At 36.6% G+C, this 57671-nt stretch carries 46 protein-coding genes and 3 pseudogenes (1 of these 49 running past the window's edge); 10 read left to right on the top strand and 39 right to left on the bottom strand.

The annotated features are described in order from the left end of the window. The 4 genes from ACNQGS_RS10955 to ACNQGS_RS10940 form a co-directional block, all read right to left on the bottom strand. Nucleotides 1-143, bottom strand: partial view of a sigma-70 family RNA polymerase sigma factor gene (locus ACNQGS_RS10955; protein WP_491487319.1) — the 5' portion only. The gene continues 316 nt to the left of window position 1, outside the view; the window shows 143 of its 459 coding nt (coding positions 1-143); the start codon lies at nucleotides 141-143; the stop codon falls past the left edge of the window. A 374-nt stretch (nucleotides 144-517) separates the two neighbouring features. Further along, nucleotides 518-655, bottom strand: a complete 138-nt coding sequence (locus tag ACNQGS_RS10950; RefSeq protein ID WP_213117301.1) for a YvrJ family protein — start codon at nucleotides 653-655, stop codon at nucleotides 518-520. 124 nt (nucleotides 656-779) lie between these two features. Beyond that, nucleotides 780-998, bottom strand: a complete 219-nt coding sequence (locus tag ACNQGS_RS10945; RefSeq protein ID WP_491487318.1) for a DUF2922 domain-containing protein — start codon at nucleotides 996-998, stop codon at nucleotides 780-782. A gap of 187 nt (nucleotides 999-1185) precedes the next feature. Continuing rightward, nucleotides 1186-1404, bottom strand: coding sequence for a DUF1659 domain-containing protein (locus tag ACNQGS_RS10940; RefSeq protein WP_213146163.1), 219 nt, complete (start codon nucleotides 1402-1404; stop codon nucleotides 1186-1188). A 185-nt stretch (nucleotides 1405-1589) separates the two neighbouring features. On the opposite strand from ACNQGS_RS10940, the gene ACNQGS_RS10935 reads away from it, so the two are divergent. From ACNQGS_RS10935 to ACNQGS_RS10925, 3 genes are all read left to right on the top strand, one after another. After that, nucleotides 1590-1790 (top strand): hypothetical protein, encoded by a 201-nt coding sequence (locus ACNQGS_RS10935; protein WP_491487317.1) that lies wholly within the window; start codon nucleotides 1590-1592, stop codon nucleotides 1788-1790. Nucleotides 1791-2180: 390 nt separating this feature from the next. Beyond that, nucleotides 2181-2363: a hypothetical protein gene (locus tag ACNQGS_RS10930; RefSeq protein WP_491487316.1), complete on the top strand. Its 183-nt coding sequence runs from the start codon at nucleotides 2181-2183 to the stop codon at nucleotides 2361-2363. Nucleotides 2364-2907: 544 nt separating this feature from the next. Then, nucleotides 2908-3330 (top strand): very short patch repair endonuclease, encoded by a 423-nt coding sequence (locus tag ACNQGS_RS10925; protein ID WP_491487315.1) that lies wholly within the window; start codon nucleotides 2908-2910, stop codon nucleotides 3328-3330. A gap of 49 nt (nucleotides 3331-3379) precedes the next feature. Here ACNQGS_RS10925 and ACNQGS_RS10920 read toward each other — a convergent pair whose 3' ends face one another. The 3 genes from ACNQGS_RS10920 to ACNQGS_RS10910 all read right to left on the bottom strand — a co-directional run bounded on the left by ACNQGS_RS10920 (nucleotide 3380) and on the right by ACNQGS_RS10910 (nucleotide 9917). Further along, nucleotides 3380-5836 carry a DUF2357 domain-containing protein gene (locus ACNQGS_RS10920; RefSeq protein WP_491487314.1) on the bottom strand — a complete coding sequence of 819 codons (2457 nt, stop codon included), beginning with the start codon at nucleotides 5834-5836 and terminating at the stop codon, nucleotides 3380-3382. Continuing rightward, a complete protein-coding gene (locus tag ACNQGS_RS10915) occupies nucleotides 5808-8096 on the bottom strand; it encodes a DUF8727 domain-containing protein (RefSeq protein WP_491487313.1) in 2289 nt (762 codons plus the stop codon). The genes ACNQGS_RS10920 and ACNQGS_RS10915 overlap by 29 nt, the downstream gene beginning before the upstream one ends. Nucleotides 8097-8195: 99 nt before the next feature. Further along, nucleotides 8196-9917 carry a hypothetical protein gene (locus ACNQGS_RS10910; RefSeq protein ID WP_491487312.1) on the bottom strand — a complete coding sequence of 574 codons (1722 nt, stop codon included), beginning with the start codon at nucleotides 9915-9917 and terminating at the stop codon, nucleotides 8196-8198. Between the two features lie 130 nt (nucleotides 9918-10047). Between ACNQGS_RS10910 and ACNQGS_RS10905 the strand changes: the two genes are divergently transcribed. Continuing rightward, nucleotides 10048-11304, top strand: a complete 1257-nt coding sequence (locus ACNQGS_RS10905) for a DNA cytosine methyltransferase (RefSeq protein WP_491487311.1) — start codon at nucleotides 10048-10050, stop codon at nucleotides 11302-11304. Between the two features lie 70 nt (nucleotides 11305-11374). Continuing rightward, nucleotides 11375-12726 (top strand): IS3 family transposase gene (locus ACNQGS_RS10900; protein WP_491487310.1). Its coding sequence is split into 2 segments (ribosomal slippage): nucleotides 11375-11822 and nucleotides 11822-12726, totalling 1353 coding nucleotides; the frame shifts between segments, so codons are not numbered across the junction. Between the two features lie 178 nt (nucleotides 12727-12904). On the opposite strand, the gene ACNQGS_RS10895 is transcribed toward ACNQGS_RS10900, so the two are convergent. Continuing rightward, nucleotides 12905-14728 carry a DNA cytosine methyltransferase gene (locus ACNQGS_RS10895; RefSeq protein WP_491487309.1) on the bottom strand — a complete coding sequence of 608 codons (1824 nt, stop codon included), beginning with the start codon at nucleotides 14726-14728 and terminating at the stop codon, nucleotides 12905-12907. 473 nt (nucleotides 14729-15201) lie between these two features. Here ACNQGS_RS10895 and ACNQGS_RS10890 point away from each other — a divergent pair, with 473 nt between their 5' ends. Both ACNQGS_RS10890 and ACNQGS_RS10885 read left to right on the top strand, forming a co-directional pair. Next, nucleotides 15202-16656, top strand: coding sequence for an AIPR family protein (locus ACNQGS_RS10890; protein WP_491487308.1), 1455 nt, complete (start codon nucleotides 15202-15204; stop codon nucleotides 16654-16656). Further along, nucleotides 16653-17531, top strand: coding sequence for a restriction endonuclease (locus ACNQGS_RS10885; RefSeq protein ID WP_491487307.1), 879 nt, complete (start codon nucleotides 16653-16655; stop codon nucleotides 17529-17531). Before ACNQGS_RS10890 ends, ACNQGS_RS10885 begins: the two co-directional genes overlap by 4 nt. Before the next feature lie 145 nt (nucleotides 17532-17676). Here ACNQGS_RS10885 and ACNQGS_RS10880 read toward each other — a convergent pair whose 3' ends face one another. From ACNQGS_RS10880 to ACNQGS_RS10865, 4 genes are all read right to left on the bottom strand, one after another. Then, complete coding sequence (locus tag ACNQGS_RS10880) at nucleotides 17677-17817, bottom strand: DEAD/DEAH box helicase family protein (protein WP_491487306.1); 141 nt, start codon at nucleotides 17815-17817, stop codon at nucleotides 17677-17679. Nucleotides 17818-18114: 297 nt separating this feature from the next. Continuing rightward, a complete protein-coding gene (locus ACNQGS_RS10875; protein ID WP_491487305.1) occupies nucleotides 18115-20175 on the bottom strand; it encodes a nuclease domain-containing protein in 2061 nt (686 codons plus the stop codon). 12 nt (nucleotides 20176-20187) lie between these two features. Then, nucleotides 20188-22425: an AAA family ATPase gene (locus ACNQGS_RS10870; protein ID WP_491487304.1), complete on the bottom strand. Its 2238-nt coding sequence runs from the start codon at nucleotides 22423-22425 to the stop codon at nucleotides 20188-20190. Nucleotides 22426-23004: 579 nt separating this feature from the next. Then, complete coding sequence (locus ACNQGS_RS10865) at nucleotides 23005-23784, bottom strand: hypothetical protein (protein WP_491487303.1); 780 nt, start codon at nucleotides 23782-23784, stop codon at nucleotides 23005-23007. Nucleotides 23785-24070: 286 nt separating this feature from the next. Here ACNQGS_RS10865 and ACNQGS_RS10860 point away from each other — a divergent pair. Both ACNQGS_RS10860 and ACNQGS_RS10855 read left to right on the top strand, forming a co-directional pair. Next, nucleotides 24071-24151: pseudogene (locus ACNQGS_RS10860) on the top strand (hypothetical protein); the annotation flags it as partial. A gap of 350 nt (nucleotides 24152-24501) precedes the next feature. After that, nucleotides 24502-24686, top strand: a pseudogene (locus ACNQGS_RS10855) (transposase domain-containing protein); the annotation flags it as partial. A gap of 248 nt (nucleotides 24687-24934) precedes the next feature. On the opposite strand, the gene ACNQGS_RS10850 reads toward ACNQGS_RS10855, so the two are convergent. The 23 genes and pseudogenes from ACNQGS_RS10850 to ACNQGS_RS10740 form a co-directional block, all read right to left on the bottom strand. After that, complete coding sequence (locus tag ACNQGS_RS10850) at nucleotides 24935-27469, bottom strand: NACHT domain-containing protein (RefSeq protein WP_491487302.1); 2535 nt, start codon at nucleotides 27467-27469, stop codon at nucleotides 24935-24937. A gap of 652 nt (nucleotides 27470-28121) precedes the next feature. Further along, nucleotides 28122-28469: pseudogene (locus ACNQGS_RS10845) on the bottom strand (DnaB-like helicase C-terminal domain-containing protein). 55 nt (nucleotides 28470-28524) lie between these two features. Next, nucleotides 28525-28746, bottom strand: coding sequence for a hypothetical protein (locus tag ACNQGS_RS10840; RefSeq protein ID WP_491487301.1), 222 nt, complete (start codon nucleotides 28744-28746; stop codon nucleotides 28525-28527). A 359-nt stretch (nucleotides 28747-29105) separates the two neighbouring features. After that, on the bottom strand, nucleotides 29106-29879 hold the full coding sequence (locus tag ACNQGS_RS10835; RefSeq protein WP_491487300.1) for an IclR family transcriptional regulator: 774 nt from the start codon (nucleotides 29877-29879) through the stop codon (nucleotides 29106-29108). 42 nt (nucleotides 29880-29921) lie between these two features. Further along, a complete protein-coding gene (locus tag ACNQGS_RS10830; RefSeq protein ID WP_491487299.1) occupies nucleotides 29922-30083 on the bottom strand; it encodes a hypothetical protein in 162 nt (53 codons plus the stop codon). A 28-nt stretch (nucleotides 30084-30111) separates the two neighbouring features. After that, on the bottom strand, nucleotides 30112-30885 hold the full coding sequence (locus ACNQGS_RS10825) for an ABC transporter permease (RefSeq protein WP_491487298.1): 774 nt from the start codon (nucleotides 30883-30885) through the stop codon (nucleotides 30112-30114). A 2-nt stretch (nucleotides 30886-30887) separates the two neighbouring features. Then, complete coding sequence (locus ACNQGS_RS10820; protein ID WP_491487297.1) at nucleotides 30888-31784, bottom strand: ABC transporter permease; 897 nt, start codon at nucleotides 31782-31784, stop codon at nucleotides 30888-30890. Nucleotides 31785-31816: 32 nt separating this feature from the next. Next, nucleotides 31817-32890 carry an ABC transporter substrate-binding protein gene (locus ACNQGS_RS10815; RefSeq protein ID WP_491487296.1) on the bottom strand — a complete coding sequence of 358 codons (1074 nt, stop codon included), beginning with the start codon at nucleotides 32888-32890 and terminating at the stop codon, nucleotides 31817-31819. Between the two features lie 26 nt (nucleotides 32891-32916). Next, nucleotides 32917-34011, bottom strand: a complete 1095-nt coding sequence (locus ACNQGS_RS10810; protein ID WP_491487295.1) for an ABC transporter ATP-binding protein — start codon at nucleotides 34009-34011, stop codon at nucleotides 32917-32919. A gap of 30 nt (nucleotides 34012-34041) precedes the next feature. Then, nucleotides 34042-35157 carry an ATP-NAD kinase family protein gene (locus tag ACNQGS_RS10805; RefSeq protein ID WP_491487294.1) on the bottom strand — a complete coding sequence of 372 codons (1116 nt, stop codon included), beginning with the start codon at nucleotides 35155-35157 and terminating at the stop codon, nucleotides 34042-34044. Next, nucleotides 35150-36724, bottom strand: a complete 1575-nt coding sequence (gcvPB, locus tag ACNQGS_RS10800) for an aminomethyl-transferring glycine dehydrogenase subunit GcvPB (protein ID WP_491487293.1) — start codon at nucleotides 36722-36724, stop codon at nucleotides 35150-35152. The genes ACNQGS_RS10805 and gcvPB overlap by 8 nt, the downstream gene beginning before the upstream one ends. Before the next feature lie 6 nt (nucleotides 36725-36730). Next, entirely contained in the window at nucleotides 36731-38170 is a 1440-nt protein-coding gene (gcvPA, locus tag ACNQGS_RS10795; protein WP_491487292.1) for an aminomethyl-transferring glycine dehydrogenase subunit GcvPA, read from the bottom strand. Further along, nucleotides 38170-38940, bottom strand: a complete 771-nt coding sequence (locus ACNQGS_RS10790) for an SDR family NAD(P)-dependent oxidoreductase (protein WP_491487291.1) — start codon at nucleotides 38938-38940, stop codon at nucleotides 38170-38172. Before ACNQGS_RS10790 ends, gcvPA begins: the two co-directional genes overlap by 1 nt. Nucleotides 38941-38975: 35 nt before the next feature. After that, on the bottom strand, nucleotides 38976-39995 hold the full coding sequence (locus tag ACNQGS_RS10785; protein ID WP_491487290.1) for an NADP-dependent oxidoreductase: 1020 nt from the start codon (nucleotides 39993-39995) through the stop codon (nucleotides 38976-38978). A 642-nt stretch (nucleotides 39996-40637) separates the two neighbouring features. After that, on the bottom strand, nucleotides 40638-41786 hold the full coding sequence (locus tag ACNQGS_RS10780) for an ArgE/DapE family deacylase (RefSeq protein WP_491487289.1): 1149 nt from the start codon (nucleotides 41784-41786) through the stop codon (nucleotides 40638-40640). Between the two features lie 234 nt (nucleotides 41787-42020). After that, nucleotides 42021-42509 (bottom strand): PTS sugar transporter subunit IIA, encoded by a 489-nt coding sequence (locus tag ACNQGS_RS10775; RefSeq protein WP_491487288.1) that lies wholly within the window; start codon nucleotides 42507-42509, stop codon nucleotides 42021-42023. 18 nt (nucleotides 42510-42527) lie between these two features. Next, nucleotides 42528-43298, bottom strand: a complete 771-nt coding sequence (locus ACNQGS_RS10770) for a MurR/RpiR family transcriptional regulator (protein ID WP_491487287.1) — start codon at nucleotides 43296-43298, stop codon at nucleotides 42528-42530. 85 nt (nucleotides 43299-43383) lie between these two features. Next, on the bottom strand, nucleotides 43384-44718 hold the full coding sequence (locus ACNQGS_RS10765; protein ID WP_491487286.1) for a 6-phospho-alpha-glucosidase: 1335 nt from the start codon (nucleotides 44716-44718) through the stop codon (nucleotides 43384-43386). A gap of 159 nt (nucleotides 44719-44877) precedes the next feature. Beyond that, nucleotides 44878-46455: an alpha-glucoside-specific PTS transporter subunit IIBC gene (locus ACNQGS_RS10760; protein ID WP_491487285.1), complete on the bottom strand. Its 1578-nt coding sequence runs from the start codon at nucleotides 46453-46455 to the stop codon at nucleotides 44878-44880. Nucleotides 46456-46639: 184 nt separating this feature from the next. Continuing rightward, complete coding sequence (locus tag ACNQGS_RS10755) at nucleotides 46640-47656, bottom strand: Gfo/Idh/MocA family protein (RefSeq protein WP_491487284.1); 1017 nt, start codon at nucleotides 47654-47656, stop codon at nucleotides 46640-46642. A gap of 158 nt (nucleotides 47657-47814) precedes the next feature. After that, the gene (locus tag ACNQGS_RS10750) at nucleotides 47815-48531 is read right to left on the bottom strand and encodes a DnaB-like helicase C-terminal domain-containing protein (protein WP_491487283.1); all 717 of its coding nucleotides are present in this window, start codon (nucleotides 48529-48531) and stop codon (nucleotides 47815-47817) included. 2 nt (nucleotides 48532-48533) lie between these two features. Beyond that, nucleotides 48534-49520, bottom strand: coding sequence for a DnaD domain protein (locus ACNQGS_RS10745; protein WP_491487282.1), 987 nt, complete (start codon nucleotides 49518-49520; stop codon nucleotides 48534-48536). A 360-nt stretch (nucleotides 49521-49880) separates the two neighbouring features. After that, complete coding sequence (locus ACNQGS_RS10740; protein WP_491487281.1) at nucleotides 49881-50045, bottom strand: hypothetical protein; 165 nt, start codon at nucleotides 50043-50045, stop codon at nucleotides 49881-49883. A 148-nt stretch (nucleotides 50046-50193) separates the two neighbouring features. Between ACNQGS_RS10740 and ACNQGS_RS10735 the strand changes: the two genes are divergently transcribed. Then, nucleotides 50194-51129 (top strand): NADP-dependent oxidoreductase, encoded by a 936-nt coding sequence (locus tag ACNQGS_RS10735; RefSeq protein WP_491487280.1) that lies wholly within the window; start codon nucleotides 50194-50196, stop codon nucleotides 51127-51129. Between the two features lie 303 nt (nucleotides 51130-51432). On the opposite strand, the gene ACNQGS_RS10730 is transcribed toward ACNQGS_RS10735, so the two are convergent. The 4 genes from ACNQGS_RS10730 to ACNQGS_RS10715 all read right to left on the bottom strand — a co-directional run bounded on the left by ACNQGS_RS10730 (nucleotide 51433) and on the right by ACNQGS_RS10715 (nucleotide 57648). Next, complete coding sequence (locus ACNQGS_RS10730; RefSeq protein WP_491487279.1) at nucleotides 51433-53091, bottom strand: glycerol-3-phosphate dehydrogenase/oxidase; 1659 nt, start codon at nucleotides 53089-53091, stop codon at nucleotides 51433-51435. Between the two features lie 179 nt (nucleotides 53092-53270). Then, complete coding sequence (glpK, locus tag ACNQGS_RS10725) at nucleotides 53271-54761, bottom strand: glycerol kinase GlpK (protein ID WP_491487278.1); 1491 nt, start codon at nucleotides 54759-54761, stop codon at nucleotides 53271-53273. 37 nt (nucleotides 54762-54798) lie between these two features. After that, the gene (locus tag ACNQGS_RS10720) at nucleotides 54799-55353 is read right to left on the bottom strand and encodes a glycerol-3-phosphate responsive antiterminator (RefSeq protein WP_491487277.1); all 555 of its coding nucleotides are present in this window, start codon (nucleotides 55351-55353) and stop codon (nucleotides 54799-54801) included. Nucleotides 55354-55617: 264 nt separating this feature from the next. Next, nucleotides 55618-57648: an alpha/beta hydrolase family protein gene (locus ACNQGS_RS10715; RefSeq protein ID WP_491487276.1), complete on the bottom strand. Its 2031-nt coding sequence runs from the start codon at nucleotides 57646-57648 to the stop codon at nucleotides 55618-55620. Between the last annotated feature and the right edge of the window lie 23 nt (nucleotides 57649-57671).

The following is a 57671-nucleotide window of genomic DNA, read 5'->3' as shown; positions in this document are numbered from 1 at the left end:
ATGAAATTCCCCTTTTCGTGATTAAATCGCTGGCTTGCCTCCCAGAGGGCAATCAGGCCTTGCTGATAAAATTCTTCCTTGTAATTGTATATATGAAGGGAGCTGATGATTTTATGAATCATTGGTTTATATTGTTCTGCCATCTTATCAAAGCTTTCCAACGGACGTTCCTTTCAGGAAAGCGCGCTTTGCCATTGTATTCCCGGGTACCTCTACCATAACGGGAATCCCTTATTTCATCGAACTCCTCTAATTCACTTTTAACACCAAAAAGAATCCCAAACCCGCACATTTTCGCTTCAAAATACAAATATGGATGCGTTTTTTTGAATTTCGAACAAATACAATAACAATTGATGCACGGGGACGGTTCTCGTGTGTCACTTTTATCCATTGGGCTAGAGAAGTTTTGGTGTGGGTAGGCGGGGATTTTCATTTTTTAGATTAAAGCCAACTGCCCCGTTGAAAAGGTAGTTGGCTTCAGTCATGTTGGGATTACCAAAGGGCGGTATGATGATCACCCCTTCATTCGCTCAGGGAGGCTCTGTATCGACTGGACGACTAAATCAAGCTTGGATTCTATTCGATATAGAAGATAGAGGGTCACAACGATAGGGAAGCCGACCTCATTGATAAATGAGATGATTTGTTCCACGGCAAATTCTCTCCTTTCCGAATTATATTTTAAAAGAGGCCGGTTTCGTAAAAGAATCCGGCCTCACCCTTAGAACATATCGATTTGACCAAATTCCCCTGCAAATCCGATATCTAATAACCTATTAAACAATTTCATACTCCACTACATTGCGGTCGATCACTCTTGCCCCTTTTGAAGCAACATATTTGCCGCTAGCCGATGTAAATACATCCGCAGCAATGATCTGTTCCATCGCTTGTTTGACAGCAGCCTCATCAACCGGTTCCTTAGGGTTGTCCACCGCAATGCGGGCAGTCTTGCCAAACTCCGTACCAAACATTAATTCCAATGTTTTTGCCATTTTTATTCACCTCCTTTTTTTGAGACATGGGTGAGACATGGGGACGGTTCTTTTGCCTCAATTTTTTCCAATCCTCCTTCTTGATAGGTTTGAAGCTTCGCAGATTCATAGCATGAATAGCTTTTTTAGATTACCAGAACCGTCCCCATGTACCGTTTGAACCTCGAGAATCACCCCTTAGCTTCCGTTACGCGGTAAGTTCAGTACTGTCGCTGCGTTCGACCTTGTTTAGCGGGTCATTGCATAAAGCTGAGATGGCGGTTGCCACTTGAAATAACTGGTCAACAGTCGATTCCATTTTGATGTTGCTAAATGTTTTTGTTTTTAAAACAGGGTTCCCCTGCTCATCCAGGTCCACCTGGAATGCCAGTCGAAGCTTTGAACCTTCTAATAATGCTTGTGCCATTGTCTCTCACCTCCTTTCACCCTTTATTTATGGTTTTTGGAGGGAAAAGGACAGGGTGAGAAATTATTTTTTAAAATATAAGCGGATTTTTGTGAAGTAGCAGGAAGGTATCAATAGACACATCTCTTATAGGTAAAAGTTCAAAAGTAACAGATTCAGCTTTATTTTTTAAGGAGTCGTTAAAGATGATGGGTGTTATGAGGGTAATGGGGAACCTAGGTATGCTGCCTGCTCCTGGAGCAGGCATGTCTGGTAAAAGATCTAAAGAGTTTTTATATCGCGATTTTTATAATAAGGACAATAGAAGCGAACTTACCTTATGGCTTCAGCTGATTAAGAACAGCTTAAGATGGTTCAAGAAGCCGGATTGGGAAATCTCCCTGTGATGATTTTCTCCTCTAGAGCGGAAGAGACGGAGCTTAAAGACTGGCAGAAGTTGTTTCTGGCATTTAAATGATGTAGGTTTTGGCAGTATGTATATTAATTATTTTGAAATATTACTTAAAGGAAATTCGCATAGATACTTATTTTTGCATAGTTGTCAATGAGGGCTTATTGTATTAACGGAGCAGGTTTGTTCAAGAAGAAATCACAAGAGGAATGAGCAATTACTGTAAATAAGATTAGACTTATTAATGTTCTAATAAAGAAGTTATGCAAAAAAATCGAGGTGATTTACCTTAATAGATATTGCGGTGTATCAATATTTGTTAAAATAGTATATAAATTGGAATTTGTGTGTGAGAATACAAAACACTTATAAGGAGGAGAAAAAAATGAGTAAAAACGATTGGGGATTGACAGAAGATGAAATGGATCGATTGGATGATGCGGTTAACGATGGAATCATACCAAGAAGTGAAGTGATGGCTAATATTGACAACTTTAAGAATGGACTTATATCAGTGGATGAATTGATCGGTATATGGTCAAATGATGATGACGATGATGAATATTAATCCCTAAATTGTTAAGACAATAGCACAAAGTGTTTGTCTGAGTAAAAGAAGACAGAGAACTTAAGTATACACGGGCAATTAATAAAGCATAAATTCCAATTTATCCTTAGTTAATTCGTAGTTTTCTTGTATTATGATATAGTATCCTCTTTTAACTTTAAAAACAAGTTTGGAAACAATGTACTTCAACTATAGGGTGCATTAACACAATAAAAAATAAGATTAATGAACCTAAAATATGCAAGTTTTTATGCACGACTTGCGTATTTTGGGTCTTTTTACATTCAAAAAAGATAATGCCGTTTATAACATTCTTTAATTACCAAATGCAGGCAGAAGCCGCAGGATGCGTTACTTCAGTTATCAATAGAATCATAGTGGAAGAATCCAGTCATTACATTCATCATGATCAACCAAGATTGGGATTGATAGCGTAATGGAAATAGTGGAGAAAATAAGATAAGAATTTTGATTTAAATCCATTTTTGTATAAGATAGGTAATACAATTAGCTTTTATAATTAAAATCAATTGGAGGTGATACGATGCCTGACAAGTTTGCGCCAGAAGTCCGTAGCAGGATTATGGGTTCCATTCGGTCGACAACCAAGCTTGAAGAAATTGTTTGCAAATCATTATGGCATCGTGGACTTCGATTTAGAAGGAATGTTAGAGGCTTATTGGGGACGCCTGATATTGCCATTAAAAAATACAAAGTGGTCATTTTCCTAGACTCCTGTTTTTGGCACTATTGCCCCAAGCACGGGCGGCTGCCGAAATCGAATGTTGATTTTTGGCAAAGGAAATTATACCGGAACGTAAAAAGGGACTATATCGTCAATAGCTTCTATTTTGAAAAGGGGTGGAACATTATGAGGATTTGGGAGCACCAGGTTAAGGAGGACTTTGATAACGTAATAGATAGCATATTAAAATTCGTCGAAAGCGCTAAGAAAAAGATAAACTAGCATCATTCATTCCGTAACCAAAAATAAATAGTCTTCCCAAATGAGAAGACTACAATAATGACATGACTTCCTTAAAAACTGCGGAAGGTTGTTGGGTTAACATATTTAAATTCAAAGGACGCTCTTGTTCACCTTTCTTAATGAGCAGCTTTTCTTCTCCCTTATTTAAAAAAATCTCAATATCCTTAAATGAAAACTGTTCAATAGCTGATGCCTTATCAAGGATTGGGCCATCAAGTTGGATAGAGATCCTATCCGAAAGGCGTCTAAGGGTATTCCATAGAGCCGTTTCTTGTTTATTTTTCATATAAAGCTCTGGCAATTCCTTTGACTCTTTTAATTGGGTTAATGTGGTCATCATATAAGTGGCAATCCCATATTTAATAGGCTTTATTAAATTTGGTGTCCGCTGCCAAACCTGAACATAAAAACTGATGTTTTCAACGTCCGTTGAAACCCTTTCAATTTTTCCATATTCCGAAATACCATTTGTTTCTCCTGCAGCCTCGGTTCTATATAATGCTACATATTTCGCTTCCTGCCATCCCTTACGCAACTTTGACACCGGAATCTGAAAATAACGATGCTGAATGAAGCGCAAGTAGTCATAGTTATTTGAAACGGTCGCGACCAGTACTTTCTCTACCAAACTAGATTTCCATTCCTCTTTGGTGCCAATCGGTATAATACCTTCCCTCTGGATTTCCTCAGGATTCTTTTCAATTAACCGTTCGATAAATTGCTCTACTAAATCCGTTGCCTGTGGTAAAAACGGCAGTCCACCAATGTTTACTTGATTGATACTCCGATAGAGCGGGTGTTGCTGATACTCATCCTCGCCACCCCAGGGGAATAACACATAAGCACCAAATGTGGTTCGCTCATATGGCCCGTCATTATTCATGGCTACTAAAGAATCCCTATAACGGTGCATCGTGTTAATATCCTCTTCCAGTGGACCCGGGGTTTTATAACGCTCCTTATAAAAACTTCCCTCTTGTGCATAATCAACTCGATACTTGGCATCGAATACATAGTTAAAGTTGTAATCCCTACCCTTTTTAGAAATCGTCAGCATGGTATCGGGCTTTTGAGAAATCGTTGGAAGTCCCCCCTCATACTTTTGAAAGGTCAAGGATATTTTCTCCTTGGTAATGGGATGTTCAAATTTTCTCTCTGCCTTCTTATTTGTATCTAAATTTACGAATAATCCATCCCGATTCACTTTAATAATATCGTTACTTAACATGGTATACTTGCGGCTGAGGATTTGTCCCAATTTCAAGAAGGTCCAATATTCATACAAGGTTGCGACATCCTTTACCGACATTTGATAAAAATTAGACTGGAGCATCAATCCCTTAGAGACTGTCAAATAAATTTGAAATGCATCACGATAACCAGGTGCCATTTGCATGACCAGGCTCATCACCGAACGGTCTAGCCGACCAATATTCCGCCAAAAAGGGTTCTTCTCTTTGGAATGAATAGTTTTCTTCATCGCATTTAAGTGCTCGATTAATTCCGGATCAGGATCTATCTTCAACCGTTTATTTGGATTTTCGAGTGCATTTATTAAATCCTCAACCTTTGCTTTAAGTCGCTCCATCATCCATTTAACATAACGGGTCTCCAACGTATCATATAAAAGCTCTTTCTTAATCCGTAGACCCTCACGTGGCATTAACGTCCTGCCATGAATAGGAATCCCCCGATTTACATCTACAAACTTATTGTTTTTTTGAAGGTACTTTCGGGTATAGGAATCACTTTTTCCAAGCTGGTCCCCGCGGACCTTTACATAAGTCGTCTCCAATTTATGATGCGGCTGCTGCTCAATTCGATTAATAGCCTGGATGAATTGTTGGAAGTGCTTTGTGATTAATCGATAAAATTCCGCCCTGCTTGGATTGCCTTCGAGCTTAATTTTTGCGCCTAAATAGGTTTTCCGAATAAAGTGGAACGCCAGGTTATAAATTTCGTCATTCACTTCTTCAAGCAATTTCCGATAATCGTTCCGATAATCCAATTTGGCTGGGAAAATTTCTAGCGTTACCTTAAGAAGCGTCTTACCTTCCTGGCGGATTTCAAACGCGGAATAGCCCACTTCATTTTGAAATTGGAGATTGCCCATTAATACTGGAAGTCCAGCCATATCCGTTATGTAAATGGCCTTTCGAAAAAGCGGGTACTCATGATAAAACTCCAGTTGCTGTTTTTGCTTTGGAATCACAACTAGTACATAATTCCCGTTCTCAAAGAAAATAGGTCGGACATTTTCCTCAGTTGTTAGCTCCCCTTTTTCAATATCGTAGACCTGAATGGTTTCTACAGTATGTCCTTTAGCAGAAAACTTCATTACATCATGGTAATCCATTTTACGATACTGTTTAAGTCCCTCATAGCGATGATGAAATGGTTTTCCCTTTATGACCAATGAAAAGTCAGTAGCCTCAATTTTGACTAACTCAACATCATCACGAGATCCAGAAAGAAGTGAAACCATCTGAACTTAACCTCCTCAACATCTCTACTGCCTTGGCTGCGCTTTTTGGATATTTAGCTTGGTGAATTTCATCAACATAATTATCTCGACCATCCTCATAATCCTTACCTGTAAACAACTCGTATAAATTACTTAACAGCTTTTCCACTCGTGGGTCACTTCCTGCAATTCGTGGTAGGATTTTTTGTAGAATGCAATGGTCAAATGCTTTTTCAAAATCCATAAAATCACTGACGTCGTTATATTTCATATAGAAACAGATTTCATCACGGACACGATAACCCACATGGGCATTGATTGGCTGCAAAAACTTATTGATGGTATCTAATTCATCTGTTACTTTTTCAACAAGGTCTTTATTTGATCTATACATATCCTTTAAATGCAGATAATCTGCCCGAAATTTATCATTTTCAATAACAGCAGGCATTACCTCTTCCTTATCTTCAAGAAAGGATAGATTCTTTAAGTCGACTCTGTTAAACTCAATTGTATTTGCCCGGTCCAAGACCTTTTTGCTAAATGGATGAGTCGTTTCATCTATATTAACCGTCCCAATGATGTAAAGATTTGTTGGAAGCTTAATGTTACGTCCAGCGATTTCCTTTGTTAAGATTGTGGACGTAACAATTTTTTCTCCTTCCCGTCTCCTGCTTTCCATTACACTTAAAATATCACTAAAATAGTGTTCAACTCGGGCAAGATTCATTTCGTCAAGCAGGACAAAGTATGGAAAATCGGGATTCTTTTCTGCCTTTTCAATAACCTTAGCAAATGGCCCTGGCTTAAAATCACCTTTAATATCGACATATCCAAGTAAATCTGAACTGTCATTCCAGTCGGGTCGAACCGGAATTAACACAAATTGTCCATTCTCCTCCGTTGCTCCTACAGCCTCGGCAAACCACTGAACAATTTTTGTTTTTCCTGTACCAGATATGCCGGAAAGAATGACAAATGGTTTCGTTTTAACTGATAAAAAAAGATTGATGACTTCCTCCATTGAATAATAAAAGCCTTTTGATTGTATGTACGTATGAATGTGTTCGACTACTTCTTTTTGAGAATACATCCGAATTGGTTCTTTAATTTTAATTAGAGGCGGATTATCAATGAAACTCTTTGTAAAATCGAATCCAGCAGGAGTGATTTCAAAAATAGTGGACGAACTCATTACTGGATTACCAATCAAGCCAACTTCCTCTTTAAAATTAGATCCGGTATAAAAGACCGGCTTATCAAGTGCCTTTGTCCAGTCCACTCCTATTCTCTGCCGCCAAAAAGCCCCTGTTGCATGTATATATTTATTTGGATCATCTTCATCAAAAAATGCTTTCGTCACTTTACCATACCCTAAAAAACCTTTATTACCTGAATAAGCGACAATATAATCGCCTACAGAAATTTGCTTAATTAAATTAATATGTCGTGTTACTGCTGAACTGTTTTCTCTGCCATACTCATATTGCATTGCAGCCACGTCTAATTCCTTCGAACGATTCCAAACTAATGGTTCAACCGCGTAATATACATTGAAGAGCCAGTATTTTGTTTTCGGTTTGTCTCCTCCAGATAAGCTAGTAACGTCTATTGTGCCCTTCTCCTTTAGCGGGGTATACTTTCCTGTACCAATCCACTCCTGCCAAGCGTCAGGAGCATTTTCCGTAAATGGATTTCCTTTGCGGAGGTCTTCAATCCATTCCCTTTTTATTGTTTTTGAATCTAAAATGGTGAAAATTGCTTCGTAATTTTGGATGGTCCCATCATTTCTTTCGTGGGAAATGACTTTTAAAGTATCAGAATCATTCTCTCCTACTGCCCCGGGTACAGCTAAACCGCGAAAGACGACATCCCTTCCTTTTTTCCCTTTGGCAAATACAAAAAATGGAGGCACCTTTTTACGAGTCCCGTTAAGAAATTCATCAAAGGAATGGCGAAGGATTCGATTCCCCTTTTTCGCGGTATCATGTATGTTACGACCCGCTTTCCTATTGTCTCCGTAGTAATAAAACCTACCTGTTTCAATTTCAATTCTGTCCGGCCAATCATCATGTGAAAGATCAGAATATAGAACACAAAATTTTGTATCCACTCCATTACGCGGACCTACCGGTCTAAATCCCCCTTGATTTTCACAACCCATTAATTTCGACAAGGGGTCGTCACCAGCGTTCCCTTTCGTTCCCCCTTGGTACGTGGCCCCTATTATTAAATCGGCTTTCGGTAAGTCAGTAAAAGCAATTGTATATGTACTAGTCATTAATTTAAAAACACCTCTTTGATGTTACTACTAATATGTATTGAACAATTATTACTGCAAAATATTCAACCGTCTTTACCATGCCATCAAAATCATCAACTAATGTAACTGGTATTCCGATGTTAATTTAATAGTTGACCACCCATGTTCTTGCCCACGGCTAAACTTGACTCGAAGGCTAAGGATTTCATAGTCATTGTTCCAAGCTAAAGTATTTTGTATCGGAGATGGCCTTCTTACATAAACATTTATTGTACTATTGATTTTTGAATGTTCCTTGCAATAACTAATATTTTCTTCATAAAAAGTTATGGCCATAATCGCCTTTCCTAGAAGGTTCTCAATTCCCTGCTTTAATTGCTCCTGCGTTGCTTCTTTAAGTTGAGACCCTAGTTCAAGTGCAAGTACCTCTAGACTTTCTTTATGATTTAATTCACCAATTTGGAACCTAGTTTTCACTTCGTTAACAATAGGTTCAAGGCTACCAATCCCAAAATATGTTGGTCCAAGTATAGTTCCTATACCTGGATTTTTTGTTGTAATCTTGTTGGTCTTTTTTGCAAGTGCTTTTAGTGAAACACTTTCGATGACAATTTGTGTTTTTACCTTTAATATTAATTGTAAGTCACCTGTATTCAGAGGATCATCAATATAGCTATCAGGCACTAACTCAACACTATCAATCGTAAAATCACTATATTTCTCATTCAATTTCTCCCGTATAACAGGGACTAATGTAGAAGTCGATTGGTATAGTTTTTCTATTACAGTTGGTTTGACAGCTGAATAGTATTTATCCATTAATACAACACATTCATCAGGTTCAACCTGGGAAACGTCTGGAAACTCTTTTAAAAAATAATAGTAGGTTAAAGCCTCATGACACTTACCGATAGCATTGCTAGCATTAGAGGTTTGAATATACTGATGGTTATTTAACAAGTTAGTCATTTTCTGTATTGTTTTAGTATTTAACAACTCATTTTCGGATTGGTCTCTAAAACTTTCATAACTTGCAGCAAGCTTAATAGATGAATTTGGACTGCTTTCAAACTTAAATCTTAAAGTTAATGCTACCTTGCCGTATTTAATTCCAACTGTACTCTTGCCAATCTTGTAAATTTGTATATCACCAAAATGAGGGGTACCAGGATTAAACTCTGTTACACTAACCTCCCTTTCATCCCTCCCATAACTTGTAATAACATTAAAATCCTCAGACATAAAGAAATCATTATAGGCATTGAAAAATCCTTCACTTTTCTCATTAAAAGAGTCTTTTAACAAATGGAAGCATGCTTCTCGTAAACTATATAAAAAGTCATTTCTAATTGGGTTAATACTTTCCGTGAATTTTGGAAAGTAAATTGAAACCAATCTTTTTAATTCCCTTTTATCTGTTACGTAATGTGTTCCATTATTAATTTCTACCAACTTACTCAAAAATTCCAAATAGTTTCTTTCAAATACCAGATTAAATTTTTCCTGTAACAACTCTGATAAAAAATACTTTTTGAGAAAACTTTTTGCTCCAGGATTCTTAGGTTGGATTCTACCACCTTTTCGAATAATAAATAGGTTTACCGATACAGAACTGCTATCATCCAAATGCAATGTAAGGTCCTTAGCAAGATCAGGATGCTCAGCTTCAAATTTTGAATCGACCATTAAAATATTGGGATAATTCATTGTAATAAATCCAACCGTATCTTTTACAGTATTAGGAAAGTTATCTATAGGATTTCCATTAATGTACAATATTAAAGCCTGATAGACATTTTTCACGTGATCATCGCCTATAAACCTTGGGGACTTTGCCATTATTTTCACCTCTCACTAAATTATACTCCATTCACACCTAGCTGTTAATTACTGGATATAGAAAAAGCTGGCCTTATTTTAAAAGAAATGATAAAATAACATATATAATTTTCTTGGGAGGTATGTAGAAATGAAACTTGAAGAAAGAGGTCGAGCCAAATACCGCCCTTTAAAAGACTATGATAAAGATCTGGTAAAGCAGCTATTACATGAAAAAATAAAAGAAGAAGATAAGTTAATTCAAAATATAGATTCTGATTTTGAGCTTCCTCCCCTTAATGAAAAGAAGGATAAGATTAATGTAATTAGCTTGTTCTCCGGGTGTGGCGGACTCGATTTGGGGGTTGAACTTGCTGGACTGGCTGCGACTATCGGTGAAGAAGAGGCGCTAAAGGCTTTCAAAGACCGAGAATGGTTTAATTCAGTAAGAGAAGAAAGTATTTTTCATACCATTTATTCAAATGACCTTTTTAAAGAGGCAAATGAATCATATAAACTTAATTTCCCAAACTCAGTATTTCAGCAAGAATTAGATATTAGAAAAGTAAAAACTTTTCCTAATGCGGATTTAGTTCTTGGAGGCTTCCCGTGCCCTGGTTTTAGCGAAGCTGGTCCTCGTTTAATTGATGACGAACGTAATTTCTTATACATCCACTATATTCGCTGCCTGATGCAGGCTAAGCCGTTTGCTTTTATTGCTGAAAATGTAAAAGGAATGCTAACACTTGGTAAGGGCGAAGTAATAAATCAAATAGTACAAGATTTTGCTTCTGCAGGTTATAATGTAAAATTCAAATTGGTTAACTCTCGAGATTATGGGGTTCCTCAGTTAAGAGAGAGAGTATTTATTGTTGGAATTCGGGATGATTTGGATTTTGAATATGAACATCCTGAACCTACTCATGGTAAAGGTAAGGAACCATTTGTAACTTTAAAAAATGCTATTGGGGATTTAGAGGACAATCCGGGTGAATATTTTACAGGTGGCTTTTCACCTATATATCTATCCCGTAACCGAAAGAAAAAATGGAGCGAACAAAGCTTTACCATTCAGGCTTCTGGTAGACAAGCGCCATTGCATCCTGGAGGTCCGGAAATGGTAAAAATAGGACCTGATAAATGGGAACTGCCTGGAGATAAGTCGCAACATCGCCGCTTATCTGTAAAAGAAATTGCACGTATTCAAACCTTTCCAGATTGGTTTGAATTTTCTGATGGTGGTAACATGAATGTTCAAGAAAATAATAGGTTGGATAAGAAATATAAACAGATCGGAAATGCAGTCCCAGTTATGTTGGCAAAAGCTATGGCAATGCCTCTAGCTATTTGGGCAAGGGACAATATTGATATTATAAAAAATAAGAAATCAATTTTAATAAAACAATAAAAAATAGACCCACCTTTGTGAACTGCCCCGTAAATGTTAGACACTCTACTAACATTTACGGGGTGTTTTTATGGCCAAATTTACATTCGAAAAGAAATTAGAAATTGTTCAAAGATATTTAAATAATGAGGGAGGTTATAAGTCCCTTGGTAAAAAATATGGAGTTTCGCACAATCTCATCAAAAAATGGGTTCTTCAGTATCAATACAATGGTGAGAAAGGGCTTATTAAAGACTATACAAACTATACAGTTCAGTTTAAACTAGACGTACTTAATTATATGAACGAACATGGGACGTCTCTGTATGAAACAGCTGCCATATTCAAAATTAAAGCACCTAGCACTATTTTGGATTGGAAGCTGAAACTTGAAGCAGAAGGATTAGATGCCCTTAAATCAAAGAAAAAGGGGCGTCCATCCATGAAAAAAGAGACAAAGAAATCTCCTCAACCGGTAGAGGGATCATTAGAAGCCTTACAGGCAGAAAACGAACGTTTACGAATGGAGAATGCCTACTTAAAAAAGTTGAATGCTTTAGTTCAAATGCAAGAAAAATTACAAACAAAATCAAAGCGCAAGTAATTTTTGAACTAAAGGATCAGTATGAGGTTGTGGATTTAGTTGAAGTCGCTGACATTCCACGCAGTACGTATTATTATTGGGAAAAACGTTTAAATCACCCTGATAAATATGAGAAAGTAAAAGAAGCCATCAACGAGATCTATGATGAACATAAGGGTCGTTATGGGTATCGTCGTATCACGAAAGAGCTAGAAAAAAGAGGGTTCCAGCACGATCCCAAAACCATTAATCGGTTAATGAATGAAATCGGTTTGAAATGCTTGGTACGCATGAAGAAGTACCGTTCTTATAAAGTAAATGTAGGAAAAATCGCTCCGAACATCTTAAATCGCGATTTCTCTGCCGAGAAAATGAATCAAAAATGGGTGACTGACGTTACGGAATTCCACCTATTTGGTGAAAAACGTTACCTTTCTCCAGTACTAGATTTGTGTAATGGCGAAATCATTGCGTATACCGTCATGAAACGTCCTGTTTATAAATTAGTAGGAGATATGTTAGACCAAGCGATAAAACGACTTCAGCCAGGAGACCAAGTGACTCTTCATTCAGATCAAGGTTGGCATTACCAAATGAAACAGTATCAAAAGACACTAGAACAGCACCAAATTACACAGAGTATGTTCCAAAAGGGTAACTGTTTGGATAATGCAGTCATGGAAAATTTCTTTGGCCTATTAAAGTCTGAACTCCTTTATCTACAAGAATTTGACAGTATGGAGCTTTTTGAACGAGAATTAGCCGACTATATTTACTATTACAATCACAAACGAATAAAGACAAAATTAAAAGACTTAAGTCCAGTGGAATACCGAACTCAAGTCTTAAAAGCTGCATAATGATATTTGTCTAACTTTATTGCGTCAGATCATTGAGGTCTATTTTTTATATTCTTTCCTTTTTTAATAATATCCAATTCAATCCATTCTAGATAACACTATCCATCCGAACGAATTAGAACATTACACTACATAAAAGGCGCGCAAACGTTTACTCCGCAAAAAGCTCTTTTTAATATTAGAGCTCTTTATTTATAAAATACCAGTTAGTTATAGGGTCAAATATCTCTTTTATAAAAGGAACAGGTGTTTCAGATTGCAAATATTTCAGTAATTGGGGAGGCAAACTTATATCATACCAATCTGGGAAAGTATAGATTTGTTTAAATTCATCTATTGAGAGATTTATTAAATCTTTATTATCTTTAGTGAATTCCAGACTTTTGTTAGTGGGTGTACTGTTTGGCTGAAATAGGTATTTGTAAACCTTTTTTAATAATTCATTTAACTTCTCTGGTATACTTTTGTTAAAATTAACCGTATCCCAAGACTTAATACTGATTGACGGATGTGGAAATTCATAATTAAATTTAAGATCTTTTCTTACCCCTATAATTATAAGTGTCTCCCCTGATAAAGGAACTCCGTACTCATTATAATTACAAACTTTATACTTTACTTTATAATCATATAATAGTAAATCTGTAAAATACTTAAGATGTTCTCCGTTATTAGCGTCTAAAAACCATTTAGCAGTTTTAAGAACAAAAACCTCAGGTAAAAGTTTAGAAAATAAACTAGTATATTCCTTAATTTTTTCTTTAAATAATTTACCATTACCAGCCAAAGTAAATGGTAATAATATTTTCCCAATCAAAATCTGTCCATCAGGTATGCTTTCAAAATCTATTACCTTTTTAAAATCTTTAAAAATACTATCAGGAAGATTATTAGAATATATATTACCTAAAAGCCCCTTCTTTTCTAAACTATATTTTATATTGAAAATATTATTTTCACTTTCATGTAAAAAACGAGCTTTATTATTATAAATCTCCATTAAATTTTTTTCTCTCTTATTATTTGAAAGTCCTGAAAGCATTATTCCCAAATCCATACCACCTAAACCGGGAAATAAACTTACCACTTGAACTTTATGAGTTAGTTCCATTTTCTTAACCAAGGTTACATTCTCTGATACTTCCTTCACTTTCTCAACCACTTTTTTTGGCCTTTTTTCCCTTCTTGGTATAACAATATTATAGTTTTCTTCAAGTTCATCTAATACATTATTATGGTTTATAATTGTTGGTTCTACTTCAACGAACTCCCCTAATCTAAACAATTCCTGATAGTCTTCAATTATGGTAGGTTCTTTAAGTTTTCTATAGGGTTGGAACTTTGTATAGGTATTTTTGGGTCTGTCATCAGAATTTGTAATTGGATAAACAGGTCTAAAAATAACACAGAATTCTTTCCCTAATTCATCAATAACATTTTTTTCAATAGGTTTTAAGTTACAAATTAATTCATTTATGCTTCGTGGAAGTTCTGATGATATATATAAACAATTTGAAACATTTTCCCCTTTTCCATATCCTGCAATTATCTTATAAATATCTTTATAATCAAAAACTTCAATAAAATCTTTTTTTGTTTGTCCAGACCTTTTCCCAAAAGAAATACTCACTCCTACAAAAGGTCCTTTTAATTTTGGGTTTAACATCCATTCATTGGCCCATTTGGTAGTTATTTTTGTTAGTTTATAAAATGTTTCAATCCCAAACTCATGTATTATTCTTTCATGGCCATACCAATTTCCAAAAAAATCAGCATTCTGCAGTTTTGCAGAGATTTTTAACGCAGGAGCATTTTCTAATGAAATCAGAACATCAGTCTTATTTTTGCTACTTTTATTTCCAATTCTTTCCGAGTATAGTATTCTATTCCTTGGTTTCACTCCCATTTCAAGCAACCAATCTGGAAGTTTTTCAGGTAAATTTGTTTCTTCCTCAACAACCTTAGTAATCATAATCTCTAATAGATCAGAGTCTTTGGACATTATATACCTCCATACAAGCACATTTTAAATTTACATCTAATAAATACTCACTAACCCTATATTATCAGCTGTATAGTGTTATTCTGATATAAAGTTTTTGGAAAGTGATTATTTTATTAAAAACATTTTAGTTTACTTATTGAAAACTATCTTTATAACACAAAAAGTGGCATAGGGTACCATTTTGGGAACCCTATGCCATATATATTTTTATTTTTTAAATTAAACTGTTTATTCTTTATATTCCTTATTATCATCAGGAAGATTAGCACCATTACATCCTGGTGGTCTAGAAATGGTTATGTTGAATTATTTTTCCTTCTAAAATTACTTTGGAAACCAACTTTTTTTAATTTGAATCTATAGAGCTAAATAAATTTCTATGCAATTATACTCATTTGTAAATAAATGGTTTACAATAGTAATTATCACACCTATTAAATCATTATTTAAACACGAAGGAGGAAAATTCTTTGGTAAAGCAATTGAAGAGGTACGAAAAGAGAGATAAATATTTCATATTGCGGGTTCCTGTTATTCAAACAACAGTAATGTATGACCCCCATAGGCTAAAAGAATACTTATCTGCCGGTAATGATTTTCCAACACCTGAAACATGGCCTCATACTATGTTGTATACAGCATTTATTTCTGCTAATGATTTATTTGTTGGAAAAGACATTTTAATGCCAATGAAAAGGAACCCAAGAAACCAAAACCTAAAGTCATCAGTATCTAATAATATAGCAAACGCATTAATTAATAATGAATTAGACAATTTAGATGAAAAAAAGCAATTAGCAGGCTACCCATTAAGTGAAAGCTTTTATATCAATAATAGGGGAATTGCAGTTGTTGCTGATATCGTAAATACATTAACAAACGTATCCTTTGCAGGGGAAAACGGAACAATTTACCCTACCGTATTAGAGATATTTATGGATGAAGAAGAAGGCGGAAACATTGATGGAGGGCACACTTATAAAATAATTCTTGAACAAGCTGAAAAAATGCTGAAAAAGGAAAAAAAGTTAAATTCCTATGTAAGGCTTGAAATAAACGTAAATCTCAGAAATGTAACAAACTTTGCTGCAGCCAGAAACACAAATGCAGCAGTCAAAGAAGCATCAATCATGAATTCAAGAGGAGAATTTGATACAATAAAGATTTTATTAAGTGACCTACCATTTTATAATCGAATTGCTTACAGACAAAATGATAAAGGAATTCCAATAGAAAATATTGTGGAATACATTGAACTTTTTAATCTAAAAAAGTCACCCCTTTACGAGTCGGAAGATAAGATTATACCTTCCCCCTCTATCCCTAAGCAAAAATGGGGGTCAAGCAAAAGAGAAATCCTTAAATTTTACAGTGAGGAAATAAATAGTGCGATTGTTGAAGAACGACCATCCGAGTATGATTTAATGGCTCCAATCATTAATGATATTTTCTGGTTATATACTCATATTGAAAAAAACCTTCATAATATTTATAACCAATTTGCAAATGGAAAAAAGAGTGCGAATTTCGCAGCCTTAGCCTATGTCACTAGAAATGAAACAAGCCAAAAAGAATTAGCAACCGGAAAAAAGTATCGTCAATTAACAACCTATGGTGATGGTGAACCTAAAGAAGATAATGCAATGCCTTATGTAATTGATAAGGGTTTAGTAGTACCAATTGCAGGTATGTTCCGAATGCTTCTAGATAAGGATGAGGAGGGAAACTACAAATGGATTACAGGAGTAGATATTCACCAGCATGCCGATCAGATTATTGGTTTTGTTATTGAAGAGGCAATGAAATCAGTTGCAGAACAAGGACCAGATAACTATGCAAAAGATAAAATGACCTGGAGAAATAATCTATTAATGATGAGCCAGTATAGAATGCAAATTCTTGCAAAAGGTGCAGCCTCATTATGAGTTTAACTTCACCGTATGACAAGATTGCTTATCATATAACCAATTTATTGGCATTACAAAACATAGCCGAAAATGAATTATATGAAAACATTTTGACCGCTTTTAATATTTCTGAGGATTTAATTGAGGATATACTATTCCAATTAAAGAAGTTGAACCTTATTTTTAGTCAAGACAATCTATGGGCACTGACCGATGAATGCAAGTCTTTATTTGGCACAAATGACCAAAGGGTATATACATTAATTAGTTCCTTTCAATTTAACGATATACCCTTTGTTTCAAAAGATGAGGAACCCACAATTACCGTTGAGAAGGAAAATCCAGCTAATCCAATAGAACGTCTAAGAATAGAGGTTCAAACCAAAATAAATGAATATTATCAAGCATTACGACAACGGCTAAAAGATATCCTTTTTAAAATGAACGAATATCGATTAGAGGAAGTTGTGATAGAGTTACTTGTAAAATCTGGTGAAGGTAAATATGGAATATCTACGAAAAAAAGTAATGACGGCGGAATAGACGGGTTTATTTACAGATCCCATTTAAAGCAAGGTCCCATGCTTGTCCAAACAAAGAGATATTCTGAAAATATTTATGTAAATAAAAATGAAATTCATGAATTTCTTTCGGTATGTAATAGCATGGGCGCTAAATCGGGTTATTTTGTTACAACTTCATATTTTGCCGATACCGCTATTAGTGTAGCAAGATTAGATATTTGTTTAGTTGATGGTGACCAGCTTGTTGACTTATTTCTACAAACCAAAGTTGGTATGTTTACTAAAGACGGACAATTAGATTCAATTAATGAAGAATATTTTAATAGACCACCACTTCCAAGTGGAGTACTCTATGAAATAAAGATTTAAATTAAACAAGATTACTTAAACTAACTGTCCTTTATTAAGTTAGACTTTAATAATAAAAGGAGTGCCAGTTCACCTCCGGATAGTGGAGTCAAGAAATCCAAAAATTGCGGGTAGCGACTGGCACTTTCCTCCAAATTTCTATTCATTAATGCCGAATATAGGTTTTACCTGATCCGGTTGCGGGAATGACCAGAGTCTTTTTCTCTCCAAAGCTTCTAAGTCTCGACAAATTCTCAGTAGCATGCTTTTGCATTCTGTTGAGAACAATATATAGGTTTACTTTCATAAATCATTTAGTTTGTTCTTTGAGTCTGCTTAAAGCTCGCCAAAGATTCTTCATAGCGATTAATAAAATACTGGTCAGCGCACTATATTCCAGAGATAATCGTATTCCTTCAAGACATCTTGAATAAACCGACCATTTTCTTTCGTAATGATCTTAAATAAACTCTTCTACGATTATTTCTTCCAGAAAAAATCCACATTCAACTGTAGTATGGTATGGGTTGAATAAAATTATCGACGTAATGATGTAGACGTGTTTACCTCACCTATCAATAATAAAAAAACAAAAGGCACTTATTCATGGGGTTTTACCTAATATAATTGTTCCTTTAAGTATATCCTCTTTTGTAATAAAGTTTATCCTATGGTTAGCCGTTTTATCGCACGTTGGACAATGCACATCCCAGTTATCTTCAACCTGTAAATTAAAATTAAAGGCTGGGTATTTAAACAGAGGTCTTGGATATCTGTAATTTCTCCCCTGAATTATTTTATTTCTTAATCCTCTGTTATTATATGAACAAGAACTACAAAAATTAGCAACCCAAATTTCATCACATTCTTCACAAATATATGTTGTTTTCCATCTTAGTTTATTTCCATAAGGGTCTTTTTCTTCCCTAATACCATCTATTTTTTTCCCACATTTAGGACAGCAATATTCAAAATTACTACTTTCGTGCAACAGTCTCTTTAAGTAAATTCCCAAATTCGTACTTTTATTAGGTGTAAAATAAAAATGAGCTAACCAATGTTGCAGACGATTTGGATTAACCGATGGATGCTTTACATTCCAGTTTACTGAATTAACATCTGTATGTACTAAAGTAGCAGAATTTAGAAATACTCTTGGATTATTCACAAATAGTTCATTTAAATATCTTGTTCCTGAACGTTCTAAATCTTTTAGTACTTTCTGTTCACTTTTTTTCATCATACTATAACTTTTATATTTTGCATCTAATGTATGCATGTACCAATTTTTATTAGAATGGTTAAGGAATCCAATAACAAAATCTGGTCTATATCCTGTTTCACTAAAAGTGAAGTCATAATAAAGCGCAATATCAAATGGTCTGTTTTTTAATTTAAACTGTTTCTTATAACCGCTAATAGTCTTTTGATTTAGGAACTTTTCTTGCACATCTTGGATAAATTCATAGGGGTTTACGCCCCACTGACTTAGTTGCTCAATGATTTTTAATAAAATCCATATTTCATAAAGTGTTGGTGACTTTAACATTGACTGAATAAAGATACGAAACGTGTCCATTAAAACAGGTGATAGATCCTCATATTCAATATAAATAGAATAGATTTCACTATAAAGAGGATGCATTCTAAAAAGATGGGTTTCTTCTAATATTTGAGATTCAAATTGTAATAAAGACTGATTCATTAGATCATCAATTTTTATATTCATTTTTTCCCAAACAGCGATTCTATGTTTTAACTTCTCACAGTCAGACTTCACGATTTCTATAAGCTTACGAAAGTTTGATTGTAGGGAAGTGAACTGCTCCATCTGTTCAACTTCCTCTAATTGTTGAAGCTCATTCTGTAGCGATCTCAAATATTTTTGTTCAGCTGTTAACTCCATATTAATTCGCTGCTGAAATTCTTCTACCATAAACCGGATCATTCGGTGCTCTTTTATATCCATAGTCTTTTCACTTATTGACGCAGTGACTTTTCCTTTTTGTTTGAGTTCATTCTCAATAATAATAGAAGGAGTCCACCTTTTTACTTGATGCAGACTTATTTTCTTTTCCAATTGAATCAATTCTTGTTCGGGCATCTTTGAAATTTCATTAAAGCAATCTAAAAATTGACTAAGGAGTTCTTGAAATTGTTGTTGTGGATAAAAAGGCAATTGTATCCTTCTTAAATAATTTTCCTCATTATAATCGGATTTGGTAAGATCATATGAAAACACTTCAAATAGGCGTCTAACTTCTTGCTGCATTTGTTGATATTCTTCAATAGGCATGGTTCCGGGAGTAATATTTACTGTTACTTTCTTTATCTCATTCTTATATTCATCATAGGCGACAACGTCAAAGCTGCCACCTGCATTTATACCAAAAATACTATCAGTTGTTTGGATAAAACCATCTTCTATCCACTCTTTTCGCCCATGATACCAAATATTAGATTGGTCATCTAATATTAATCGGGCAACTTCTGCATCAAACTGTTTAACAATAACTCGATTTGCCCCTTCCATCGCCACACCGATTTGGGTCATTCTTTTCCTAATCTTGTTATATTCACAAGTAAAGTACTCTTTGCCGTCAAACTGAAGTTCATCATAGATTGCTAATCCATTTTTTTCGATAATTATGTCAAAAAGTTTCAACTTAACCATCACCTACCAAAACTTGACTGTATGTTTGGTATTTAACATACTTTCGAATTTTTCATGAGATAGTGGGTAAGATGATAATTTTTGTAGCACACTCCCTGAAATTCTTTCGAACTCCATTTTTTTAATTTCAATCCTAGGTAGAATTTTCCCTAAAATGATATAGTCTATTATCTCATTTATTTCTTGCTCATTTTTAGCAAATGTTAAGAAATGACGAATATGCTTATAACCACGACTATTTAAGGATGCATTAGGATATTCTTCGAATAACTGGGAAATTTCTTGGATATTTTCAACTGCATCACCAACACTTGGCTCATCTAGAATGGATAACTTAAACTTTTCATAGTCCATTTCAACTTTTCCAGTTAATAATTGAAGTTTTTCTTTAATCTCTTCTTTTTCTTGAGGCTTTAAATGATTAATTTCAATAATAAAACTTCTATCAATTACTTTCGGACTGATAGGTTTTACAGTATGATCCATATTTAGGGTTCCAATAAAACGAACATTTTCTGGTATTTTAAATATAGGTGGATATAGTTTTATTAATTCCTCAGCACTTTTTTGTTGTTCAATTGTTGCATTATCATTGTTTAAGGTATGTCTCGCAATTTCCCAATACCTTCTCGGATACAAACGAACCGATGGCGTTTTTTCTTCACGTGCGCTTAATATTTCTGAAAAATAGTATTCAATATGAGCTAAGTTCATTTCATCTAAACAAATCAGAAATAGTTTTGATTTATTTTCCTCCATTGCAGCTTCTGCCATAGCCTCCATAAAAGGCGTAGGAACGAAAGCTTTATCCGTTGGATGGAAGTAGCCAAGTAAATCTTGTGCATCAGTCCAGCTAGATTGCACTGGAATCATACGAACTTCCACATTTTCAACTGCTCTTCCGAAAGCTTGAACTATACTTGACTTACCTGTTCCTGATGGGCCAGCTAATAAAGTTAAAATATTTGCCTGCAAAGAATAGACAAAACTCTTTATTAGTCCTTCCTTATATATTAATTGTTGCTCATCGTTATGAAAAAGCAATGATTGTATATTGGAGATAAATTGTTCTGGTAGATATTCAATCTTTTCGAAAGTATCTGCAATTAATCTTGTATCCTCTTCTATACTAATCATATCATCTATTCTTTTTAATATTTTATGCCATTCCTTACGCTTCCCTTCCAATTCTTTTTCTTCTCTTAGTAATGCTTCACTTTTTTCCTTAATGAGATCTCTATTTTTTTGCAGCTTATCCACTTCATCTAATAATATTCGGCTTATTTCATTACCTGTATCTAGCAATTTTTTTGTTATTATAGCTTTGATTTTTTCATCATCTTTATTTTCTATTCCAAAGACTTCATATGCTTGTTCAATATATTCACTATCGACATATTCTGAAAGGACTAAATTTAAAGTTTGGGGAATTATTTCTGCTCCATCAAAATCAACGTACAACAATTTTTGCATATAATGCTCATTTTTAATATCAGTGAAATAAGCTGCTACAATATCCCCTACCTTAATACGGTCCCTATTTTTTAATGTGTCGACTGGGCGTGATAACTCCCATTCAGCTTCTAGAAAAGGATGGGGTAAAGTATCATATCCATCTTTTTTTAAATGAATAGGAATACCAACAATTTGCCTAGCATCTACGCTTATTATTTTCAATAATAATCTACCATTAAGATACTTTTTGAATTCACTGACAAACTTACCGACCAATTCACTGTTTAAGGATCTATTTTGATACGCAACTAACAGTTCATTTTTTAAATCTCCAACACTATTATTAAGCCAAATAAAATACTCTTGCAGTCCATTAACGTCTTCTATTCTTCCGTTATTTATATTGACTTTTACAGAAGTATTTACATTTCTATTAGAAAAATACTCTAAATATTTTTGAATAAAAACAAGCATTCCTTGTTCAATTAACTCATTTTTCAACACATTCACTGATTGTTGTTCATTAAACTCAACCGCACCCTTTAACTTTTGCAAAATATCAATCAGTATTTTAGTTTTATTTGTATCTATGTATGTAAAATACTCTTTGAAGTTCTTTTTTCTTCTATTCTTTGTCCCTGCTTTCATAAAAGCTATTACATTTTCTAGCTCAATAATATCTATATTTTCTTCATCATTAAACAAGAACTTTTGTATACTCTGAAAGGACTTATAAAAACTCATCAATTCCTTATCTTTACTAAGACCATCAATTATTGAAACCATAGAACTTCCTCCAACAATTAGTACTTAATATACTAGTTTATTACTAACATATACTTCCTTTATAAAAAAAATTAATAAAATACTATTCCGAAAAATAAAAATGGTAAAATAGTCCACGAAACTATTTTACCATTTTTTTATGCTTCATTTTCAATTATTAACTCATTTAAATGCTAAGCCATTAGTCATCATTTTACTGAAATATTTATCTTGATATTTCTAACTTTATTTTCAGGTTACTTCAAATCTCCACAGATACATTCGTAATTCTTATAATTTAAAGGTCTTTAACTACTGACACTAAAATATTACCAAAAAAATTCCCCTTAACAATTTTTATTAGTGGAGGAAATCTTAATCTCCATTAGAGTCGGAATAGGACAAATTTTTCAGTGAAACCACTCGCGTCATGCCACCAGTAAGGCGATACCGGCCACCATAGTGGACAGTGTTGTTAAATATATCTTCAAACTAGCCACGCTTTTCATTTTTCTGGATTAAGAAATTTGTAAATCTAGCTCTTAATCCCAAATTCTCACCGCCTTTCATTGCATGTTAAATAGCATGCTATTTAACATGCTAGGTTCTTCTTAACTCCTTTAATTTTTTCATTGCATAAAAGGACTCAACATTTTCATTATGCGAATTAAAACCTGAAGAATAAATTTCAGCTATATGATTGTAAATTTCATGAGTTTCAAGATAATCTTGAACTTTGTTATCTTTTATTTCACCATTCGCTCTTTTCCATTCAGCCTTAAAATATATTCTTAAAAAATCTATAAAAAAATGGATATTCTCTTCTTGCTTGATAAAAGATTCTTCATCATAATTTTTTCCTAAACCGTCAGCTCTATCTGTGATGAGAGTAACCATATAATTAATAAACTCATTATTTCCACTTTTGTCAGGTCCGAAATAAAGAATCAATAATGTTCCTCTTTCTTTCAAAGTATTTATTAAATCAGTTAATTTTTGGTTTTTTACAATTTTTTCAATTCTTTTTTTGTGGTCTGGTTCATTAAAAAAATCTTCAGTTTGAAGCTCTTTAATATGCTTGTTCAAATTATAAAATGATGATATAAAGGAAACACTTAACTTTCTCGCTTCTTGAATCCACTCTATTCTAGAGGTTGCCACTATGTTTCCCTTAAAAGTTTTTTCGTTTAGTTCCCTTTGTAACGCTAGTGATTTTTCACTTACTTGTTCATGCTGCTTAATAGTTTTTTCGTTGTTATTTTTTAAGACTCTAGCATTAATGATTACTCCAGTTAATGAAATAATACTTGCTAAAAATGCTACTCCAGCCGCTATCGAAGCCCACTGGAAGTTACCCTTAACATCATAAAAAATATCCATTGTATCACTCCTCACACCAAATCATACCAAAGATGTAATTATCGGTAAATATCACTAATTAATTCATCCATACCGTTTTATTTATATCATCCATAATCACATGGTTTCTTTACGAGCAACTAAAGAAGCATCAATTCCATCAACTCTTTTCTTTGATTGACGTTTTGACACCCCTTAACCCCATTCTTATTTCAAGAAAATGGAAGTAACTTTTTATGTATTTTGTTACATAAAATTTTCTTGAATTCTTTTTTCTAGAAATATATCGCTAACATAAAGCTTAGACAACATGGCCAAATCCCACCGTACTTCCACCGACAAAGAACTTATTCGCTGGGACCATGATTATGCTAAAATCATAGATAGAGATAATTATTTATGTGTCGAAATTATTCTCTTTCAGTTTCCTTTGAAACTTTTTATTCGAGACACTATAATAAGAGTTGCAACACGAAGGTCTTTTGGTGGTGGCATCCCTGTCTTTAGGAATGGAGGTGGGGGAACGAGTATACAATTACTTGATCTATTAAGCTTAGTTTCGGATGTAACATGTATAGTTAGAGATTTTTCTGAGTTTGCACCATCAGATACACCGGTTAATTTAGGAATTGTGTTAGTTGGCCTTGTAAAGCCAAAAAAAGAAGTATCTAATACTGGGGAGTTTTAGATACCTTCTTTAAAGATTATTTCTGTTTATTTTTAGCTTTAACCATTAACAGTGAAGCCGGCGCAAAAGCGAATGCCATCTGTTTGTGTATCGCAGAAACCGCCAAAAGTAACGGCGTTGATTTCTATGAATATATAAAGAAACTTTTGAAAGAACTACCGAATCTCAAAATCCATCAAAACCCTGAATTTTAGAGCAATACATGCCCTGGTCAAAAATAACCCAGGCAGAATGAAGTAAATAAATGAAATAAGCCGTATTTTTGATTAAAAAAATCAGGATTTACGGCTATTTGTAATTCGCACCGGAAAGGTGCGCTTATTTTTTATAGTTCGGGCTTACGTTCCAACTACTTAAACAATTTTCAATCATCTTTTTATTATTGTATTACTTTTAAGTCTACAAAAAGTCGATAAGTATTATATAAAACAGAAAGGACCATCAATATATTGACAGCCCTCTTCCTCGACTATTTAGTTAGAATTATTTTACTACAAGTCTTTGATATCGAATTATTTCTTGTTTAAGATTATTATAATTTTGCTCGATACTATCCCTTTTTGTTTTAAAAATCTTATTATACTGAGGCATTGCAGAATACTTATCAAATCTTTCCTTATATATCTTTATCTTCTCGAATGCTCCTCCGGTCCTAATAAGACACTCAATTCTAATTAGTAAAGATTCCAAAGTAAACACAAATAGCTGTATATTATCAGATTCAAAATATTCTTCATAATTATCCAGTAATTTAAGTGCTTCTAACGGTTCATCCTTTTTGAAATACCTAGAGGAATATAGCATAAATTGACCTTTTAATGAACTAGAAATTTTTGTAGGGTAATTTCTGAGTATATCCCTACACTGATTTATATAAGCTAAACATTCTGTTGTTCTGTTCCCTGAAAGGTCACCTACTTGTTTAATTAATGAATTAAACCTTTGGGAGATTAATTCAGGATCTCCTGAAGTAAACTTATTAACCTTTTCGTATTCTTTTAAATTAGTTAAGAGATAGCAAGCGCTCTTTTTAATAGAGATATTTACATCTCCCCTTAGCAAAATTGGAACTCTTTTTTCTAACTGTTCATAATACTTTAATAGGTCTCTTTGCCGTAGTTTATTTATTTTTCCACTTAATATTTTTGTATTTATATCTAATAAAGCCCTTAATAATAAAGTAATTATTCTTTCTTGTTTACCTTTTTCTCGTTGATCTTTTAACTCTTTTTGCACCTTTTCTAATAATGAAAAATTATTAATAATTTCGGTGTCATTGGAAAAACTATAAATCTTTATTAATTTATCCAAATTAGGTTCACAAAAGAAAGCCTTAATTAAATACATTTTATCGCCTTGTTTTTTATATAAAGAAAGATAAAGTTCTGATAGTAATTTTCCTAAAGAAACTTCTTCGTGAAATTGTAATTCATTAATATGGTTCTTGAGCTCCTCCAACTTAGAGTACCATTCAGAATCCCTTAATTTAAAAACATTAAAAACTTCTGATGAAAAATTTCCATCTAAATACTGAATAAATAATTCATTTACATAATATCTGTCTGAAGATGGTATTGGCTGCAAGAATCCAATATTAGTTAAAATTTGAGATCTTAAATTTTGTTCGCCTAACTTTTTTAGCCCTACTTCATCCCTTAAATAAGTAAGGACCTCTTCATTAATTTCGGAAATATTAGCTTCAGAACAGATATAGCACAAAATTGATAAGAACATCTGTGTCTCTACTGTCATACTCTCTATCGTATTCTCAAAACAGAATACTAAAAACTCTTCAAGTTGATCATGGAGCTGTCTAGATTCAGATGTATACTTTGTATCATATTCTACTCTTAAATCTAATAATCTCTTTCTAGTCGATTTTAATGTATTACAAAATGCTATTATTAATCCAGGATTACCACTAGTATATCTTTGTATCCAATCCCAATCTTCCTCTATAATTTTCTTTTCACTTATTAATTCCTTTGTTAGGTAACTGTTCATTAGATCCTTAGTTTTATCTAAATCAAATTGGAATAAAGGAAGTTTTGCTTCCCTGTCTCCTAAACCATAACGGCTAGTTATAATTAATCTTGATGGCTTAGTAAAATTATTTATAAACTTCTGTGCTATCTCAGTAAACTCATGTAAATTACTCTTTACAATCTCCGTCTCTAAATTATCTAGTATTAGTAAAGATTTTGTAGAAAAAATCTCTTGCCATACTAAATCGTGAATTTCGGTATAATCCTTTTCTTTTATCTCAATCTCCATAAAAGAAGCCAATCTATATATTAAATCTTTGTGATTATTTATGGACTTTTCAAACCTCCGAATTGATCCATTTTCAAATATAGTATTTTTAAAACTCATAAAGTAAATTTTATTAAAGGGTTGATCTGGTGAGTATGCATAGTCTTCAATTAATTGAAGTACTAATGCTGTTTTTCCAAGTCCGCCATGCCCAACAATAGAAACTGGAGTTGGTCTAGTTATTTCCAACTTTAAATCCTTCAGCTCTTGTTTTCGTCCAACTAATCTATCGAAATTTTTTCCAATAGGATATTCGATATATACCCTAGGTATACTAAACTCATTAATATCGTTAGATAAAAAGTTATTCCATTTTGTTTCAATAGAATTATCATCTAATGCAGTAATAAATTTATTACTTATTTTAGTTATTTGTTCCATCTCATCGTATGTAATGGCTCTAGAATGCATAATATTATTTCTATGTTTTATAAGCAATGAAATATTTATTGTACTTACATTATTGGATTTTTTTTGTTTAAAAGCCTTACTTTTAATAAAATCAACCAGTTCACCAATATTAGCATATTTTAAAAGAACTCCTAAATCATCTACTTGATCTTCTCCGTTATTTAAAGCTACCTCTTTTAAAATTTCCATCACATTTTTTGCGATATCTTCCTTCTGTGCATAAAACTTAATATATTCCCTCAACAAGTTTTCAAGAAAAAAGATCATTTTATAACCATCAATGTTAACAATCAATTTTTTTGCCTCCCCATAAAAATTAAATAGATTTTACATTTTTCTACATTTTACCACAAAATTCACATTAAATAATATAAGGAGCTAGTATTAATAAGTTAATGCAATCTAGTTTTCAGAATTTACTCCTGAAGATTTTAAAGAAAGACCAATATGGGATTGGTCGATTGATGAAGAGAAAAATGAAGGTTAAGACCAAAACTTTAATTTTTATATAGAAAACAAAAAGATCTGTAGAGGGTGCGCAATACACTTCTTATTAATTGAGACATAACTTGCATCTGAATGCAGAAGAGTTAAATAAGTTGTGTGCGACTCTGTAGAATAATATCCGCCTCTCCCCAGTCGAATGGAATTGGTGTCGAATTGAAAATCAAGTGGTATAAAGACTTCCTAAATTTTTGCCCGCATCTTCGTAAATTTCTCTCACCAACATCTGATTACACCTCATTATTTTAATAATATAGTCCGCGGGCTTCGTTCTTAATGACTGCCCGAAAAGCTATACAAGGACTTGGCTCTGTTCCTTTTGGTCATCAATCGCTCCCGTATACTCGTTTTAATTTACGGCGATGGTTCCAACTTGGCCATTTCAGTTTTTCGAGACAATGATTTCAAGGGAGTGATTCTGAGAATTCTTGTCATAATAGGCTTAGCGGTATAGGAACAAAATGACATCAGCATCCTGCTCCACACTTCCCGATTCCCGAATATCAGACATCATCGGCCGTTTATTGGCCCTTGATTCCACCGAACGATTGAGCTGAGCTAAACAGACGACCGTGCAATCAAAATCCTACGCCATCGTCTTAAGAGATTTGGAAATATCCGTTACTTGTTGGTGGGAATTCCCTCCGTACGATTGACTAGATTGGATCAGTGTTAAGTAATCGATAAACAGGATGGGTTTCTTGCCGGGAAATTGATTCATCAGCTTTCTCGTTTTCGCCCTCATTTCGGCAATCGTTTGTCCAGCCCCATAAGAAAAAGAACCAGTCACCACCCGAACTACGTCGAAAAGAATTCGACAAATTACGGGTTGTAACTGGCACTTTTTAGAATCCCTTTTTAATTATTTCATGCAATTGGTTAATTGCTTCCTCGCTTAGTTGAAGAGTTTGACTTACACCACCTTTATATTTTCTTTCCATAGAACCATATGTATTTATCTGGACATATGTTTTTCCAGCTTCACGTACCACATTATAAGAAGCTTCCACTTCATCATGAACTTTTGCATTTCTACTAATTGGTTCCAGCTTATTTACTAATGCCATACGTTATCCACCTCTTAACAGGTATATTTGTATTAATTATATACCAAAATTAGACAGTAGTGTTTTAGCAATTTATTTGCTAACAGCTGTCAATAATTACGTCTAATGAAATGGTAGCTGCTATTTGAATATTGCTTTCCTTTAATTCCGGGAAAGCTCCCTTCTATAATTCAATTGCTTTATGAATGGTTGAAAACCGTTTTTTCTTTCTTAAGCACAATCACTGTCCTGTTATAACATTAAAGGTACCTGACACCGGTATATTATGCTATTCCACGTTACGGGCAGGCACCCATTATTCAGAATCATACTAGTTAACTATATCTACCTCAACAATAATTCTACATATTTTAGTGCAGCTAGGGACTAACCCCTACTAATTTACACCCTAATTCTTCAGAAATCTTGCTAGCAGAAACTTTTAATTTCTCCATGATAATTTGTTCTTGCTCTTTAGATAAATACATCGAAGGAACGCTGACTCCCAATGCAGCAATCACTTTATTATTGTAATCTAGTATTGGATAGGAGAATCCTTTTGTTTCGGGATATCTTTCGGAATCACTTGTTGAATATCCCTCTCTTTTTATTTTTTCCAATTCCTTTAGTAATTCTTCTTTATCGGTGAGGGTATTAGGTGTAAACTTTTCAAACGTCATTTGGTTTATCACTTTGTACATTTCTTCCTTTTCTAAAAATGCCAATAATAATTTGGGACCGGAACTGGCATATAAAGGACATCTTCTGCCAACCTTACTTACAATTCTTAAATGCTTTCTACTATCAATTTTTTCAATATAAACAGCTTCAAGTCCATCCCTTATGGCTAAGTGAACGGTTTCGTTTATTTCATCATTTAACCTTCTCATATGAGGTAATGATAGTTTCCTAAATTCTAAATTTTCCTGAACATGTGCAGCATAATCTAAAAACTTTAAACCTAATTTGTACCGGACATCGTGTTTGGAATAAATTGTTTTTGATAATAAATGGCACTCTTCAAGAGTTGATATAAAGCGGAAAACAGTTGCTTTCGACATACCGGACATATTTGTTAATTCGGTTAAAGATATTTCAGGCTTCTCTAGAAAGTAGTCCAATAAGGTTAATGCTTTAAGGATGCTATTATTCATGTAAAAAATCATCCCCCTTTCTTGTTGTTGTATAAACTTACTTTAGATGATACCTTCTTCGCGTAAGCTCAAAATATCTTTAGCTGCAAATCCTAAAGACCCTACTATTTCATCCGTATTCTCTCCCAGCAATTGTCCAGCAACCGGACCTGCAAGTGTTCTGGCCAGTTCCAATACTTTAAGATCCTCTAAAGGTAGCACCATTCCACTTCCCCCTTTGTAAATAAATGAGTTAGCTCTTTTGTTTCGCACTGATTTGAATTAATTTTGGGAACAATAGGAATACAGCGATGATGCCGACCACTAATATCGAAGAAATAGCAGCAATTGTTGGTGTTAACTGAGTCGTAAAGTTTTCCCACATCAATATCGGTAGGGTTTTCGTTGATGGACCCGAAAGGAAAATACTTACTACTAATTCATCGAGTGAGATTACAAAAGCAAAGATAAATCCCGCCATGATCGCCGAACGAATAATGGGTAAAGTAATTTTAAAAAAAGCGCCAACTGGTGTGGAGCCCAAACTTTGGGCAGCCAAATTTAAATTTTTATCAACCCCTTTGAGACTTGCAGAAACGGTTATAAATACGAATGGAATGGCCAGCACCGAATGCCCCATCACAAGCCCTAGAATGGAATCGGTAAGTTTGTAGTTTGAAAAGGAAAAAAACAAGGCAATCGCAATAATAATTGCCGGAATTGTCATCGGTGCCATAATCAAATTGATAAATAGTTTCTTTCCCCAAAAGTTCAAATAATTTGCTGCTACAGCTGCCATAACACCCAATATCGTGGATAATATAGCCGTTAAAATGGCTACTGTGAGACTGCGTTGTGTCACATCGAGCCATTGAGGATTATTAAGCAGGACTTCGTACCACCTTGTTGAAAATCCTTCTGGCGGAAATTTAAAGGCGGCCCCGCTATTAAAGGATACTGGAATTAACATTAGAATCGGAGTGACGATAAACAGTAATAGAATGGTAACCAATACTTTGAGCCACATGATTATTTCTCCCCTTTTAAAAATGGAAAAAATCTTGTAGTTAGATAGCCAATGTAAAGAAACAGAAAGGTTGCCACAAGCATTAGAAAGGAAAGCGTGGCAGCCAAATTCCAATTAAACGTTTTGTTAATATTGATTTCAATTAACTGGGCCAGCATCATATTACCTGAACTCCCCAGTAACGCAGGTGTAATAAAATATCCCAGGCTGTTTACAAATACAATGATACAGCCGGATATGACTCCAGGTAAGGACAACGGAAAAAAGACTTCCCAAAACGCCTTGATGGGGCGGGCTCCCAAACTTTCACTGGCTTTTACTAGTTGAAGATCGATTCCCTCCATAACCGGATAAAGATTCAATACCATAAAAGGAAGCAGGATATGGCTCATCCCAATCACGACAGCAGTAAAGTTATATAGTATTTTAATAGGTTCATCAATAATCCCGATGTCCATTAAGAAGTTATTGACCACCCCATATTTTTGTAAGACAACCACCCATGAAAAGGTCCTGGCTAGCAAGCTTATCCATAATGAAATGATGACAATTCCCAAAATTAATCTTTTCCATTTATTCGATCGTAATTTAGTTAATAAATACGCAATGGGATAGCCAATCAACAAGGTGATTCCTGTAACCAGCAAGGCTGTTTTAAGTGTGATCCAGAGTACTTTTAAATAAATCGGCTGTGTAAAAACTTCTTGTAAATATTTCAGAGTAAAACCTTGATCATCATAAAAACTGAATTTTAGGATACCTAAAATTGAAAAATACAGTAAAATGGTTAAATAAAACAGTGGAATGATGACTAGCAGCCATTTCATTCCCGGCATCGACACGACATATTTCGAAAAAGGTACCCGTCTGGGTACCTCCTCATAATACAATTTTTGCACTCATTTACCTCCCTTTATGAATCTTCTGCTTATTATTTGAGCAACCATTCATTAAATCGTTTGTTCATTTCCTCAAAATGCTCAGATAAATATTTAATATCGGATTTTACAATCGTTTTATTTTCAGCCAAACGTTTATAAAGGGCTTTCCGATCTTCTGGTAAGAGATCAATAGCCTTTTCATTTGCAGGGGCATAAGAGATGATCGATGTGTAATCTGCCTGTACCTCAGGAGATGCGGCAAAGTTAATGAATTTCATTGCTAAATCCTTATGTGGTGCTCCCTTAGGAATCATCCAGGCATTGTACCATTCTACTGCTTGGTTATATTCATTCTCGACTGGTAATCCGTCTTTCTTCGCCAGGTCAACGCGTCCACTAAACGCTTGGGCAACCGTTACTTCTTTTGCATCTAATAGCTGCGGTGCCTGTGAAGGCGATTCTATCCAAACACTTACATCTTTTTTAATCGTATCAAGTTTTTTGAATGCCCGGTCCAAATCGAGTGGATACAATTTATCAGGGGCTACACCATCAGCCATAAGTGCCCCTTCAAGAGTTGCCTCGATTCCTTTCCATAGGGCGCGTGGACCAGGGAATTTTTTTGTATCATAAAAATCCGCCCATGATTTCGGATGGTTATCTTCGCTTAATACTTTAGAGTTATAGGCCATATTGTGGTAAATAATCTGAAACCCTACCGAATAATCATTCACCATTTGTGGATAAATGCCATCTGTATTTATCTTGCTAAAGTCCATTTTTTCCAAAAGGCCTTTTTTCCCGGCATAAAGAGCATAAAAAGAGTCTTCCATGAACACATCCCATGTAACTCTGCCATTTTTAACCATAGCTTCAAGTTTTCCTCGGTCAGAAGGGGAAACTACGGTAATTTTTACATTATATTTTTTTTCGAAAGGTTGATAGATTGCTTTTTTCGCTGCCTCTGAACCTGCACCGCCATAATCTACAACCACAAGTTCCTCTGGTGATTTCGATTTACCAGAGGACGAACTGCTAGATTCTTTTGAGTTACTGCATGCCGCCAAGATTAGAGCAAATACCATGGATATCAATAGCAAACTAATCTTTTTTGACTTAAACATTCCTATCTCCCCCTTATTTTTTATCTTTATTCCTCAGTGTCTTCTACTGGAATTAAGACTGACTCCTTGATATTCCAGCCAATCAGCAGTTCATCCCCCGGTTGTATCTCTTCCAGGAACCGACTATTTAAATTCATAGTTATTTCCTGATCAAAACATGTAAGGGTTTTCACCTTTAGCGTTTCTCCGACAAAAATCAATTCCTGAACGATTACTTTCAACACATTATCAAACTCTTCGTTTGCCTGGATAGGATGGAGGTTTTCCGGGCGAATAGCTAGGAATACGTCTTTTCCCTGGATATTTGTCGCATCTCTTGCCTGGAAACAAAGACTGGAATCATGGAGAAGCTGAACCGTTGCCAAATTGTCTTTGATGTTGGTTATTTGCCCTTTTAACAGATTAATTTCACCAATAAATTCGGCGACAAATTTATTCACGGGTTGTTGGTAGATATTCTTGGGAGTGGAGACTTGTTCAATTCGGCCATTGCTCATGATGCAGACGCGGTCGGACATCGTCAATGCCTCTTCTTGGTCATGGGTAACTGTAATAGTTGTAATTCCAGTCTTTTTTTGGAGGAGTTTTATTTCCAATTGCATCGTCTTTCTTAGGTTTTTATCCAAAGCTCCCAATGGTTCATCCAATAATAAAAGCGGAGGATTAAATACGATGGCACGGGCAAGTGCGACACGTTGCTGCTGGCCGCCGCTCAATTGATGGGGGTAACGGTCCGCAAATTCCTCCAGGTGCACAAGAGAAAGGATATTTTTTACCTTTTCGTTTATATCTTGTTTCCTCAATTTCCGTACTTTCAAGGGATAGGCAACATTTTGAGCTACAGTCATATGGGGAAAAAGAGCATAATTTTGAAAGAGCATCCCGATGTTTCGTTCATAAGCTTTTTTCTTGGAAATGGTTTGCCCATTTAAATAGATGTTCCCTTCACTCAAATCTTCAAATCCGGCAATTAGCTTGAGCAAGGTGGTTTTCCCCGAGCCAGATGGTCCCAAAATCGTTAAGAATTCGCCACTCTTCACGTCAAGATTGACACCATCGACCGCTTTAAAATTTTTATAAAATTTTGTAGTGTCTTTTAAACTAAGGTGAACATCACTCATTCGTTCTTCCCCCCTTACTGCCTTTTTATCTCATATACTTACATGGCAGACAGTATATTCTCCATAATTCGTATGCACCCTCATAAATCCGGACAAATGCTCATCAAGTTGTGGATCACCCGTATCTACCAATAGACGGTAGGATGGAACCGAGAGCAGTTTTTCCTTGGTTGCAACAACGATGATATTTTCTTTTCCCAGTTTCCAAAGGATTCTTGGACTAAGCTGTTGATTTCCCCTGCCAAATATATGTCCCTGACCGCCGATGACGGTTATAATCAATTTTGCTTTCTGGTTTTGAAGTACTGTCCATAATTGTTGTTCACTGACATCACTGGCGATTAGCTGCTTATTTTTTACAATATCCACACCCAGTAATGTATTTTCTAATCCCAGTTCCTCCATAATCGCTCTTGTTGTTGTTCCTGGGCCGATAATATAGATGGTATCTTCGTTCATAGTTGCGACAATTTCTGAAGCGATGCCTCGAATACTAGCCTCAGTGGAATATCCCCCTGATTTCACATTTTGAAGCAGCTGTTTATCTTGCGGAACTTTTAAATAGCCATACAGTTTCGTGCTGACCCGGCCGTCTCTAAAGGCTGATTCATCGATATCCATGACCTCTGATTCTTGTAAATTAGCAATCCCCCCACTAAGATACTGTACAGCCAGCTTCCCGGCACTTTGCGGATGATTGGCAAATACGGAAGAATGTATTTTCACTCCAGCCGGTATACCCAGAACCGGGATTCCACCCCCCACAGCCGTGTAAATATTTCGCGTCGTGCCGTCACCACCGGCGAATAATATTAAATCGACACCTAAATCTGACATCTTCTTTGCCGCCGCGATGGTATCCTCTGCAGTCGTTTTATTCTTTGTGAGGGAGCCGATGATAATCGGGTCAAACCCAGCCAATCGTAATTCAGTTTCCCCCATGTTCAGAGGATAGGTAAAAACCTGAATATGCTCTTGTATTTCGCTGATGATGTTTAATGCCTGAAGCGTACGTTCAGAAGCAAGGGACTTGCCGCCCATTGATTGAGCTTTATTTACCATATCCTCCCCATCGCTGCCTTTCAACCCAACACTTCCGCCAATGCCGGCAATCGGGTTGACAATAACCCCCAGTTTTTTAATCATGGCTGATTTCCGATTTCACAGAATTTTTTATCCGAAGATATTTCCGATAGGTGGAGACAATGTTCTGCTCTTCTGTTTTTTTGTATTTTATATTTCCTTTGGCATTTATTTTGTGGGTTGCACAGTTAAAAGGAGGTTCATTTTCATAAATTTCTGGTGCCTCATAGGCTTCTTTGGCGCATTGGCTCAGAACTGCTACGACCTCATCTAAATCCGTTTTATTATAGCTTTCAGTCGGCTCAATGGTGAAAGGCTCAGGAACAATCCATGGAGTATGGGATGGATAATAATCAGGGATGCCAAAGTCCATCATCCGATGCAAGATTTGAACCGTGCCAATGCCTGTATCCTGTTTCAGTTTTTCCCAGCTGTAACGCACCTGTTCCATTCGCCGCTTTTCATTGTAATAAATGACGACACCAGGAATTTTTTCGATTTGTTTTTGCAAGTAATTACTATTTAAAACTGCGGTTCTTGCCACTTCTCTTAATCCTTCTGCGCCAAGCTGCCGAATCCACATATACGCTTTAATGACGGCAGGTGCATTTCCAAAAAATGAACGCACTTTTCCAATGCTGTTTGGGGCGTTTGTCTGTAAAAAATATTTCGTCCCATCAAATTCCACTCGTGGAACCGGGAGAAATGGAATTAAAAATTCTCGAACAGCTAACGCAGACCCTCCTGGCCCGAATCCCCCCTTGGAGGCGGAAAAGGTTTTGTGAAAGTTAAAAAAACAAAGATCAAAACCGGCTTCTTTTGCCCTTGAAATTCCGAGCAGGGCGTTCGCATTGGCCTGATCGTAAAAGCATAGGCCGCCTGCATCGTGGACGACTTTTGTAAATTCAGCTATTTTTCCATTAAAAATTCCTGAGTCTTCCGGGTTGGTGATGATTAAACCGGCAGTACGATCAGTGATTGCAGCCTTTAAAGCTTCCAATTCAGGAAGTCCATTCTCATTTGGAAGTATGTTAATGACCTTGAACCCTGCGGTGGCTGGTGCAGCTGCATCAGCAGGGTGTGACAACATCGAGGTAATAATTTCATTTCGATGATGCTCACCTCTTGATTGATGATACTCGCGAATGATGGAAGCACCTGCGAACAAGGAAACAACACCTGCCCCTGGCTGTAAGCTGACACCGTCCATTCCGGAAATCTCCTTCAAGTATTGTTCCGTTTTAAAGTAAATTTCAAGCAGTCCTTGAATGGTATCGGAATCCTGATACGGGTGGATTTCTGTAATTCCTGGGTGCCGGCTTGCCAGATGTTCCTGGACTTTTGGATTGTATTTCATCGTTGCCGTTCCGAAAGTGGAGGCAATTGAAGTATCTACTGCCAGCATTTCCTGTGAAAGGCGCAAATAGTGCCTGACAACCCGCATTTGGTTTACCTCGGGTAGCTTGGGGGCTTTTTTTCGAAGTAGATTTCCCAATACGTCTGTACCCGGCAGCTGCCCTGCCTCGGGTTCAAGTTTCGGAACAAGTACACCTCTTTCTCCAGGTACACTTAGTTCATGAATCAGTTCCTCATCCCATCTTGCTTCGTGGAAATTTCTAAGTTTAGGCACCCAAATTCACTCCTTCCCTACACAAATTTCATGGAGAGCTTCAACCAAATGATCAATCTCTTCCTTTGAATGGACCTCTGTGACACAGTAAAGGGCACTTTGACCTAATTCAGGAAAATCCTGTGACAAATCTTTCCCGCCAAAAATTTTCGCTTTTAAAAGTTGTTTATTGATTTCCGCAACCTTCATGCCCGTCTTGTTAAATTTGACGACAAATTCTTTAAAGGACGGACTCGAAAATACACATTCCACTCCAGGAATATCTTTTATTCTTTGCGAAGCATATTGAGCTTTTTTCATGATTGTGTCCCCGACCTCTTGCATCCCTTTTGGTCCCATAATCGACAGGTAGACTCCTGCCGCGATTCCATGGAGGGCAGCTCCTGTCCCCGTGAAGTCATTTCCCTTGTCACGAGAACCATAGGAAGAATTCAAATAATTAGCTGCAAAAAATCCATACTCCCCTTCGGAAACGGTTTCACAAATAGAATAAATAAAATCTTTATATTTGCCGAGATACCTATTATCATCAGGAAGTGCGATAAATCCAGCAGTACCGCCTCCAGCGGACATATGTAGTCCCAATGGATGCAATTCACCAACAACGATACTTGCACCGTAGTTGACAGGCGGTTCCATTACCCCAAGTGAAATCGGATCTACAGAGACGATAAACTCTGCCCCGAATTTTCGTGTTAAGCCGCCAATTTCTTTAGCTTGGGTTTCGATCAGACCAAAGAAGGATGGATTCTCAATGAGAACAGCCGCAACATTCGCGGACATTTTTTCTCTAAGGTCATCCATATCAATCAAACCTGTTTCAGGCTCAAAGTCTACTAAAATGATTTCAGCAAAGTCTTCGTCTGTTCCCCTCAGATAGTTTCGAACGGATAATAGAGTATCCTGGTTCATACTTTTCGGTAAAATAACCTGACGGCGTTCCGTGACCCGTACTGCGATTCTTAACGCATGACCAATGGCAATCGTATGATCGAACACCGGTGAACCGACCACATCCATTTCCAATAAATCCCCCATTAGGCTTTGATATTCAAACAATGCCTGGTAATACCCATGATTGCACATTGAGGAACCGGAAAAGGCCGTGGAAAATTCGCCACGCGTGATGATTTCATCACACACTGCCGGCACAAAGTGCGGTGCGCATCCCGCTCCTAGGAAACAGGAATAATCGTTTGCGTGAATGTTTTTATTTAATAATTTTTCCGTATGTCTTCTTATTGTAAATTCATCCGACATTGGTTCCGGTAGATTTAACAGCCCCTTTATTCTTAGCTGTTCAGGTATCACTTCAAATAATTGATCGATGTCTTGAATGCCGAGTTCCTTCATCATTTCCGCCCTTGTTTCCGGAGCAGTATTAGGTATATATGGATAGATTTGCTGTTCCTCTTTCAATTCATCTCCCCCGTCCATTCTTTTCATTACTGAGCCACACCGCGGACCAATGCATCGATAAGGCCCAAGCTGTTTCCGGCTGTTGCCCCTCCATCAATATTAATCGCCTGCCCGGAAACCATCGGACAATCATCTGCTACAAGAAAATGAATCAAAGCAGCGACATCTTCCGGTTTATTGATTCTGCCTAAAGGGGCGCCTGTACTGACAATTAACTTCTCAAGTTCCCCGCCTTGTTGGCTGGCAAGCTGTGGTGTATCGACTGAAGCTGGGCAAATGCAGTTAACTCGAACATTTTGCGGGCCAAATTCAATGGCGGCCACTTTCGTTAACCCGATAACCGCCCATTTGGAAGCGGCATAGGCAGCCATATTAGCCACTCCGCGAAATCCGGCTGTCGAAGATGTATTGACAATCGCTCCTCCATTAGTCATATATTTAATTGCATGCTTCATTCCCAAGAAAACACCAAGTGTGTTCACATTAAAATTCTTAAGAACATCTTCTGTAGTTGTATCGGTGAGAGGTGCTTCAGTCACTACCCCGGCATTATTGATGATAATATCCAATCGTCCATATGTTTCATGCGTTTTTTTCATCAACTCACTGACATCATCTTCATTTGAAACGTTCGTGCGAATAAATAATCCGCCAATTTCGTCAGCCAATAATGTTTGATCGGTTAAATCGGCGATTACCACCCGCGCTCCCGCTTCATTCAAGCGTTTCACTGTTGCTAGACCAATCCCCGAACCGCCTCCAGTTACGATAGCTACCTTCCCCTCTAAAGAAAACATCTAATCCCATCCCTTCAGTTCATTTTTTCACCACATTAATCCGAGACTTTCACCAATTGTTTTCCAATGTTTTCTCCTTTGAATAATCCTATAAAGGCATTTGGAGTATTTTCCAAACCATGCACAATGTTTTCCCTGAAATGGAGCCTTCCTTCCGAATACCACTTCAAGAGTTGATCCAATCCTTCCTGACTTTTGGAAGCATAATCGGATACAATAAAACCTTTCATTAATGCCCGTTTATGCAGCATTTCTGTCTGAATCCGCGGTCCTACTTGCGGGACCTCCAGATTGTAGAGAGATATTTGGCCGCAAAGGACAATCCTTGCCTGATTATTTAGGAAAGTAACCACGGTATCTGTCGTGTCACCTCCGACATTATCAAAATAAATATCCACACCATTAGGGCAAGCTTCTAACAGCGCCTCTTTAAGATTGGCCGTTTTATAATTGATCCCTACATCAAATCCTAGTTCATCTGTTAAAAATTTTACTTTTTCCTCCGATCCTGCAATACCAACAACGCGGCAGCCTTTAATTTTGGCAATTTGTCCAACCACCGAACCCACTGCACCTGCGGCACCAGAAACAACAACCGTTTCCCCTTCCACCGGCTTCCCAATTTCCTCCATTCCGAAATAAGCAGTTAAACCCGGCATTCCTAAAATATGAAGATATGATGAGAGAGGAGCAGCTGTTGAATTGAGTACGGTTAATTTTTCTTTACGATAATCCGTTCCGTTGGAGACAATGTAATCTGCCCAATCCAGCCTGCCTAAAACAAAATTGCCAGTTTGATATTCGGCGTTTCTTGATTCCACAATTTCACCTATCACATGACCGATCATGGGCTTATGTAAAGGGTATGGTTCTGCGTAAGTCTCAACGTCCATCATCCGTTCCCTCATATAAGGGTCTACTGATATATACAAAGAACGAATTAAAACCTCTCCATCCTTTAATGACGGTATTGGAACTTCAACTAATCTGAAATTTTCCTGTCTTGGCAAGCCCTTTGGCCGGCTATTTAGTAGAATCTGTCTGTTTGTTCTCATTTCTTTTCCCACCTTAAATATAATTTTGAAGAACTTAAAATAAGCTAATTCCAGTTTTTCAATCAATTTCGTATGTCTACCATTTCTAAATATAAATGAGGCAAAAAATCAGGAGTTGTACCTACTAGGATATTAAAATGACATATTTTCTATAATTGATAGATAGACAGGAATATTAGCGGTTTAATATATGAACCGATGTGCCATTTTTTTCGTTGGACTAATATAAACAATATTGATATTCTTTCTGTTATATTCCTAAAATTCAGATATTTTAGGTATAAATAATTAGTTCGCTATTTAAAATTGCTTAAAATACCATCTTTCAGAAGTGCTAATACAGGGATAATGGTATGCATTATAGCCCTAGCGATAATTGATGGTAATTATGGTAATGACTATAAAAAAAGTACCTGCCACGACTCGAATAAGATCGACCAAAAATCAACAAATTACGGGTAATGATTGGTACTTGCCTTTCTTTAAACATCAAAAAAGCGGCCTCCCTATTGGGATGACCGCTGTTTTGTAAAAAGGCTGTTATGATTCCTTTCCATTTTCCCTGTAACGCTTTATTTTAAAGAAAAAAAGATGACTACCAAAAATCGGTTGTCCTCTCTTTATTCTGTAAAGTATCTATTTTTATTTCGATAATCCTAAAATTAACTCTTTATAGATATCGAAGAATGCAAAGTAGTAATCCTTGTAAACATATTCATCTGTTTTGTGTGCCATTTTTGTTTCGCCTGGACCAAACATCATGAATGGGAAGTTGTCATCTTTACCTCGTAATAAGTTTGATGCATCTGTTACCCCTGGCGAACCTTTAACGGAAATTTCCAAATTTAAATGTTTTTTACCGAGTTCTTTAGCCAGATCAACCATTTTAGACTTTCCTGAAGTGAAAACACTTGGTAATGACATGGTCACTTCAACATCAATATTAGAGCCTTCTTTATTGTAAATGCTCGCTGTTGTGTTGAATAAATCAATCACTTCTTCGTTATCAAATTCTGGAATCGTCCGCACGTTTATTTCAGCTACTGCTTTTTCTGGAACGGAGTTTACTTGGTTCCCTGCATTAAAAATAGTTGTGCTCATAACCAATTTATCTAGAACTTCATTTTTACGATCATCGCCATTCAATTTTTCGTCTAGTTCTAATAGATATTCCATCAATGGATTAATCGCGTTATAACCTTGGTCAGGCATAGAACTGTGTGCTGCTTCACCAATAGACATTACACGCAAGTTAAGCGATCCTTTGTGAGAGTAAATAATGGTGTCATGAGAAGGTTCAGCTACCCATAGATAATCTACATCATCCATATAACCCTCATCGTATAATTTTTTTGAACCTGCTCCTCCGACCTCTTCACCAGTCGTTGCCATAAAACGGAACGTACCATTTTTTAATTCATTATTATCTTTGAGTTCAATCATCACTAAAGCAAGATTTACTAAACCTGCTTTCATGTCATTTGTTCCACGTCCGTATAATTTTCCGTCCCTTTCTGTCAATGTGAACGGATCTGAAGTCCACTCGCTTTCATCACCAGGAGAAACGACATCCATATGACCAGAAACACCAATGACTGGGCTCCCGCTTCCAATTTCAGCCACTAAGTTAACGCGAGTGTCTGTAACTGGAACAATTTTAGATTCAATGCCATATTCAGCAAATAAATCTTTCAAGTAACTTGCCACTTCAATTTCGTTTTCATTAATAGATTTAATCGCTATTATGTCAGATAAAATCTTTATCTTTTCCTCTTCTGTAAAATGTTTCATACTAAAATCCCTCCAAAATTTTATCGGTTGTGGGAAGAACAGGTAATGGCGAAAGGGAAGTTGTTTCGTGCAGCTTGTTCACTGGCTCAACCAAGACCTTGTTTTTAGAGGAGCGAAATACTCAATAATCTGGATATTTGTATACCATTGTATCGATTTATATAGATTTTTGGAACCAGTTGTAACTTGTTAAAAAGGAACTGGCTTATAGCAAGTTCAAATTAAAATTGGTTGTTACTTAAAAATTAATTTAGCAATCTCAGTTCCATTATTAACCTCTCCTGATTTTAACGGTATTATTTCAGCGATTTTTTCTTCAAAGTTCGGGAAAACAAGGACAGAAATGATTTCTTTTCCCTTTTCCTCAATATAGGAAAGATCAAAAGTACCAATGTGGTCATTAACACTAACTATATCTCCGGCATTAATTTTGATATTAAATCCTTCACCTTTTAGTTCAACTGTTTCAAGCCCTAAATGTAATAGCATTTCAAGGCCATCTTCCGTTACCATTCCGATTGCATGTTTAGTAGGAAACACTTGTGTAACCTTCCCATTTACAGGAGAAAAAACTTCGCCGTTCGTTGGAATAAAGGCTAGCCCTTCGCCCATCATTTTCTGTGAAAAAACGGGATCCGGAACACTTCCTAATGGAATAAGCTCGCCCTTTAAAGGGCTATGGATGAATATACTTTTTTCTTTTTTACTTTTCTTAAAAAACATCATTTCACACCTCAATGTCTATCTTTTACTATTAATATAATCTAAATATCCAAATGCCAATGCTTCTACCACCATAAAAAAGGAAGAGGCGGATCGTACCCACCAATTTTTTGGAATAGGATTCATCGTACTGGAAGCATATAAATTAAAATCAGCATGTCCTGACAACCAATTACTTTTAAAATTAGTAAGGGAAATCATTTTTGCACCCTTAACTGCAGGAATATCAAGTAATCCTTGTAAGTTTGGATTTTCACCGGATAGAGAAAACAGAATAATTAAATCTTTAGAAGTTAACTTTTCAATTATAAGCCTATATTCATTTGCTTGGGCCATTGCTGGAATAATTTGAACAGGTTTGCCAATAAGCAGGAATAATCGTTGCAGTTCTGCAGCTTGATTTTTCTGTGCTAAACCTGTAGAAATGACATAAATATTTTCACTAGTATCAATTGCTTTATAAATAGGTTCAAAGTCCACACTATTTAAATAGTCTAACGTTTTATTGACATCATAAAGAACTTGTTCAAATAATTCATTTGGTTTAAGTTCCTCACTTGGGCTGGCATTTTCCCACTTTACAAAGTTTTTAAATTCACTATATCCACTAAAGCCTAATTTTTGAGCAAATCTTAATACAGATGATTTGGATGCTAAACTATTTTTAGCTAACTGATTAATACCCATGTTCCCAATTTTATCTTTATTAGCAAGAACGTACTTAGCAATAGTAAAATCAGTATCACTCAAATACTCATAATTTTTATTAATTAACTCTTCAAGATTCACACGGAGATCCTCCTAATTTAATTAAAACAGGCAACAGGGTATGAAAACACCTCATACCCTGCTGATTTTAGCAAACCCTTTTTCCTTAAGAAAGTTCCGGCCAAAAATCCTTGTTTACCTCGATAAGATCATCTAAAATTGCCTTTGCAACACTTGCACTTGGTACTGTCTTTGACAATGTCAGCGCCTGCCAAAGTTTTTGATAGGATTTTTCTAAATAAGCTTGAACGACTAATTTTTCTACTGATACTTGTTGTTCAATCAATCCCTTTTGGAATTGAGGAATTGTCCCAATAGATAATGGTTCCACACCTGCTTTACTTACTAAACATGGAATCTCAACCATTGCAGTTGGATCAACGTTTGCAATCGCCCCATTATTAGGAACAATTAATAGCATTCTTTCATATGTGTTGTAGGCAAGCGCTCCCGCCAATCGAACGATGAATTCCGCGTGTTCCCCGGCTTCAATACTTGTTCCTTCAGCGGTGCCAGCTTCGGCAATTCGTATACATTCGGCAAAAACATTCTTTTCACGATGTTCCATCACTTCGTTTGCCCGTGTATGCTCTGGGTTTGAATGTTGTACTACATAGTCAGGGAATAAATAATATTTTAAATACGTATTTGGTAGTGTATCCGGGTCTACAGCGTATACGTCCTTAGCTTTAGTAAATGTATCCATCCAGCTGGATTCCGCTAGCAGTGGATTATTAATCCCATCATTTTTAGCCCCATACCCCCATTGTTTTACATGTTCTTTCAATCTTGGCATTAAGTCATTGCCTTCTTTATCATAAAGCTCAGTCCACCAGCCAAAATGGTTTAGTCCATAATACCGTTCAATCATATCATTCTCAGATTCCAACCCTAAAATGTCAGCCATTGATTTTTTAATGGCAACCGGCATATCACAAATATTAATGATTTTCGAGTTAGGACGTAAGATACGTGTAGCCTCTGCAACAATCGAAGCGGGGTTAGAGTAGTTTAACATCCAAGCACTCGGTGAATACTTTTCCATATAATCAATTAATTCAATTACTCCTGGAATGGAACGCATACCATAGGCCATGCCGCCAGGTCCACATGTTTCTTGGCCAACGACCCCATATTTTAATGGAATTTTTTCATCTAGTTCACGCATTTTTAGACCACCAACACGAATATGTGCCATTACGAAATCAACATCTGTAAAAGCTTCCTCGGGATCTGTTGTTGCTGTGAATTCAATTTTAGGAGCACGTTCCTTAATGATAATTTCACATGCCTTCGCAACGATATCTTGACGTTCTTTATTATTATCGTAAAATTTTAATTTCCGTAATGGAAATTTATCTTGATTTTCAATTAACATCATTACAATTCCAGCTGTATAAGTACTTCCCCCACCAGCAATTACTACAGAATTTTTTTTCATTTTAAGTCCCTCTTTCCTTATTGTTGTTATGTCTTAGTGTATAAATATTTCTTTAAGGTGAGTATACTGCGATTTTCCCTTCATCGTAATAGTTTGGAAAGATGATGGGAAAGGTTTCACTCATTGGGAGATTTCATTAACTTCTAACATCCTATATTTCTATCCAACACTTTTAATCTTTTCTTCTATTTTATCTCGAACTTGACCAACTGAGAGTCCAACTATTACTTGGATCGCTTGTTTATTCCGAACTAAGCCATGTGCTCCATGTTTTCTAAAAACTTGTTCACTTTCTAGTTTTTCAGGGTCTTTTACTGTAACACGTAATCTCGTTGCACAGTTAGTAATATCTTGAATATTTTCAGCACCACCTAAATCTGCTAAAAAGTATTCTGCTAATTGTTCAAAAGAACTGCTTCCACCTGTATTTCCTAATTTCTTTTCTTTATAATCCGCTTTCGTATATAACTTGCTTTCTACATCATCAGACTCCCTGCCTGGCGTCAAAATATTAAACTTAATAATTAGATATCTAAATAACACCACATAGATAACGGTAAATCCTAAACCAATACCTATTTGAAGCAGCCAAGTGGCCCAGTGATTTTGCCAGGTACTTGCCCAAGTAATCGAGAAATCAAGTAAGCCGTATATGAAGTTACCAGAAACACCAAAGGCATACATAATTGCAGTCATTAAACCAGCCAAAATAGCATGAATTAGAAATAAATAAGGAGCTATAAACAAGAATGTAAACTCTATTGGTTCTGTTATCCCTGTAATTACTGCAGTAAATGCAACAGGTAAAATTAATCCAATTGTTTGTTTTCTTTTCTCTGGTCTACTTGTAATGATCAGTGCAATTGCTATGCCCAAGCATCCAAATACTTTGGAATTCCCAAACAAGGTAAAACCACCCTGAGGAAACAACTCTGTCATTGATTTAGTCGAATTTGCAAACTCTGCTACATGAGAAAACCAATAAGCTAGAAGTCCCCCATTTACTGCAGCCGGTCCATAGGCAAAGGGCTGCCAAATAAAATGGTGTAAACCAGTTGGAATCAGAATTCTTTCTAGAAAACTGTAAAGCCCTACACCTATAGCACCAGATGTTTTTAATAGCCCTTGGAGTGAAAAAATCCATTCTTGAATATGTGGCCAGACAAGACAAGTTAAAAATGCTACTGGTATCATAACTAAGAATCCTACTATCGTGACCAAGGCACTTCCTTGGAAAATTGCTAAAAGGTCTGGCAATTTTTTATCATAAAAGCGTTCATGAAGCCAGATCGTAATTCCTGCAATAATTAATGCACCAACCATACTGGTATCAAGCGTTTTAATACCTGCTATACTTGCTAATCCGCTATATCCGCCTACATCCTTAGAGAAATCTACCCCAAAGGTTGAACCAGATGTTGATAATAATGAGTTGATAAATACATTAAAAAACATATAAATAACGAAAGCTTCCAGTGCAGCCCTGCTCTTTGATTTCTTTGCTAAACCAATAGGTAAACCGATCACAAATAAAAGGGGAATATTTTGAAATACAACGTAACTCCCATCAAAAATCAATTTCCAAAATGCATACCAAATGGTACCTTTAGCAGCAATACTTCCAACCATTTGCTCATTTAATAAAGTGTTACTGAGTCCTAGTAACAATCCCATAGCCGGCATAATCATTACTGGAATAAACATGGCTCCGCCAAATCGCTGCAATTTCTGCATCATAATGAATGACTCCTTTTAGTTTTTATAAGAAAGCGCTATCTCTAGAGAAATTATAGAGTTGCATGATGATTCAAACAATCACTTATCAATAACTTGGGAAAAGTACCAGATAATGAAACAAATGAGACTTAGAAAATTAAACATAACTTTCAGGAGTAGTCCTTGACTATTAAAAAAAATCCCTTTAGTTTAAACTGAAGGGATTGCTCGTACTATTTATCCTATCCGCCTGAAATTCAAGACCAATCTGTTTGCGCGCTTCTTCTATGATTCTCATAGTTATCATGGAATGATTGTGCGAATTGATACTTGATTCTAACTGACCAGACTTAATTACATTAATAAATTCTTTGGTTTCATAATACATTGTGTTGTTGGATTGTGGGTATGTAATATCTTCTACTCGTCCATCTCGATAACGAATTTCTACTTTTTGTGGCTGATTGATATTATCTATAATAATGTTTCCATTTTCACCTTGAATCTCAGAAGGAATATTCGAATCTGTTATTTTTGAATACATAATTACTGCATCCATATCTTTATACTTCAGCAATAGACTTCCTTCTCCGTCTATACCCGAGTCAAGCATCAAAGCATTGGCATGAACACTAGATGGGACGCCAAATAATACAACCATTGGATAAATACAATAAATACCAATATCCATTATAGAGCCATTTGAAAATATAGGATTGAATGCATTTAATATTGTTCCTTGCTTGTAAGCATCATAACGAGAAGAGTATTGACAATAACTTGCAAAATATCGGCGTATTTTCCCTATTTTGTGTAAATTACTGTAAACACTTTGAAAATTAGGAAGTAACGTTGATTTTAATGCTTCCATTAAAACAACTTTATTACTTTGAGCAACTTGAATCATCGTTTGTAATTCGGTTGTATTGGAAGCAATGGCCTTTTCACAAAGTACATGTTTGCCATACTTCATAAAAATGATAGCTTGCTCTGCATGAAGGGAATTTGGGCTGGCTATATAAACTGCGTCAATTGTATTGCTTTGTGCCATACTTACCAAATCTATAAAAATGTTCTGTACATTATATTTTCTAGCAAATTCTTTTGCTTTTTTCTCTGATCGAGAATAAACAGCGGTTAAAGTAAATTCCTTTAAATCACTTGCATCCCGAATAAATAAATCCGTTATTCGATTCGTTCCGATTACTCCAAATCGTATCATTTTTCTTCCTCCATAATGTAATTACGCCTTTTTTTCTTAAGAAAACGCTATCTATTAAAGCAATTATAGATTTGGATAATTACTCCAACAATGACTCACCATTAACTTGGGAAAAGTTTCAGATAATGAAATAAATTTCATCTAGTTTGTCCTGGGAATTACATTAATTCAATGTTACCTACTGCATTATTTACCTGTTGATAATTAAAGCCCCCTGTCGAAGCAATTAATCGTTTGGTTATCAGTTTCTCAGGCATTACTAAAGAAAATACGAGTGGCAGATAACCGGCCCAACCCGCCATTTTGGCAAAATGAAGCATCACGTCGGTTTTTCCCATTGATGGTCTGGCCGCTAGAATCGTGACTTCCCCGCCCTGAAAGCCCCCCGTCATGTCGTCGAGCTGTTTGATACCCGTGACACTTTTCAGGCGCAATTGAACTTCCCAGGGTGCCTCATAGATGTTGGCCAACGCTTGTTGTAACGAAGTGTGATCCTCAAGCTTTAATTGGCTGATTTTATCCAATTCGCTAATGACCTTGGCAATCTCCCATTCATTCATGGCGGCAACATTCAAAATGTTTCGCTTTTCCCGATCCTTCCACGACTCAAGAATGAGCTTTTCCATTCCATCAAATTTCTCAATGTCTGCATAGGACAACAGCTCAGAAAGATAGGACATTCCTCCTACTGATTCGAGATCGGGCAGCGTTGAAAAAGTAATCAAATCAATATTCTTACCGACACGTTTGAACTCCACCATTTTACGCATGATTTCTTTATGCCGTGCACTTTCTAGCTGTTCAGGCTGAATCACAGTATCCGTTAGTAAGTACTCCGCCTTCATCAAACTGCCTAAGAACGCTTTTTCAGCCATACTCATTCCTCTTCACCTGCCGTTAGATCGAGTTGGAATCCACTTGGAATATCTCTTCCAGAACGAAAGGTTTCTGTTGATTGCCTAGACCTTGGTACTGCCTGTTGGGGTGCCTGTTGGGAATCAACATCAGCTACGGTCAGTAACGATTCATTTTCCCAGTTTCTAAGAATCGCAACTATATAGTTGAGCCTTCGCTTGTTAGTAGCACAGGCAATCTCCATGGCTTTTAAAATCATCTCTTTTGGCTGTAAAAAGCTAGAATCCTCTAACCATGCTAACAGCTGCTGCTTCGCCATCACGTTCGTAAAGCCAAATCCATTCGCGTCCCAAAACTCGATAATTTCATTCACGTCTTCCGGCTTTGTAAGATTCTCTAAATCTGGAGTGTCCTCCATATATGGCTGAGAAGCTATCTGTTGTTTTTGTTTTTCTTTTTTATTTTCTTTTTCTTTTTGCCCACGTATCGTGTCACGGCACGCCAACGTATCGTAAAATTCTTCTTCCGTATCGGTATATGTATCCTGTTCCTCGTGTTCACTTACCTTGTTGCTAAAAAGCATTTCTTCTTGTCTACTAAAAGATTCGTAAAGTCTGCTAATCCCGGGATTGCTAATGCCTTCTGAAACATACGAAATAAGCGAGCGGTCCTGGACCTCTTTTAGCTCGGCGGTTATACAGTCCATGATCGGTTTCCCGCCTTTATGCAGGTTATATTCCCCCCAGTATTTAAGCGCCAGTTCTTTTGTTTCCTCATTGTAGCGAATCAACTGATGATGCTCGACAAATCGTTCCATTAACGAATGAACAGTCTCCATTGAATAGCCCAAATGAAAAGCCATTTGCTTCTTCGTGATTCGATAGATGCCAATTTGCGTTGTTTTCGAATTTGTCAGCAGATAGAGGTAAAAATACTTCTCCTCCGGGGTCATTTCTTCCACAATGGGATGTTCCCAAAATTCAGTTCGCACCATTCGATACTTAGCCATCTTCAACCACCATCCTTGTTTTTTAACAATTTCTATTCATTTGTTATTTATGGTTTGGTGAGGAAAATGGATATGGTTGTTTTTATAAAAATGTGAATGTTTTATGACTTCTGGGTTAAATATATGAAAAATAAATAAGCGGGGAACAATATTATAACGGGTTCCCTTTCCTATCACAGAACTTGAAAATGCAAATCAAAATGTATGCAAATTTGCACTATGTTTTGCCTCAGTATTTGTTAATAAAAAGAAAAATGGCCCAGTTAAACTGAGCCATTTTCTTTATTTCACTTTAATTTGCCTGTTCTAAAGCAACCCGTTCATCCCAGCTTCTCAAACCGCCCCGCTATAGCAGGAAAACTAAAAAGTGTGCCTTGCACCACTCGAATCAAAATCAGCGTACGTTAAGCGGGTTATCCCGGAAGTCGTTCTTGAAATGACTTGCTTTTTTGTAAATGGACCACTTAAAACAGCCACCGCTAAAGTAAAATACGAGCTATCCTGCAGGATTGTAAACCCGGTCACCGGCCCTTACTGCATATATATATCCCCATCTTCGTTTATAAATTATTTTTAATCAAATTCAGATTATTATTCGAATAAAAAGATGTATTAGATACACAATAGTCTTGGAATACTGAGCAGAATATTACAAAAAGGTGATGGATAGAAGATGAAGGCAATTGTAATTGATCATTATGGCAGCAAGGAGGAACTCAAGGAAAGGCAAATGCCCAGACCTGTTCCTAAAGAGGGAGAGGTGTTAATTGAAATGCACGCCACTTCCATTAATCCTATTGATTGGAAACTTCGAGAAGGACATCTAAAAGAAATGCTTCCATTTAAGTTTCCCATCATTTTAGGCTGGGATGCGGCAGGTGTTGTCTCGGAAATTGGCCCCAAAGTCTCAACGGTCAGTCTTGGGGACAGGGTTTTTGCGAGACCTGAAACTACTGCAGAGGGAACCTATGCTGAATACATTGTTACACAGGAAAATCTTCTAGCCAAAATTCCTGATAATATCAGTTTTGAGGAGGCCTCAGCGGTTCCTCTTGCAGGATTAACTGCCTACCAATGCCTAGTGGACTTTGTTCAGTTACATGATGGAGATAAAGTATTAATTCATGCAGGTTCGGGTGGTGTAGGTAGTTTGGGGATACAAATAGCAAAAAGTCTTGGTTTCTTTGTCGCAACTACAGGCAGCAGCAAAAATGAGGAATTTCTGAAGTCTCTTGGTGCTGATATCGTGATAAAATATGACAAACAAGATTTCGAGAAGGAACTTAAGGATTATGATTTAGTTGTGGATACCCTGGGAGGAGAAATCCAAAATAAAAGCTTTCAAGTTTTAAAAAAGGGTGGGACATTGGTTTCGATTGTACAGCCCCCAGATGAAAAAAAGGCAGATAAAATGGAGATTAAAGTCAAATTTCACTGGCTTATACCAAATGGTGAACAACTAAGAAATCTAGCAGATTTAATGGAAGTGGGAAAGTTAAAGCCCATAGTAGGCAGTTTATTTGATTTTAGTGAACAGGGTCTGCAAGAAGCACATGCACTCAGCGAATCGCATCATGCAAAAGGAAAAATTGTCATAAAGATAAAATAGTAAATGGACAGGTTTTTAATTAATGAAAGAGTAACTCAAAAAGAAAAGAGCCTTTCCTTAATATGGAGAGGCTCATTACTCACTGTTACATCTGTTTAAATCTTTTCTTACAGTAGTGAACAGCACTCCACATGTGTGGAATGTATGCGGCAACTCATGGGTGCTGGTGAGTTTATCTATTTTAATTCGTTCTAATAGTTTCTGGTATCCCTTTTTATTTTGTATCCATATCATGTCACTAAGAAAATACTTTTAAAATAATTTTCCACAACTCGTTTGGTTGTGTGCATCATGAGATTACACTTACTCATCAACAGGGATAACGCAAGCTTTCAAGGCATCCTCTACGGCCAAAGTATATTTGTTCAGAACTTCCTCATTCCAATTAAAACGATCACACATGTAAGCAATGACTTGGTTCTTCCATTTTTGAACGGATTGAATATTAAATAAAATATCCCCTGTCCGCCGATTCAAGAAATCAATCGGGGTGGCCGCCATTTCTTGTTCAACCGCATAGACGAGTCGGGCAAATAAAGCGAGCGGTAGCTGATAATTGAATGCATCATCCTTATTTGAAACCAATAATTCGAATACTCGACCGATATTGGAGCCATAAGTCCTTGTTAGCTTTTCGGCTTCTTCTTTGGAGAGCCCCATCTCCACCCCCTGCATAATATGTTCTGAAACATAGGCATCAAAATTTCCTGACCCACCTACATCCCCACCGGAAATCGGCATGTTTCTTGTTTGGCCGGCCGGATAACCTTTTCCTTCCTCTGAAAGAAATTTTTCAGCTAAAAGATTCGTGATTGTTTCTGCCATTTTTCGATAGCCAGTTAATTTCCCGCCTGCGATGGTGATTAGTCCCGAATCCGATACCCAAATTTCATCCTTCCGGGAAATTTCCGAGGCCTTCTTCCCTTCTTCGTAAATGAGCGGACGAACGCCGGCCCAGCTGGATTCGATATCCTGATCACTAATCTTAACGTCAGGGAACATATAGTTAATCGCATTGATTATATAATCGCGGTCGCTTACTGTTATATTGGGGTTAACGGCATCCCCATTATAGAAGGTATCTGTTGTCCCCACATAGGCTTTCCCGTCCCGTGGAATCGCAAACACCATCCGCCCATCGGGTGTATCAAAATAAATTGCCTGTTTTAATGGGAATCGGGACTGATCAATGACAAGGTGAATCCCTTTTGAGAGCTGGAGTGTTTTCCCCTTCTTGGAATGGTCCATTTCACGAATTTTATCGACCCATGGGCCTGTTGCGTTCACGATTTTTTTGGCCCGGATTTCATATTCTTCACCCGTTAATTGATCTTGTATGGCGGCTCCGACAACTTTTCCATGTTCGTATATAAGCTTCGTGACCTTTGAATAATTAAGGGCTGCAGCTCCTTTATCGACAGCTGCCTTCATCACTTCAATCGTTAATCTGGCATCATCCGTCCTGTACTCTACATAATAGCCTCCGCCCTTAAGTCCAGCTTTTTTAATAAGCGGTTCTTTCGCTAACGTTTCTTCGGCAGACAGCATCGTCCGTCGCTCGGATTTTCTGACACCGGCAAGAAAGTCATAGACCTGCAAGCCGATGGATGTTGAAAACTTGCCGAACGTCCCGCCCTTATGCATCGGCAATAGCATCCACTCTGGAGTGGTTACATGCGGGCCGTTTTCATACACAATCGATCGTTCCTTCCCAACTTCAGCCACCATTTTAATCTCAAATTGCTTCAGGTAACGGAGCCCGCCATGAACGAGCTTTGTCGAGCGGCTGGAGGTGCCTGCGGCAAAATCCTGCATCTCAACAAGCGCCGTTTTCATTCCCCGCGTCTCGGCATCAAGCGCAATCCCCGCCCCGGTAATGCCGCCGCCGATGATTAAAAGATCATATTGAACGCTTTTTAGCTTATTGACGATTTCATTGCGATTTAAATTTGAAAAGTTCATTGCTGCTTCCTCCCGATTGCAGAAGCCTATTATAGTATGCTTCTGGTTTTTTAGGGGAAATAAAAAAGAGACCACAAAAGACATTACCGCTACTGTAATGTTTGTGGTCTCTCCAGTTTCTCCTGACAATTATTAACTTGATTTTATTATATCACAAATACCCTCTAGTGGAAATATGATTATTTGAAGGCGATTGCCGCTTTCACTGCCTTTTGCCAGCCACCGTATAGTTGCTCGCGGTTTTCCTCCGCCATTTTCGGTATAAATTGCCTTTCCTCTGCCCATTGCTTGGAAATTTCCTCTTGGTTTTCCCAGAAACCGACTGCAAGCCCCGCTAAATAGGCCGCACCCAATGCGGTTGTCTCGTTGACCACTGGTCTTTCAACTGGAACACCAAGGATATCACTTTGAAAATCCATTAAGAAATTATTCTTGACGGCACCGCCATCGACGCGCAGGGTTTTAAGTTTAATTCCGGAATCCGCCTCCATTGCAGACAGGACATCCTTTGCTTGATAGGCGAGTGATTCAAGGGTTGCCCTGATAAAGTGTTCTTTCGTTGTCCCCCGTGTTAGGCCGAATACAGCACCGCGTACATCACTGTCCCAGTACGGGGTTCCCAAGCCAACAAATGCTGGCACCACATAAACGCCTTCCGTTGATTCGACCTGAAAAGCATACTCCTCGCTATCTTTAGCATCCTTGAACATCCTTAGCCCGTCGCGAAGCCATTGAATCGCGGAACCGGCTACAAATATGCTTCCTTCGAGTGCATATTCCACTTTTCCGTTAAGCCCCCAGGCAATAGTTGTTAATAATCCATGATCAGATTGGACGGCTTTCTCTCCAGTATTCATTAACATAAAACAGCCAGTACCATAGGTATTTTTCGCCATTCCCTGTTCAAAACAAGCCTGGCCAAACAAGGCAGCCTGCTGATCCCCGGCCACGCCAGAAATCGGAACCTCTTTGCCGAAGAAATGATAATCAACCGTATTCGCATAAATTTCCGATGATGGGCGAACTTCAGGCAGCATTGATTTTGGCACACCAAGTATAGCTAACAATTCTTCATCCCACTTCAATTCGTAAATATTGAACATCAGAGTTCTTGAAGCGTTAGAATAATCAGTTACGTGGGAACGGCCGCCGGAAAGCTTCCAAATTAACCAAGTGTCAATCGTGCCAAACAACAGTTTACCCTGGTCTGCTTTTTCGCGTGCTCCGGCCACATTTTCGAGAATCCATTTTACTTTGGTTCCTGAAAAATAAGCATCAATAAGCAATCCTGTTTTTTCATGGAATAAATCATGATAGCCCTTTGCCTTCAGGTCTTCACAAATTTCGCTCGTTTGCCGCGATTGCCAAACGATGGCATTATAGACTGGCTGGCCGTTTTCCTTATCCCAAACCACTGTTGTTTCCCGCTGGTTGGTGATTCCGATTCCAGCAATTTGTTCAGGTTTGATGCCGGATTCAGATAAGACTTCGGCAATGACGGATAGAATTGAGCCCCAGATTTCATTGGCATTCTGCTCAACCCAGCCCGGTTTTGGATAATACTGCGTAAATTCCTTTTGGGCACTAAAAATGATTTCACCCCGTTTATTAAACAGAATCGCACGAGAACTCGTCGTGCCCTGGTCTAATGCCAGAATGTATTTGTCCATTGTAAACCCTTCCCCTTGTCAGATATATTCAAATAGATTAACGATGGTTAGCGAAAAAGTCCCACAATTCCCGCTTTGAGGTGGTGATTCCTTTTGCCCCCGCATCTAGCGCGGCCTGCACTTCTTCCACAGTCCGAATTAGTCCTCCTGCAAAAATCGGTATATTCACCCGTTCTATCACTTCCGTAATCATCCATGGCATGGCACCCGGGAGTACTTCAATAAAATCAGGTCTCGTTTTTTCGATTAATTTATAACTTTTTTCCAAGGCATGACTATCAATCAAAAAAACTCTTTGGATGGCGAAAACCCCTTTTTGTTTCGCTTTTTGAATCACATTTGCTTTTGTGGAAATGAGTCCAAATGGTTTGAATTCCTGACAAATATATTCGGTTGCGTATTCATCACTTTTAATTCCACGGATTAAATCGACATGGTAAATCATTTTCTTCCCGAACTGTTTTGCCATTAGACTGATATTTTTTAATTGGGCAACATGCATATCTAAAAATACGCCAATTTCATAAGGGCTTTGCAAAAATAGCTCGAATTCTTTCATGTTTGCCGAAGCAGGCAATATTTTCTGGTCCATTTATACCGGCAACCCTTTCCTCGGTTAATTTTGTCATCTTCCTAACTAAGAATACAAAAAAGACAGCAGATAAAAAGAAGTAATGATCTCCTTTCTACCGCTGTCCCCGTATCTCCTCAGCAAAACACTAGAATTTCAAAAAAGTTTCAAGATTCTAAGTTAAACATAATTATTAACTTGTTATTGTAATTATAATCCTGTTTGAATTCTATTTCAACGTTTTCATTCGAAAGGTATTCTTTATTCGGTACTTAAGACATGGTATTAAAATATTGTATACAGGGTTGAATTAGCTACTGTAATCATTGTGAATAACAACGTATTAAGGACAGCGCCGACATAAACATTTCCTGTCAAACGATATAAGAAGCGATTGAAAATAGCCGCAATCATAAGTACAGGTACCAGGGCAATTACAATGATGGATGAAAGAGCCTGTTCAGGGTATCCGGCGGTTCCTGTTACGAACAACAAACCATATTGATAGCCCAGGTACAGGATTAAGCCTCCTACGTATAGAAGAATCGAAACAATATAACCTTTGATTCCATCAAATTTCTTGCCGCTTGTGTTCATATTGGCAGAAATGCCGCTGATAAAGTAGTAAATGAAGAACAGTGGTGCATATTTTAGCAATGCAATCACATGTTTACCCTCAAATGTTTTTACAGCAAATGTCCATAAACGGAAGTCGGTCTTGAATACGGCATCAATAATAAACAGAATCGCAAACCCAACCACAACGGCCAAAATGGCATTGGCGATCGCCGCAATAGCTGCCAGTAGATTTACCTTGACACCGTAATTGGCAATCGTTGCCCCTTCCGGCTTCTTGGTAACGTAATGATAGCAGACCATTAGCATAAGGGTAACGATGGCGACATTAATGGCCCAATAGACAACTGGATTTGTAGTCGGTGATCCAAAGAACGGTGTTGTCGCAATAAGTTCTGCCTGGTATTTAAGAAAGATATATTGAACTGCACTTAACATGAGCATAATCGCAGAGCACGTTTTAATCGTTTTATCTGATTTCTTTACAAAAGAGATAATCATGACAATTGCTGATATAACCATCAAAATGATACTAACTTGCCTTAATAATCTCATCCCAAAAAAGGCTTCATTTGCATTGCCGCCATATAAGGATGAAAAGAATAGTGCCGGGAACAACGCACCGAATAGGACAATTAAATAGTTTGCCGCCTTTGCCCCGTTTGTTGTTGGTACGGATAATGGTTCTGGTTTCTTTGTATAAATCTTATTAAAGAACGGTAATTTCGAAATCAACATAATCAGTGGAATAAACAACAGGAAGAATCCAATCAGAGCAACAAACTCAAAGAATTCCTTGTACATCCATGTTTGTCCCGATTTATCGACGGATACAAGATCGCTATAATCAGAAAAAGCTGTATTATAAAAATCAATTGCATCGGAGGTCGCTTCTTTAGAGAAGTGGTTCCAAGGATGAGTTTCAGCAGGTTGATATACGATTCTTTTTCCACCATTCACATCATAAAATTGTCCCGCCTGTGGATTTTTGGGATTTCCCAAGAACCCGCTGCCTTCTGGAGTGCCGACGTAATTCTTCTTCACTACAGTTTTCCCAGTAGCTTCCGCCGCTGCATCAAAGAAGAATTCATCGTATTGCGCAGCTACTTTTCCCGACGTTCTAGGTCCATAAGAATTATTGATATCTTCATCTGTATATTTAAGCGCATGGAGCCATAAATAATCAGAGCCCAATGTTAGTGAACTGTAGATTTTTCTGATGCCGCTGTTTTTGAATTCTTTTTCATCAAGTACGACAGCATTGGTTGAAGAAAATCCACCCATGGAGTGTCCTGAAACCGCAATAATGCCGTTCCCTGCTTTATCTTTTAACACAAAGTCCTGCTCATACATATATTGGACAGCATCATACATGGAAGTCGGCCAAAATGAAAAGAACGGAACGGGCTTTTTCATTTTCCCTGTTGAATGTCCATGGTCATACTGATCTAATGCTAAGACAACATACCCCCTTTTTGACATTTCAATCGCTTGTGCATCCTGCATTTCTGCAGAATTGAGGTATCCATGTGTTGTGATGATTGTAGGTCTTGGTTCTTTATCTGCCTCTTCAGGTTTATACAATAGCCCTGAAAGTTCCCCACTTGGCGTATCAAAATAGATGCGTGAAACATCTACCTTTCCATACGAGTTATTAAATAAACTGGCAAAAATGCTTCCTACCAAGATTAACACTAACGAAATAGCAATCCATACGATTGGCTTTTTTAACCTTTTCATATTATCCCCCTGTTTTATAACTT

Source organism: Neobacillus sp. PVCKKU3 (assembly GCF_058323225.1).
This window is presented reverse-complemented; position numbering and strand designations above follow the sequence as displayed.

Excerpts from the sequence above, each read along its gene's own strand:
- ACNQGS_RS10945 (WP_491487318.1), bottom strand. The coding sequence starts at position 998 with ATGGCAAAAACATTGGAATTAATGTTTGGTACGGAGTTTGGCAAGACT.
- ACNQGS_RS10940 (WP_213146163.1), bottom strand. The coding sequence starts at position 1,404 with ATGGCACAAGCATTATTAGAAGGTTCAAAGCTTCGACTGGCATTCCAG.
- ACNQGS_RS10935 (WP_491487317.1), top strand. The coding sequence starts at position 1,590 with ATGATGGGTGTTATGAGGGTAATGGGGAACCTAGGTATGCTGCCTGCT.
- ACNQGS_RS10930 (WP_491487316.1), top strand. The coding sequence starts at position 2,181 with ATGAGTAAAAACGATTGGGGATTGACAGAAGATGAAATGGATCGATTG.
- ACNQGS_RS10925 (WP_491487315.1), top strand. The coding sequence starts at position 2,908 with ATGCCTGACAAGTTTGCGCCAGAAGTCCGTAGCAGGATTATGGGTTCC.
- ACNQGS_RS10920 (WP_491487314.1), bottom strand. The coding sequence starts at position 5,836 with ATGGTTTCACTTCTTTCTGGATCTCGTGATGATGTTGAGTTAGTCAAA.
- ACNQGS_RS10915 (WP_491487313.1), bottom strand. The coding sequence starts at position 8,096 with ATGACTAGTACATATACAATTGCTTTTACTGACTTACCGAAAGCCGAT.
- ACNQGS_RS10910 (WP_491487312.1), bottom strand. The coding sequence starts at position 9,917 with ATGGCAAAGTCCCCAAGGTTTATAGGCGATGATCACGTGAAAAATGTC.
- ACNQGS_RS10905 (WP_491487311.1), top strand. The coding sequence starts at position 10,048 with ATGAAACTTGAAGAAAGAGGTCGAGCCAAATACCGCCCTTTAAAAGAC.
- ACNQGS_RS10895 (WP_491487309.1), bottom strand. The coding sequence starts at position 14,728 with ATGTCCAAAGACTCTGATCTATTAGAGATTATGATTACTAAGGTTGTT.
- ACNQGS_RS10885 (WP_491487307.1), top strand. The coding sequence starts at position 16,653 with ATGAGTTTAACTTCACCGTATGACAAGATTGCTTATCATATAACCAAT.
- ACNQGS_RS10880 (WP_491487306.1), bottom strand. The coding sequence starts at position 17,817 with ATGAAAGTAAACCTATATATTGTTCTCAACAGAATGCAAAAGCATGCT.
- ACNQGS_RS10870 (WP_491487304.1), bottom strand. The coding sequence starts at position 22,425 with ATGGTTTCAATAATTGATGGTCTTAGTAAAGATAAGGAATTGATGAGT.
- ACNQGS_RS10865 (WP_491487303.1), bottom strand. The coding sequence starts at position 23,784 with ATGGATATTTTTTATGATGTTAAGGGTAACTTCCAGTGGGCTTCGATA.
- ACNQGS_RS10840 (WP_491487301.1), bottom strand. The coding sequence starts at position 28,746 with ATGGCATTAGTAAATAAGCTGGAACCAATTAGTAGAAATGCAAAAGTT.
- ACNQGS_RS10835 (WP_491487300.1), bottom strand. The coding sequence starts at position 29,879 with ATGAATAATAGCATCCTTAAAGCATTAACCTTATTGGACTACTTTCTA.
- ACNQGS_RS10830 (WP_491487299.1), bottom strand. The coding sequence starts at position 30,083 with ATGGTGCTACCTTTAGAGGATCTTAAAGTATTGGAACTGGCCAGAACA.
- ACNQGS_RS10825 (WP_491487298.1), bottom strand. The coding sequence starts at position 30,885 with ATGTGGCTCAAAGTATTGGTTACCATTCTATTACTGTTTATCGTCACT.
- ACNQGS_RS10815 (WP_491487296.1), bottom strand. The coding sequence starts at position 32,890 with ATGTTTAAGTCAAAAAAGATTAGTTTGCTATTGATATCCATGGTATTT.
- ACNQGS_RS10810 (WP_491487295.1), bottom strand. The coding sequence starts at position 34,011 with ATGAGTGATGTTCACCTTAGTTTAAAAGACACTACAAAATTTTATAAA.
- ACNQGS_RS10805 (WP_491487294.1), bottom strand. The coding sequence starts at position 35,157 with ATGATTAAAAAACTGGGGGTTATTGTCAACCCGATTGCCGGCATTGGC.
- gcvPA (WP_491487292.1), bottom strand. The coding sequence starts at position 38,170 with ATGAAAAGAATGGACGGGGGAGATGAATTGAAAGAGGAACAGCAAATC.
- ACNQGS_RS10790 (WP_491487291.1), bottom strand. The coding sequence starts at position 38,940 with ATGTTTTCTTTAGAGGGGAAGGTAGCTATCGTAACTGGAGGCGGTTCG.
- ACNQGS_RS10785 (WP_491487290.1), bottom strand. The coding sequence starts at position 39,995 with ATGAGAACAAACAGACAGATTCTACTAAATAGCCGGCCAAAGGGCTTG.
- ACNQGS_RS10780 (WP_491487289.1), bottom strand. The coding sequence starts at position 41,786 with ATGAAACATTTTACAGAAGAGGAAAAGATAAAGATTTTATCTGACATA.
- ACNQGS_RS10775 (WP_491487288.1), bottom strand. The coding sequence starts at position 42,509 with ATGTTTTTTAAGAAAAGTAAAAAAGAAAAAAGTATATTCATCCATAGC.
- ACNQGS_RS10765 (WP_491487286.1), bottom strand. The coding sequence starts at position 44,718 with ATGAAAAAAAATTCTGTAGTAATTGCTGGTGGGGGAAGTACTTATACA.
- ACNQGS_RS10760 (WP_491487285.1), bottom strand. The coding sequence starts at position 46,455 with ATGATGCAGAAATTGCAGCGATTTGGCGGAGCCATGTTTATTCCAGTA.
- ACNQGS_RS10755 (WP_491487284.1), bottom strand. The coding sequence starts at position 47,656 with ATGATACGATTTGGAGTAATCGGAACGAATCGAATAACGGATTTATTT.
- ACNQGS_RS10750 (WP_491487283.1), bottom strand. The coding sequence starts at position 48,531 with ATGGCTGAAAAAGCGTTCTTAGGCAGTTTGATGAAGGCGGAGTACTTA.
- ACNQGS_RS10745 (WP_491487282.1), bottom strand. The coding sequence starts at position 49,520 with ATGGCTAAGTATCGAATGGTGCGAACTGAATTTTGGGAACATCCCATT.
- ACNQGS_RS10735 (WP_491487280.1), top strand. The coding sequence starts at position 50,194 with ATGAAGGCAATTGTAATTGATCATTATGGCAGCAAGGAGGAACTCAAG.
- ACNQGS_RS10730 (WP_491487279.1), bottom strand. The coding sequence starts at position 53,091 with ATGAACTTTTCAAATTTAAATCGCAATGAAATCGTCAATAAGCTAAAA.
- glpK (WP_491487278.1), bottom strand. The coding sequence starts at position 54,761 with ATGGACAAATACATTCTGGCATTAGACCAGGGCACGACGAGTTCTCGT.
- ACNQGS_RS10720 (WP_491487277.1), bottom strand. The coding sequence starts at position 55,353 with ATGGACCAGAAAATATTGCCTGCTTCGGCAAACATGAAAGAATTCGAG.
- ACNQGS_RS10715 (WP_491487276.1), bottom strand. The coding sequence starts at position 57,648 with ATGAAAAGGTTAAAAAAGCCAATCGTATGGATTGCTATTTCGTTAGTG.